A 57,671-nucleotide genomic window follows, 5' to 3' on the forward strand; every position below is an offset into this window, starting at 1 on the left:
ATAGTCAATTCTCAATTGTATATATTAGTATACTATACTTTTTTTATTTAATTCATAATTCACAAGCACTTATTATCTATTGTTTCAAGGTTTATGGTAAAAAGTTAATAATTTTGTTCCAAAAAACCATTTGCAGGAATATTAATATAATAAGTGATTTTTACCGGGAGGATAGTTATGAAGAGAAAGTTGACTCCAAAGGAAGTTATATATAATTTTGAATTTGGTGGTATTAGCTCTAAGAAAGATAAATCTGTGTTACCACAATATTCAGAAGCATATAAAAAGATAAAAACCGCCCTTGAAATAGATAAAGAAGGATATAATGTATATTTAGTTGATGATTATTCCATGGATAAGGTTAAAACAATTATAGAATATATTGAAAATGTGCTTAAAGATAGAGATAAGCCTGATGATATATGTTATGTAGTTAAAAATGATGAAAAAAAACCAATACCTATATTTGTAACCAATGGCTTTGGAAAGAAATTTAAAGCTACCTTAGAAGATATACAAAGTAGTTTAATAGAATATACTTTTGAATTTTATAATAATTCTATAAGTAAAGAGAAGGAAAAACTTGTAGATACAATTCAAAAGAAGCGAAATGAAATTATAAATAATTTAATTATTATATCTAAAAGTAGTGGATTTGAAATTAAATCAAATGATGGAGGATTTACTTTTATACCCTTAAATGATGGTAGGGAAATGACGGAAGAGGAATATGAAGATTTAGATTCAGATAAAAAAGAGCTGATGATATCTAAGGTAAATGAGCTTAAACTTAAAGCTAAGGAAATTTTGGAAGAACTGAAGCTTATGGAAGTAAATGAGCTGGAGAAAATAAAAGGTATTATGCATGATTATTTAAATGAAAAATTAGAAGATAAAAGGGAAGAATACAAGAAAGTCTTTCATAGAGATACAGAAGTGATAGAATATTTAGAATATGTATGCGACAGCATAGTAACATATTTAATTGACAACTATAGTATTAGCTATGATGATGATGAAGATAAAATAAATGAAATAATTTATAAATATATGATAAATGTAATAGTGGATAATAGTGAACAAAACTCTCCACCAGTGATTTTTGAAGAAGATCCTAATTTAAATAATCTTCTTGGAAGTATTGAATATGAAAATCACAATGGTATATATGTTTCCGATGTTTCACTGATAAAAGCAGGGAGTTTAATAAAAGCCAATGGAGGATGTTTAATTTTAAGAGTAAATAATCTACTAAGCAATTCACAGGCATACTATTATTTGAAAAAAGTACTTTTAAGTGAAAAGGTAGATTTAGATTATAACAAAGGATATTTAGAGCTCTTGGCTCTTAGTGGATTAAAACCCAAGCCAATTAATATAAGGCAGAAGGTTATATTAATTGGTGATTATGAAACTTATGATTTGCTTTATACTCATGATGAAGATTTTAAAAAGATATTTAAGATGAGAACAGAATATAATCCAATATTGGATATAGATAAAGATGTAAAAGGAGCATTAATCAGAGAAATAAATAATTTTTCATCAGCAAATAATATAAGACCATTGACGGATGAAGCTATTAAACAAATAGCTAAATGCTTATCGAGAAAGGCAGAAAATAAAAATAAAATTTATTTTGAAAGCTATGAATTAAACAATTTAATCTTACTTGCTAATAATAAAGTAAAAGAAGAAAATAGAAATACTATTGATGGAAAAGATATTATTGATATTGCCTATGAAGAGGAGCTTATTGAAAAAGAAATTTTACAAAGTTATAAGGAAGGTAAGACCTTAATTGAAGTTGCCAATAGTAAAGTAGGTCAAGTAAATGGACTTTCAGTAATAGATACAGGATATGTAAGCTTTGGAAAACCTATAAAAATAACTTGCATATGCTATAAAGGAGAGGGAAATATAATTGATGCTCAAAGAGACAGCAATTTAAGTGGAAAGATTCATAATAAGGCATTAAGTATATTAAAAGGATATATTAGTACCTTAAATGGAGGGTATACAAAATTACCAGTAGACTTACATGTAAGCTTTGAACAAATTTATGGAGTTGTTAATGGCGATAGTGCTTCTATAGCAGAGATAATATGCATGTTATCTTCTATAAGTAAGATTCCAATAAGGCAAAATATTGCTGTGACAGGATCTATAAATCAATTTGGAGAAGTTCAGCCTATAGGTGGGGTAAATCAAAAAATTGAAGGCTTTTTTAAGGTCTGCAAGGCTATGGATACTATAGAAAATAAGGGTGTATTAATACCTGCTTCTAATAAAGAGGATTTAGTATTATGTGAAGAAGTTGAAATAGCAATAAAAGAAGGGAAGTTTTCTATTTATACAATGAAGTCTGTAGAAGATGCTGTAAGAGTTTTATTAGATAAACCAGCAATAAACTTTGATAAAGTTACTAAAGCAATAAACAAGGAGATTGAAAAATATAATGATAAAAATAATATCCAAGGTAAAGATGGAGATAAAGCTAAAGGAATCAAAGATAAAATTATTAATGAAGAGAATGCCTAATTTAAAAGAGGTAATTCCAGAAACTATTAATGCGGGTTTAGAAAAGGTAGATAGAAAGGTAGATTTAAAAAAAATTAATAAAAAAATAAAAAAATCAATAAAAAAAATCATAGAATAATCTTTATTCATTGGAAAATTAAATTTTGACAATTATAATCAAAAAGATTTTCAGTAGACAGTGAAAATTTCATAGGTCAATTTCTTTTAAAACTATTAGCAAAGTATACTTTATTAAAAATAGTAAAAGCCATTAATTTACAAAATAAAATTTTAGTAAATTAATGGCTTTTATTTAAGAAATTAATTATTCATTATTAATCATCAATTAATTTAACTATACATTAAATCTAAAGTTTACAACATCTCCATCTTGCATTACATAGTCTTTACCTTCTAATCTGAAGTAGCCTTTTTCTTTTGCAGCTGCTTCAGATCCACATTCAACTAGCTTATCGTAAGAAACAATCTCAGCTCTTATAAAACCTCTTTCAATATCACTATGGATTTTACCAGCAGCTTGAGGTGCTTTTGTTCCTAATTTTATAGTCCAAGCTCTAACCTCTTGAACACCAGCAGTTAAAAAGCTCATAAGTCCTAATAATTTATAACTTGCTCTTATAAGTTTATCTAGTCCTGATTCTTCAAGTCCATATTCAGATAATAAATCTTTTCTCTCTTCATCATCAAGAGTAGATAATTCTTCTTCTAATCTAGCACAAACAACTATAACTTGAGAATTTTCACTAGCTGCATATTGTTGAACTTTTTTTACTAAATCATTCTCAACATTTCCTGACATTAAATCATCTTCACTGATATTACAAGCATATAATACAGGTTTAGAAGTTATTAAAAACAATCCTTTTATAAATTCATCCTCGTCATCAGTGACTTCTAAAGTTCTAACAGGTTTATTTTCTTCTAAGTGTTTTTTTATTCTTTCCATTAGAGCATATTCAATCTTAGCAGTTTTATCTCCAGAACGAACGAGTTTTAGAGATTTTTCCATTCTTCTATCTAAAACTTCAAGATCAGAAAAAATAAGTTCTAAATTTATAGTTTCAATATCTCTTATTGGATCAACAGATCCATCAACATGAACTATGTTATCATCTTCAAAACATCTAACTACATGTACTATTGAGGAGACCTCTCTTATGTGAGATAAGAACTTGTTTCCAAGGCCTTCTCCTTTGCTAGCACCTTTTACAAGACCAGCTATATCATAGAATTCAATAGCAGTATGAACTTTTCTTTTCGTATTATACATTTTTTCAAGCACATCTAATCTTTTATCTGGTACACTAACAACACCTACGTTTGGCTCAATTGTGCAGAATGGATAGTTCGCAGATTCTGCCCCAGCTTTAGTGATAGCATTAAAAAGAGTGCTTTTTCCTACATTTGGTAATCCTACTATTCCTAATTTCATATATATTTTCTTTCCTTTCTCTTCTCTTCATGTATATTATAAAAGCAAATTGAGTTTTAATTGTATTTCATATGCCTTATATAAAGTTTTTATAGTTTCTCCAAAACCTTAATATTTAAATTAGATATTCAATTTACAAGTTAATATAGATATATAACTACTTTGTAGATTATTATAATATACAATAATTTTACAAATTTATATCTACATTATGACAAATAACTTTTTAAAAACTCAAATAAATTCTTTTAAATTATACTCTACAACGGAATATATTTCAACAATTGTAGGGAAAACTAGGTTTTACAAAAAGTTTTATTATTATGGTGAGTTTAAAAGAAAATAATATTTTTCTAGAAAGAATTGTAATTTAATGTAACAGCATAAAGTGAGGGTTTTCAACATTTTCAAAGCATTTTAAGAGAAAATTAAGAAAAAACAACAAATATTCTCTAAAAAAGGATTATAAAAAAATCCACCTTTTTGAAGGAATTTTTATATACTCATAGAATAATTTATGTTATAAATATTTAATAGAGTTTAAATTTTATACAAAGGAAGAAAATGATGATAAACGACCTTAATAAGTATAGTAATAATTTATTGAAGGAGACTTTAAAATGGACTTTAAACATATTTCAGTGTTATTAGAAGAGTGCATAGATGCGCTTAATATTAAAGAAGATGGTATTTATGTAGATTGTACCCTAGGTGGTGCAGGTCATTCTAATGAAATACTTAAGAAGTTATCAAGTAAAGGAAGATTAATTGGTATAGATCAAGATTTAGATGCTTTAAATGCAGCTAAGGAAAGATTAAAGAATTATGAAAATGTGACTTTCGTGCATAATAATTTTTATAATATAAAAGAAGTATTAGAAGAGTTAAAAATTGAAAAAGTTGATGGTGTTCTTATGGATTTAGGTGTATCTTCCTATCAGTTAGATGAAGCTGAAAGGGGTTTTAGTTATATGAAAGATGCTCCTTTAGATATGAGAATGAATAGAGAAAATAGTTTTTCTGCATATAACGTAATTAATGATTATAGTGAAGAAGAACTTTCAGATGTTATAAAAAGTTTTGGTGAAGAAAAATTTGCAAAGAGAATAGCTAATTTTATAGTTAATAGAAGGCCTATTAATACTACTTTAGAACTCTCTAATATAATAACAGCAGCTATTCCAGCGAAATTTAGAAGAGAAGGAGGTCATCCTGCTAAAAGAACCTTTCAAGCTATAAGAATAGAAGTTAATAAAGAATTAACTATATTAAATAAAACTATTGAAGATGCAGTTGAATTCCTAAATAAAGAGGGTAGAATTGCTATAATTACTTTTCATTCCTTAGAAGATAGAATTGTTAAAAATAAATTTAAAGAATTACAAAATCCATGTACTTGTCCTAAAGAATTACCTATGTGTGTTTGTGGGAAGACACCAATAGTTAAGTTAATAAGTAAAAAACCTATTGAACCTTCTTTAGAAGAGAAAAATCTAAATTCAAGAAGCAAAAGTGCAAAGCTTAGAGTGGCTGAGAAAATTTAGTTCTAAAAATACTATGGGGGTAGTAAAATGTTAGTAGAAAAAGATAAAAATGTGATAAGTGGCAATACAGTTTTAAAACCTAAGACTACTTCTGTGCCTAAGAGGCAGGAAGATAAAAAACATTCACATAAAACTAAAATAGAAAAGAAACAAATTCTCAAAAGAAGATTAAAGCTTATAAGAAATATAGGACTTAGCTTTGTAGTGGCAATTGTAATTTTATTTAGATATTCTTCTATATATAGAACACAGGGTGATATTATTAAAAAGCAAGAAGAAATATATAATGTCCGTGAACAAAATGAAAGCATGAAAGTTGAGCTTATCAAATTTAATAATTTAAAGTATATAGAAGATATAGCTACAACTAAGCTAAAAATGAAAAAGCCTAATGCTGGAGTTGCTATATATTGCAATTTAGAACAGGTTGAAGTACCCCATGGTGAAAAAGTTGTTGAAGAATCTAAGGAAGGTTTTTTTGAGAAAATCAAAAATATTTTATTTTAACAGTAAGATTTTTTGGGGGAGTAATAGTGGCGAAAGGGGAATTGAGAGATAAGGTAATAATTAGAAAGAGATTAAAATATGCCTTATTATTGGCGCTTTTAATATTTATTTACCTCACTTATAGATTAATTACAATAATGTTTATTGAAGGGGATAAATATAAAAGCAAAGGTATTCAACAATGGACAAGTGATGTTAAAATTAATGCGAAGCGTGGAAGAATTTTAGATAGAGATGAAAATGAGTTAGCTATAAGTGCAAATGTATATAGAGTTGACTTAGATTTAAATACTTTAAGAGATTCTTTAAAAGATAAAAAATTAACTATGGAACAAATAGCTCCAGACTTAGCAAACATACTAAGCATGGATAATGATAAGGTGTTAGATATTTTAACAAGGCCACTACCAAATGGCAAGCCTAGAGGGGCAGCTATTCTAAAAAGAAGAGTAGAAAAAGGTGTAGCTGATGAAATTAAGTCTTATTCTAAGAGTAAAGAGATAAGAGGTGTGGTTGTTTCACCAGATACTAAAAGGTATTATCCAAATGAAAATTTTGCGTCTCATGTTATTGGACATACTAATTCTGATGGAGATGGATTAACAGGTATAGAGTTATATTACAATAAATACTTGTCTGGTATGCCAGGAATAAAGATTTCTGAAACTGACAAAAAAAGTGAAGGCTTACCTTATACTATTTCAGATTATAGTAAACCAATAGATGGAAGAGATGTAGTTTTAACTATTGATGAAAAGATTCAATTTTTTGCTGAAAAAGCTGCCGAGCAAGCACTAAGTGATAATGATGCTAGTGCTGTATCAGTATTGGTTATGGATCCTAATACTGGAGAAGTACTAGCTATGGCAAATAAGCCAGATTATAATCTTAATAAACCTTGGCCTGAGAATCTTGATGAAAATGCTATTCAAAAATCTTGGAGAAATAGAGCTGTAAGTGACACCTTTGAACCTGGTTCTATTTTCAAAGTAGTAACAGCAACAGCAGCATTAGAAACTGGTGTTGCAAAAGAAAGCGATACATTTCACTGTGGTGGTTCTTCTAGAATTGGTGGTAGAACTATAAGATGCTGGAAAACAGCAGGACATGGGAGTCAAACTTTTCAAGAGATAATTAAAAACTCTTGTAACGTTGGATTTATGGCTCTAGGTGAAAGATTAGGAAGAGATAATTTAAACAAATATATAACAAAGTATGGTTTTGGACAAAAAACTGGTATTGATTTACCAGGTGAAGCAAAAGGCATAATTAAGTCTACAGAATCTATAACAAATGTGGATTTGGCAACTATTTCCTTCGGTCAAAGTAACACAGTATCTGCAATTCAATTTATGACTGCTTTTAATGCTATTGCTAATGGTGGAAAGTTAATTACCCCTCATTTAATGAAAGAAGTTATTCATTATGATGAAAATAATAAAAGGATAGTGGATCAAGAATTTAAACCAAAAGTAACTGAAGGAAATTTTAAGCCAGAGACTATGGCGGATATGAGACGTCATCTTGAAGCGGTTGTAGAAAGTGGAGGTTCTTCAAAGGCTCATATAGCAGGATATCATATAGGGGGCAAAACTGGTACAGCACAAAAAGTTGATCCACAAAGAGGTGGTTATGGAGCCGGAAAATACATTTCTTCATTTGTGGCAATGGCACCAGCTAATGAACCAAAAGTTACCGTATTTATATCAATAGATGAACCTAATCCATCATTATACTATGCTGGTCAAATAGCAGCACCAGCAGGAAAAGGTCTGTTTTATGATATATTTAATTATTTAGGATTAAAACCAGATGCTACTTTAGAGGAAGTTAAGGACAGTTTATTAAAAAGTATAGCACTACCAGAAATAAGAGGTTCTAAGAAAAATGACGGTATTAAAATATTAAAGGATAATAATTTAAATGCTAGAATAGAAGGCGATGGCGAGTATATATCAGATATTAGTCCTAAACCAGGATATATGGTTAAAGAAGGCTCTGAGATTATAGTATATACCAGTGATCAATTAGACTCAGATAACACAGTAGCAGTACCAGATTTGAATGGATATAGTGTAGAAAAAGCTACTGAACTTTTAGACAGCTTAGGTCTTAAAATAGAGATTCAAGGTGAAGGTGTAGTATCTGAACAGAGTATTGCGCCGGGACAACATGTTAACAAAGGAACAGTAATTACAGTTCATTTACAAATAATTGCAGATTAATTTATTGCATTTCAATTTACAATTTTAATTTACAATTTTAATTAATGGAGAATTGACGATGGACAATTGACAATTAAGGTAGAAATTATTTTTTATTTAGAATAATTTCTTTAATAGATTTTTAATAAAAGTGACTTGGTCACTTTTAAAGGAAATAGATTTAAAACTTCTCTTGAGAGAAGTATCCAGAATTGTCCATTGTCAATAGTCAATTCTCAATTGTATAACGGTAGCATATAATTTATATGCTACCGATTTGCCATATTTAAACAGAAAGAGGATGTGCACATAGAATTTTAGTGATTTAAAATAAAAAGTCTAAAGAAATTTTCTTAATAAAGCTGAAAGGTTTTAATATTAGAATTTTTGGAGGAATAATAGTGACAAAAGCAAAAACAAAAAATAAAACAATGAATAAGAAAAGAATAAAATATACATTATTATTTACACTTTTAATATTTATCTACATTTCTTATAGATTATTTACAATAATGTTTATTAAAGGAGATGAATACAAAAGTAAGGGTGTGCAACAATGGACAAATGACTCTAGAATAGACGCAAAGCGTGGAAAAATTTTAGATAGAGATGAAAATGAATTAGCTGTAAGTGCTAATGTATATAGAGTTGACTTAGATTTAAAGGCATTAAGAGAATCTTTAGAAAAGAAAAAATTAACTATGAAACAAATAGCTCCAGATTTAGCACAAATATTGACTATGGATAGTGATACTGTGCTTGAAATTTTAACTGAACCATTACCAAATGGTAAGGAAAAAAATGCAGCTATTTTAAAAAGAAGAATTGAAAAAGAAGTAGCTGATAAGATTAAAGCTTATTCAAAAGAAAAAGATATAATAGGCTTAGTTATTTCAACAGATACTAAGAGATATTATCCCAATGATAATCTAGCATCACATGCTATTGGACACACAAACTCCGATGGTGAAGGATTAACGGGAATAGAATTATACTATAATAAGTATTTATCTGGTATACCAGGGATAAAAGTTTCTGAAGCGGACAGAAGAAGTGAAGATTTGCCTTATAATGTCTCTGATTATAGCAAACCAGTAGATGGAAGAGATGTAGTTTTAACTATTGATCAAAATATTCAATTTTTTGCTGATAAAGCTGCAGAGAAAGCGTTAGCTGATAATAATGCTAAGGCAGTCTCTATAACGGTTATGAATCCTAATAATGGAGAGATATTAGCTACAGCAAATAAACCAGATTATAATTTGAATAATCCTTGGCCAGAAAATCTTAGTGATAGTGAAACTGAAGCATTATGGAGAAATAGGTCTGTAAGTGATGCTTTTGAACCAGGATCAATTTTTAAAGTAGTAACAGCTACAGCAGCAATAGAAACTGGACACGTTAAAGAAAATGATAACTTCTATTGTAATGGTTCTTCTACAGTAGGTGGGCGTACTATACACTGCTGGAACACGGACGGACATGGAAATCAAAGTTTTCAAGACATTTTAAAAAATTCTTGTAATGTTGGCTTTATGACTTTAGCAGATAGAATGGGTAAAGAAACTTTAAACAAATATATTGAAAAATACGGTTTTGGCAAAAAAACTGGAATTGATTTACCAGGAGAAACAGAAGGAATAATTAAACCTACAGAGTTAATGAGTGATTCTGATTTAGCAACTATTTCTTTTGGACAAAGTGATACAGTATCAGTAGTTCAATATATGATGGCTTTTAATGCTGTTGCCAATGGTGGAAAATTAATTACTCCTCATTTAATGAAAGAAATTGTTCATTATGATGAGGAGAATAAAAGAGTAGTAGACCAAGAATTCATACCAAAGGTTACAGAAGGAAATTTTAAACCAGAGACTTTGGCGGAAATGAGAAATCATTTAGAAGCAGTTGTAGAAAGTGGTGCTTCATCAAATGCATACATACCTGGTTATCACATAGCAGGAAAGACAGGTACAGCTGAAAAGCCTGATCTTAAAAATGGTGGATATGAAAAAGGTAAGTATATTGGTTCATTTGTAGGTATGGCGCCAGCTAATGATCCTAAGATTACTATACTTATAACAATAGATGAGCCTGATTCATCCCAATATTATGGTGGTCAAATAGCAGCACCGGTAGGAAAAAGTTTATTCTACGACATATTTAATTATTTAGCACTAAAACCAGATGCTACTTCAGAGAAAGATAAGGATAGCTTATTAAAAAACATAGCTACACCTGAAGTAAGAGGAGCTAAAAAAAATGATGGGGTTAAAACTTTAAAGGATAATAATTTAAATGTTAAAATAGAAGGAAATGGTGACTATATAATTGATATTAATCCTAAACCTGGATATATGGTTAAAGAAGGAACAGAAATTACGGTGTATACAGGCAAAGAAATGGAAACTGATACTACAGTAGCAGTACCAGATTTAAGCGGATATAGTAAGGATAAAGCTAGTGAACTTTTAGATAGTTTAGGGCTCCGTATAGAATTTGACGGGGAAGGTACAGTATCAAAACAAAGTATTGCTCCAAGGCAACATGTAAAAAAAGGAACGGTAGTTACTGTGACTTTAAAGGTATCAGGAGGCTAATTCAATTCACAATTCACATTTCAAAATTGTGGATATTTCTCAGCAGAAGCTGAGAAATTTAGAATTGATTGGTTGTAGCGGCGAACAGTGTTCGCCACACACTAACTAGCAATTGCTAGTTAGAAATCTATTGAAGAAATTATTTTGCTGAAAATAATTTCACCCTTAATTGTGCATTGTGAATTGTGCATTGTTTAAGGTGTTTTTAATTAGCTTATAAGAATTTTTGCTATGAAAACTGAAATATTATATAAATTAAATTTTGACTATATGCAATTTATTGATAAGTCTTTGAATATAGTGTATAAATATATATGTTGATTAATTAAAAGTATTTATACTTTTAATTAATCTGTTATTAACTTTCCATGTTTAGAGAAAAGCTTAAAGGAGTGATATTATGAATTTAAATAAGCTTTTAAAGAATTTTAAGTTTGAATTATTAAATGGAAGCTTAGATATAGAAATAAATAATATACAATACGATTCTAGGAAAATTAATAAAGGAGATGTATTTTTTTGTATAGAAGGACTTACTTTAGATGGTCATAAATATATAAAAAGTGCTATAGATAAAGGTGCAGCTGCAATAATAGTGCAAAAAGAAGTACTAAATTATGAAAATGTCACATTAATTAAAGTTGAAGACAGTAGGAAAGCTTTAGCACTAGCTTCATCAAATTTTTATGATAACCCAAGTAAGAAACTTAAGCTTATTGGGATAACGGGAACCAATGGAAAAACAACTTCTACATTTATGATTAAGTCTATATTAGAACAATGTGGTCACAAGGTTGGTCTTATAGGTACTATTGCAAATTATATAGGAGATAAAAAGCTTTATACTGAAAGAACTACTCCTGAATCTTTAGAATTACATCAATTATTCAATGAAATGGTTAAAGAAAATGTTGAATATTGTGTAATGGAAGTTTCCTCTCATTCATTAGAACTGGATAGAGTTTATGGAGTGGAATTTTCAGATGGCATATTTACAAATTTAACTCAAGATCACTTGGATTTTCATAAAACTTTTGAAAACTATTTTAATGCTAAATTGAAATTATTTTTGAATAATAATATGTCTATAATTAATATGGATGATAGCTATGGGGAAAAAATTATAGATTCAATTGATGGTGATGTAATAACCTATGGATTAGAAAAGAAGGCTATGTTATGGGCTAAGAATTTAAAACTTCATTCAAGGGGAATAGAGTTCACTTTAGTTTATAACGGAGATGAAGAAAATATTAAACTTAGTATTCCAGGTAAATATAATGTTTATAATGCGCTAGGATGTATTGCAGCTACAATACATGAAGGTGTATCTATCCAAGATATAAAGCAGGCTCTTGAAAAGGTAACTGTTCCAGGACGATGTGAGATAGTTACTATAAATCATAATTTAGGATATGATGTAATTGTTGATTATGCCCACACTCCAGATGGCCTTGAAAACATATTAAACTCCGCTAGAGAGTTTACTTTTGGCAGATTGATATCTGTTTTTGGTTGTGGTGGAGATAGAGATAAAAGTAAAAGAGCTATAATGGGCGGCATAGGAAGTAGTTTAAGTGATATAGCAGTAATTACTTCTGATAACCCAAGAACAGAAGATCCTATGGAAATAATTGAGGATATAAAAGTTGGATTAAAAAAAGAAAACTATATAATTATAGAAAATAGAAGAGAAGCAATAAAGTATGCTATGAAAATTGCTAAAGATAAAGATGTTATAGTCATAGCCGGCAAAGGGCATGAAGACTATCAAGTACTTAAAGATAAAAGAATTCACTTTGATGAGAGAGAAATTATAAGTGAAATCATAAAGGAGTTGTATGCTTAGATGGAATATTTAGATATAAAGGAGATTACAGACGCCTTAAAAGGCAAGCTTATTGTAAAAGGTACCATAGATAGATTTAATAATGTTGTCATAGATAGTAGAAAGGTAAAGAAAAATGACATTTTTTTTGCCCTTAAAGGAGAAAATTTTGATGGACATGAATATGTGGTAAATTCTTCATATAAAGGAGTGGCATTATGCATAGTTCATAATGAAGATTTTAGTAAAGAAGACCTTTGTGAGTATACTTCAGTAATATTGGTTGAAGATACTAGAATGGCACTATTAGATTTAGCAAAATATTATAGAGATAAGTTAGATATTAAAATAATAGGAATCACAGGTTCCACAGGAAAAACATCTACTAAAGATTTAGTAGCAGCAGTTTTAAGTGAAAAATATAAGGTTTTTAAAACTAAAGGCAATTTTAACAACGAAGTGGGACTACCGCTTATGATATTTAATTTAGATAACTCTTATGATATAGCAGTACTAGAGCTTGGTATGAGTAACTTAAGGGAAATACATAGACTATCTAGAGTTTCAAATCCAGATATGGCAATTATAACTAATATTGGATTGTCTCATATAGAAAATTTAAAGACACAAGAAAATATATTAAAAGCGAAAATGGAAATTACAGACTTTTTTCAGAAGGAAAATGTTTTAATACTTAATGGAGATAATGCTCTACTAAGTGAAATATCTTCAGATAAATATAAAATTATAAAAATTGGTATAGAAAATGATTATAATTTTATGGCAAGTGGAATAATTATAGGTGATAGCAATATAAAATTTAATATAAGAGAAAATAATGTGTTAATTGATGAGACTTTTGTTGTACCTGTTTTAGGAAAACATAATGTACTTAATTCATTATTAGCAATAGCTACAGCTAGAGAATTAAATATGGATTATAAGGATATAAATAAAGGTTTTAATAACTTGGAAGTTACTTCTATGAGACTTGATATATTAAATTGCAATAAGTTTACAGTTATAAATGATGCTTATAATGCAAGTCCTGATTCGATGGAAGCAGCTTTAGAGGTATTAAAGGATTTTAAAGGTGGTAGAAAAATAGCAGTATTGGGCACTATGAAGGAACTAGGAGATGAATCCTATAATGCTCATAAGGAAGTAGCGCAGTATGCCAAACTTAAGGGTATTGATTTACTAATAGCAATAGGCGATTTTAAGAAAGCTTTTAAAGATGGTTTTCAAGATAAAAACTGTATATTATTTGAAAATAAAGAAGAAGTAGTAAAATACTTGAATTCTGAAATAAAACCTGATGATGTAATTTTAATAAAAGCCTCTAGATCAATGGAGTTTGAAAGTATTGTAAGTGAAATAGAAAACTTAGACGTTAAGGAGGGGATATAAAATGAGTAAAGTTGTTTATTCTGTATTAGTGGCATTTCTTATATCTTTACTTTTATCACCATTATTAATTCCACTCTTAACTAAATTTAAATTTGGACAGAATATAAGAGATGAAGGGCCTAAAAGCCATCTAAAGAAAGCAGGTACCCCTACTATGGGTGGATTAATATTCATTATTGCTTCAGCTATTACTTTATTTGTAGTTCTAAGAACTGTAGCTGATGAGGCAATAATTGCCTTAGTTTCATTAGTTGGATTTGGAATTATAGGAATGTTAGATGATTCTTTAAAAATAGTTCATAAGCACAATGAAGGTTTAAAATCATGGCAAAAGATGATACTATTAGTTATTCTTTCAATTTTTCTTGGATACTATGCTTCTACAAGAATTGGAACTGATGTTATAATACCGTTTTTCAATATAACCTTTAACTTAGGACCAATGTTTATACCTTTCATTGTTTTTTACTTTGCAGCGACCACTAACGCAGTTAATTTAACTGATGGATTAGATGGATTAGCTAGTTCAATAACATTATTAGTAATGACTTTTTTTGCACTTGTAAGTTTTGGAATGGGATATTATAATTTATCTATATTTTGTGGAGTATTAGCAGGAGCATTATTAGGATTTTTAAGATATAATTCTTATCCTGCACAGATATTTATGGGTGATACAGGATCTTTAGCTCTAGGTGGAGCTATTGGGGCTGTAGCAATGATACTAAAGCTTGAGTTTTTAGTGTTAATTGTTGGAGGAATATATGTGGTTGAAACTCTATCTGTTATTATTCAGGTTATATCTTTTAAACTCACTGGTAAAAGAGTGTTTAAAATGAGTCCACTTCATCACCATTTTGAACTTAGTGGATGGCATGAAAGTAAAATTGTAGCAGTATTTTCTATAATTACTGTAGTATTATGTTTGATAGGATTCTTATCAATTACACCTTAAGGTATCTTAAAAAGCAGCTAATAAATATTCTGGTGTACTTTGTGTCATAGTGAATCAGTATAATTTATAGATACTAATATATTATCTATAGAATATGATTTTGGTCTGGCACAAGATATGTTCAAAATCTTTTACTGATAATTTTGTTTCAGATGCCTAAAATAATATAGGGGGATGAGATATGAAAAAATCCAAGACAAAGCTAGGAGAAATTGATTTTGTGTTATTTGCTACTATTTTAATGTTAGTATCAATTGGGGTGGTTATGGTTTATAGTGCGAGTTCATATTTTGCATCTTTTAAACATAATAATGCGGAGTTTTTTTTATGGAGACAGCTTGCATGGGCAGGCTTGGGGACTTTTGGCATGATAATAACCCTGAACATAGATTATCATAAATATAAAAAACATACAGGAAAACTTATGATTTTAACGGTAATTGTATTGTTACTAGTGTTTCTATTTCCCCCAGTTAATGGTGCTCAGAGATGGATAAAACTTGGGCCAGCATCTTTTCAACCATCAGAAATTGCTAAGTATACAGTGGTGTTATTTACGGCAATGAGCGTTGAACGAAAAGGGGAAAAAATTAAAAGTTTTACTAAAGGAGTTTTGCCATATTTGCTAGTATCTGGATTTTATGCTGGCCTCGTAATTGCAGAACAAAACTTAAGTATAGCTACAGTTATAATGATAGTGACAGTAGGAATGTTATTTGTTGCTGGTACTAAACTAAGATTTATTGGAGGACTAGTAGGAGGACTAGCAGGATTGGTAGGATTAGCAACTTGGCTAAAGCCTTATAGAATGATGAGAATAACAGGTTTTTTAGATCCTTGGGCAGATGCACAAGGAGCAGGATATCAGTTGATTCAATCACTTTTAGCACTGGGGTCTGGAGGGCTTACAGGGGTGGGTATAGGTCAATCAAGACAAAAATGCTTTTACATTCCTGAGCCTCACAATGACTTTATATTCGCAGTTATTGGCGAAGAACTAGGATTTATTGGATGCATGTTCATAATTACTCTATTCATAATATTTTTATGGAGAGGGCTTAGGGCGGCAGTACAAGCGAAAGATGTATATGGTAGCTTATTAGCTACAGGTATAACTGCAGTAGTAATAGTTCAAGCACTTATAAATGTAGCAGTTGTTACTGTTTCTATGCCTACAACAGGGGTGCCTCTTCCTTTTATAAGCTCTGGAGGTTCTTCATTGGTTATAAATATGATGGCAATGGGGATACTTTTAAACATAACTAGACAGAATGCTTATAGCGGTAATTAAAACATTCTAAAAAAAATAACAAGCTAGTATTTTATAGCTTGTTTTCTATCATATTGTGTTATTATAACCCGCCATAGAACCACTATGAGCGGGTTTTGACGTCTTATTTGATATAAAAATAGATTAACATCTTTAGTTTGTTATTTACTTTTATATATGTTATAAGAATAAAATTGACATGGTTATCATGTCAATTTTATTTTTCAGTTCCTAAAATTTCTAGAGTAAATTAATGGTTTTGTAATGAATTTTAATGAAATTAATGTTATTATGTAAGTAATGTAATTTTTCATATAAATATAATGGGTATAGTATAGGTGAAAATAATATGTCTAAATTAAAAAAACAACAAGGTAGTTATATATTAAAAAACAAAGAAAAATTATTAAATAAAAAAAGAAAAATTAAATTTATTAAAAGAGGTATTTTTTTATTTATAGTGTTAACAAGCGTTTTGGTTACTTTATGTTTAAATTTAAGCTATTTTAACATAGCTTCAATAACTGTTAAAGGGAATGAAAATTTGACTAAAGAGGAAATAATAGAAAGGTCTAATATAAAAGTTGGAGAAAACATATTTATAGTAAAAACTAATAAAGCCATTAGTAGTGTGAAGGAAAATCCCTATGTAATTACTTCTCATGTTAAAAGAAAATTTCCTAATGAAATTATTGTAACAGTTAAAGAGAGAAAAGCAGCTTTTTATAGCAAATTAAATGAAGAGTTTTATATAATTGACAATGAAGGGATAATATTGGATAAAAAGAAAACCATAGAAAATCCTAATTTGGTAAGATTGGAAGGCATAAATCTTTCAAATCCAACTTTAGGTAGTGAAATTCCTATGGAAAATAAGAAGAAATTAAAGGATATTAATACCTTATCTGATATTATATATGATTATAATTCAAAAGATGAGAACGTAAAAATTACCATGATTGAATTAAATAATTTTCTTGATATTAAAATTCATTGTAATAACAACGTTTATATTAAAATTGGTACTGATGACGACATACCAGAAAAATTAGCCAAAGCCTTTAGTATATTAAAGGATAAACAACTTAAAAATATGAAAGGGTATATTGATGTTAGCTTTGATGGAAACCCAGTAATATATAAGCAGGATTAGGAGGGGTTTAATTGAAAAAATTCTCATATCAAATTGCGATAGCACTTATATTTCTTCTTTTAGGATATATGTTAACTACTCAAATCTCAACTATAAATAAACAAACAATTTCTACAGATGAAGAAAAGGCTAATCCAGAGATTATAATTGAAAATGAACATTTGAGAAAGCAAAAGGAACAGCTTGAAAAGCAAATTGATGATCTTAATGCTAAAGCTAAAGAATTTGAAGAAGCAGCAGCAGGAAGAACTGAAGAAAGTACACTTCTTTTACAAGAATTGCAACAAACCAGACTACAAACTGGAGCAGTAGATGTAAAGGGTCAAGGTATAATTATATATATAACTCCTAAAAAAAATCTATTTGCAAATGATATAAATTTTAGGCCTATATATGATGAACAGTTATTAGGTATAGTTAATGAACTAAATGCAGCAGATGCAGAGGCAATTTCAATAAATGATATAAGATTGACATCACGAAGTGGCATTAGAGATGGTGGAGACAATATCATCATAAACAATGAGAGGATATCTCCTAAGCAGAGAGTTGTAATCAAAGCCATAGGTAATAAAAAACTGTTAGAGGCAGCTTTAAACTTTCCAGGAGTAGTATCAGATAAACTTTTAAAATTATGTGATGTAACATTTGAAGCTTCAGACGAAGTTATGATAAAGAAAACCAGTGTAAATCAAAAATTTGATTATGCAAAACAAGTTGAAAATAAATAGAGGTGATTAGATGGTAGCATTTATAGGTCTATTAATTGGAATAATATTAGGAATTGTATGGAATATAAATATCCCTATTAAATTTTCACCATATATATCTGTGGCAATATTTGCCTGTATAGATTCAGTATTTGGTGCGGTAAGAGCTTCTTTAAACAAAGATTTTAGACCAGATATATTTATATCAGGATTTTTTGGTAATGCCTTATTAGCAGCACTTATGGTGTATCTAGGAGATAAATTAGGTATTCCTATATATTTGGCAGCAGTTATAGTATTTGGAGAAAGAATATTTAATAACTTTGCAGTTATTAGAAGATTACTTATGGATAGAGCAAAATTCCATAATTGAGGTGATTAAATGCAAACTAACGAAGCTACTATATTTTTGTTTATTGCTTCAATTATTGTAGGGTTATTAATTTCTATGAATATTGACCTTGGAAAGTCTAATGCTTTTTTAGATGTTAAGCAATACGAAATTGCTTATAATGAAAGAGGAGATTTACAAAGGGATATAAGCGATTTACAAGGAGAATTAAATGAATTAAATAAAAAAATTAAAAAGTATGAGTACAACTCACAAAATACTTATGGAGTTTTAAATGAGATAAATAAAGAATTAAATGAAAATAAAATGATTTTAGGAACTTTGCCATTACAAGGTGAAGGCATAAGGATTACACTAAATGACTCTCCACAAGTTGGCTTTGGAGGGAAATATGATAGGAATATGCTAATACATGATGCAGATCTTGTTAAAGTGATAAATGAACTTAGAAATGCAGGAGCTGAAGCTATAGCAGTTAATGATTATAGAGTTACTTACAATGCCTTTGGAATTTGTTTCGGCTCTAACGTCAATATTAATGGAATAAAGGTAGTAGCACCTTTTTATATAACTGCTATTGGAAATAAAGATGTGATGGAAAATTATTTAGAGACTCAAGNNGTTAAAAAATTAAAAAGAAGAACATGTTATGTTGAAATTGAAACTTTAAGTAACGTAGAAATACAGTCCTACAATAGCACAATTAAAAGTAATTACTTAAATGAAGTTACAGAGAAATAATATACCAATTTTATGTATTTTTTTGCAGGAATTTTTCAATTTGATGAAGAATATATAAAAGAATATTAATTTTTGTTTTAAGAATCACCATAAGGAGGTCAGAATATTGTCAATTGGACATAATTATGAAGCTATAATGAATAAAATTTCAAAAGAGATTACCTTAATTTCTGTATCTAAGACTAAACCTGTTGAAGATCTAGTTGAAGCTTATGCGGCTGGAGCTAGAGATTTTGGTGAAAATAAGGTGCAAGAGTTAGACATGAAGTATGAACAATTGCCTAAGGATATAAGATGGCATCTCATTGGACATCTACAAAGAAACAAAGTTAAATATTTGGTAGGTAAAGTCCATCTCATACATTCATTAGATAGTGTAAGGTTAGCAGAGGAGATAGAAAAACAATTTTCAGCAAAAAATGAAATTGCTAATGTACTTATTCAAATTAATATAGGAAGAGAAGCTTCAAAAACTGGAGTTAAAATAGAAGAGTTAGAAGAGCTAATAAATATTTGTGAAAGTTACAGTTCAATTAAGGTTAGAGGCTTAATGGCTACTATACCTATTGGTAATGAAGAGAGCTGTAGATATTATTTTAGTGAAATGAAAAAAATCTTTGATGACTTAAGTACCAGAAGCTTTAAAAATATCTCTATGGAAATTTTGTCCATGGGAATGACTCATGACTATGAAATTGCTATTGAGGAAGGTAGCAATATGATAAGAGTTGGAGAAGGAATTTTTGGCAAAAGACAGTATAACTAATAATTTAGGAGGTAATCATAAATGGAAAAGAATATGTTTAACAAAGTTTTAACAATTTTAGGAATGGATGACAATATTGATGAAGAAGAAATGGATGAATTTGAAGAGCAAGAAGAAAATGAAGATGCCATTGATATAGAAACTTTTGCTTCAACTACTAAAAAACAAAATAAAATTGTAAATATCCACACAGCAACTTCTGCTAAAGTAGTAATAATAAAACCACAAGAATATGATGAAGCAACAGCTATAGTGGACAACTTAAAAAATAGAAAAATAGTTCTTGTAAATATAAATGGTATAGAACAAAAGGTTGGACAGAGAATATTGGATTTTTTAATTGGAGCTGTATATTCATTAGAAGGAGATCTTCAGCAGGTAGAAAAAGGTGTATTTATACTATGTCCTTCAAATGTTGAAGTCACTAATGATTTAAAAAGTGAACTATCAAGTAAAGGACTTTTTAGCTGGCCTAAATAATGGTGGGACAAATGATAATTAGAATAGTAAATATCTTTTTTGAAGTAATTAAAGCTACAATTTTAATAGAAGTATTATTAACTTGGATACCTAATGGGAGATATAGTAAGGTAGGTCAATTTATAAGAACATTTACAGCTCCAATTATGGAGCCAGCAGAAAAAATAAATGATTTATTTCTAAAGGGTTTTGTTATTGATTTTTCTCCTATAATTGCTTATTTCTTAATATATGTTATACAGGGAATTATATTATCGGTATTGGTAAGAATATAATATGAATATTATAACAAAAGAAGCTTTTATAAATAATTTTTTAGAATATGAGAATAATTCAATATCAAAGCTTTATAATCAAATTATTTTAGCAAAAAAAATTAATGGGACAATATACAGCAAAGTTTTTACATACCCTGATATTTATAAAAAACTTAAGAATATGGAGAATAATCTACAAGTTAAGGTTTATTGTAATGGTGTTTTTGAAGAATTTGATAGAGCAATGTTAGCCTTTGACTGTTATGAAGAACCTCATTATTATCCTATAGATTTATTAAAGATATGTAATAAATCCAAATTTAAAAATCTACAACATAAGGATTATTTAGGTGCAATAATGTCTCTAGGAATAAAAAGAGAACTATTAGGTGATTTAATTCTAGAAGAAGAATGTTGTTATGTGCCTGTATATAATGAAATTACAGATTTTATTATACTTAACTTGACTAATATTAATACTTGTCCTTGTGAAGTTATAATAGTAGATGAGCCATTAAGAAATGCACCTAAAATTAAATTTGAAGAGAGAACCATAGTAGTTACATCTTTAAGGTTAGATAATATAATTAGTTCCTTATGTAATGTATCTCGAAGTAAGGCTTTAGAACTTATAGAAGGTAACAAAATATTGCTAAACCATATTGGAATTTCAAAAAAGGATAAATTACTTTGTAGTGGAGATATATTGACTATTAGAGGTTATGGGAAATTTAAGATTTGTGATTTTATAAATAAAACACAAAGCCAAAGACTTAGAATTTCTATAAAAAAGTACAATTAATTAGGGGTGATTTACGTGAGATTAACTTCAATAGATATTAATAATAAAGAATTTAAAAGATCTATGAGAGGATATAATTTAGATGAAGTTGATGAATTTCTAGAAAAAGTTTCAGAGGACTATGAAGGAATTTATAAAGAAAATGCAACTTTAAAAGAAAGAATTTCAGTTTTTGAAGATAAATTAGATCATTATTCAAAAATAGAAGCAACAATTCAAAGTACGCTATTATTGGCACAAAATGCTGCTGAACAAGCTAAGATAACAGCACAAAATGAAGCTGAACTTATACTTAGAAATGCTAATGAATCTGCAAAGAAGATTTTAGATAAAGCACATAGTGATGTACTTCAAATTAATGATGAGTTTGACAAAACTAAGCAAGAATTTTTAAAATTTAGAACTAAGTTTAGAAATTTTATGGTAAGCCAATTAGAAATGTTTGAATCTTTGGAAAAGGATTTTGATAAGAACTATAATATATCAAATATTATAGAAGAAAATGTAGAAGAAAAGGGCTTAGACAATTTAAAAGAACCAGATTTAGATAAAGAAAATTTAAATTATGATGCTACAGAACTAGAAGAAATAAAGAGCTTTTTTGCTAATAATGATTAAAATCTCACTTTTACAGTGAGATTTTTTTAACTAAAGTTTGGTATAATATGAATATATAGATACAATCTTTAAAGAATTGAGAATTGACGATTGACGATTTTTCTTAATTCACAATTCACGATGCACAATTCACAATTGAGGATATTTCTCAGTGAAAACTGAGAAATTTAAAATTGATTCTGTAGCGGAGAACAGTGTTCGCCACATATTATTACATTAATATTAAATTATAAGACAGATGAAAAACTGGCGAACACTGTTCGCACCTACAAAAATACATTAAAGAAATTATTTTTACTAAAAAAATTTCAACCGCAATTATGCATTGCGAATTGTACATTAAAATAATTGGTCGTATTTTAAAAGGAGAAAGTATATGAAAGAAATCTGTATAAATAGTAGAAACAAAAATTATAAGGTTTATATAGATAATGATATTAGTAAAATATTTTTAGCTTTTAATGAGCATAAATTAAAGAGTACAGATAAATTTTATATAATAACCGATGATAAAGTTTATTCACTGTATGAAAAAAAGCTAAAATTGCTAATGAAAAATTATAATTATAAAATTTTTGTTTTTAATCAAGGAGAAGAAAATAAAACTTATAAAACCGTAGAAGAAATTTATAATTTTTTGATAGAAAATAATGCAGATAGAAATAGCATATTAATTGCTTTTGGTGGAGGTATTGTTGGAGATACAGTTGGATTTGTAGCTGCAACATTTATGAGAGGTATAAAATATATAAATGTACCTACTACATTAATATCACAGGTAGACAGTGCTATAGGTGGCAAAGTAGCTTATAATATAAAGGGAATAAAAAATGCTATAGGTTGTTTTTATGATCCTATATTTGTCTTTGTTTCCGTTAACTTTTTAAAGACTTTAAATAAAATGCAGTTTATAAGTGGTCTTGGTGAAGTTATAAAATATGGTCTTATAGAAAGTTCAGAGCTATTAAAGTATATAAAAGAAAATATTAAAGCTATAATGGAATTAGAAAATGATAAGTTATTATATATAGTTAAAGAATGTTTAAAAATTAAGGCTTCGGTAGTTGAGAAGGATTATGAAGATTTGGGATATAGAAACATATTAAATTTTGGGCATACTATAGGTCATGCTATAGAGTCAGATTCAAATTATTTAATTCCACATGGTATAGCAGTGGCTTTAGGTAGTTTAACTTCCATAAAAATATCTGAAATGAAATTAAAATTGAATACAAACATCTATAAAGAAATAGAAAATCTCTATAAAAAAATAAATATAGAAACCTTTTACAAAGTTGACAATTTGGACTTGTTTTTGTATTCTATAAAGCATGATAAGAAAATGGAAGGTAATAATATAAAATTTACATTGCTAGAAGATGTTGGTGCTTGTAAAATAAAGATAGATGTTAGTGAAGAGGAAATAATAGAAGCACTAAAGGAAAGCATAGGAAGGAGTTATTAATATGACAATTGGAATAATAGGTGCCATGGAAGAAGAGGTACAAATTTTAATAGATGAAATGCAGGTTGAAAGTAAAATTGAAAAGGCAAATATGTGCTTTAATAAAGGTAGAATTTTTGGTAAAGAAGTAGTAATTGTAAAGAGTGGAATAGGCAAGGTAAATGCAGCTGTTTGTACTCAAATATTAGTGGATGATTATAAGGCAAATGCTGTTATAAACGTCGGAATAGCTGGAGGTATAGGGGAAGAAATATATCCAGGAGATATAGTTATTGCTAGCGATTTAGTTCAACATGATATGGATACTTCAGCTTTTGGAGATAAGATAGGACAAATTCCACGAATGGATGTTTTTGATTTTAAATGTGATAGTAAACTTATAAAATATGCAAAAAATGCTTGTGAAGACCTTAAGGACCATAAAAGTTTTGTTGGAAGAATAGTATCAGGAGATCAGTTTATTGCAGATGTAGAGAAAATTAGATGGCTAAAGAATGAGTTCGAAGCTTTAGCTTGTGAAATGGAAGGCGCTAGTATAGCTCATGTTGCATATTTAAATAATATTCCCTTTATAATAATACGATCTATATCAGATAATGCAAATAATGGTGCTCATATGGATTATGAGAAGTTTAAAGATATAGCAGTAGAAAACTCCAACAATATATTAAAAAACATGCTAAGAGCTATGTAGGTGAGCTTTTTATGGAAAATTTATTAGTAGGAAATAATAGTGGTCCTAAAATAATAGTTAAAGTAAAAGATATAACTATTGGTGAAAAAGAGAAAGTAATAATATCTGGTCCTTGTTCTGTAGAAAATTATAATACTATGAAAGAAATTGGAAAAGAATTAAAAGATATGGGAGTACATATTTTAAGAGGAGGAGCTTTTAAGCCTCGAACTTCTCCTTATGATTTTCAAGGACTTAAATATGAAGGAGTAAAAATTCTTCATGAGGTTGGAAAAGAGTTTAATATGCCTATAGTAACAGAAATAATGGATGCAAGAGATATTGAAAAATGTATAGATTATATAGATATGATACAAGTAGGCTCAAGAAATATGTACAATTATACATTGCTTAAAGAATTAGGCAAGTGTAATTTACCTATATTATTAAAAAGGGGCATGAGTGCTACAATAACTGAGTGGCTCAATGCTGCAGAATATATTATGTCTAGTGGGAATGAAAGTGTAGTGCTTTGTGAAAGAGGTATTAGAACTTTTGAAACCTATACTAGAAACACTTTAGATTTAAATAGTGTAGCGGTAATAAAAGAAAAATGCAGAATACCGATAGTTGTAGATCCTAGTCATGGAACAGGTAGAAGAGAGCTAGTAGAAAGAATGGCTATAGCAAGCATTGCTAGTGGAGCTGATGGAGTTATGATAGAAAGTCATATAGAGCCAGATAGAGCGATTTCTGATTCAAAGCAAACTGTATCTATGGATATAATGAAATCTATAGTTTCAAAAGTTAATGAATTAAAAAATATTTTTTAGGAGATATAACTATGGATTTAGTAGTTAAAGGATATAAGAAATTTAAAGATTTAGTTATTGATATTCCTGGAGATAAATCTATTGCACATAGATCCTTAATAATTGGTTCCATGCCAAAGGGGAATTATAACATTTATAATTTCCCTTTTAGTGAAGATTGTTTATCAACAGTCCAATGTATGAAAGAATTGGGCGTTGACGTTGTTTTACATGAAAATAAACTGTCTGTAACTTCTCCAGGCTATAAAAATTTCAATGATAAAGTAGAAGTTTTAAATGTGAACAATTCTGGAACTGCGGCAAGATTGCTAAGTGGACTTTTAAGTGGATGCAATATAGAGACTACACTAATTGGAGATAATTCATTGAGTAATAGACCGATGAAAAGAATTGTAGAACCCTTAAGATTAATGGGGGCGAATATTTGTTGTAAAGATGAAAAACTTCCTTTGAAATTCAAAAAAAATAATGGATTAAAAGGTATTAAATATGAGATTCCTATTGCATCAGCGCAAGTGAAATCCTGTATTTTAATTGGAGGATATTTATCAAAAGGAAGAACAGAAGTCATAGAAAATATACCTACTAGAGATCACACAGAAAATATGTTTGAATATCTAGGATGTCATATTGAAAGAAAAGAAAACACTATTGCTATAGAGAATTCCTCTATGAATTCAAAGGACATATTTGTTCCTGGAGATCCTTCTTCAGCAGCTTTTTTAATTGGAGCAACCTTATTAGGAGAAAACTCTTCTATAAAAATCGAGAATGTTCTATTAAATAAAGGAAGGATAAAGTATATTGAAATCCTAAAAAAAATGGGTGGCAAAATTACAGTAAATAATAAAGGGCATATAAATGAAGAACCTGTAGGAGATATTATAGTTTATAGTAGTAAGTTAAATGGATTAATTGTAGAAAGTGAAGATATACCAAGTATTATAGATGAAATACCAATGTTAAGTGTGGTTGCAGCTTTTAGCAGTGGAAAAACTGTATTTAAAGAAGTAGAGGAACTGAAATATAAAGAATGTAATAGGGTAGAAGCTATAATAAACAATTTAAAGAGTTTAGGAATAGAGGCATATTATAATGATAATAATATTGAAATATTAGGATTAAATGATTATATTAAAAAAGATGCCTATATAAATTCTTATAAGGATCACAGAATTGCATTAGCCTTTTTAATGGCTTCTATGAGAAATAAAGGAGTAACTACTATTGGTGATTATCAATGTAGTAATGTTTCTTTTCCTAATTCATTAGTGTATTTTAAAAATATTATAAATATAATTAATGAATTGTAATAAAATTTAGTTATATTGAGAAAATAATTAAGAGTGGTAAATTTATTAGCTTTTATTTGAGGAGTGGATAAAAATGGACAAAACTAGGCTTAATTATTTTAAAGATAAGTTATTAAAGGAAAAAAACAAGGTAAATCAGATAATAAATCAAATTGAGAGCAATGGAACGGTAAATTCAAATGTGGAGATGTCTTCTGAGCTTTCACATTATGATAATCATGGAGCAGATGCAGCAGGAAATCTATTTGATATTCAGAGAGATACGGCACTTAAGGACAATGAAGTAACTATTTTAAATAAAATAGATAATGCACTTAAAAGCATAGAAAGTGGAGAATATGGCAACTGTAAAATATGTAAGAAGCCTATACCACAAGGAAGGCTAGAATTTATTCCTTACGCTGAACACTGTGTACATTGTCAAAATAGTATAAATGATGCTGTTCCTGATGACATTAAAAATAGACCTTCGGAAGAACGGGTATTAGGACTTCCTTTTAGATATGGCTTTAATGATAATACATCTTTAGTAGAGTTCGACGGAGAAGATAGCTATCAAGCAGTTGCTAGATTTAATGCTATGGATAACGTATATGATGAAGATTATGATGATGACAATTATTATGTAGATCACATGGATCTAATTAGTAATGAACAGTATAAAAATCAATTACCAGACTAAAAATTAATTTATATAATATTTCTGATAGCTAGGCTGTCAGAAATATTATTTTACTCTAGGGGGAACAACTATGGCGTTAGAATTTATAATTATATTTTTAGGCATGATTTTAGATAGATTATCTAAAATATGGGCACTAAAAGTCTTGAAAAATAATGAAGGAATAGAGATAATAAAAAATCTACTTTCCTTTGAGTATTTAGAAAATAGAGGAGCAGCTTTTGGAATGCTTCAAAATAAGTTATGGTTTTTAGTAATTACTACTTTTTTAGTTGTAGGAATTATATTATTTTATCTAATTAAATATAAGCCTAAATCTCTTTTAACAAGAATAAGCTTTGCTATGATAATATCAGGAGCTATAGGTAATTTTTATGATAGAGTAATTTATAAATATGTTGTGGATTTTATCTTGGTACATTATAAAGATGTTTATCATTTTCCAACATTTAATGTAGCAGATATATTTGTAACTTTAGGAACAATAGGTCTAATAATTTGTATAATAAGGAACGAAGTTTAATGAAAATAGAAGAATTACAAGTAAAAGAAGATGATATAAATAAAAGATTAGATGTATTTATATCAGAGAAACTAGAAGATAAATCGCGTTCTTACGTTCAAGGGTTAATTGAAGAAGAAAAAGTTAAGGTTAATGAAAAACTAAAAAAAAGTAATTATAAGCTTAAGTTAAATGATTTAGTTATTGTAGATGTTCCAGAAGTTACGACTTTAGAGATAGAAAAGGAGGATATACCTCTTGATATTCTTTATGAAGATAATGATATTATAGTAATAAATAAACCACAAGATATGGTAGTACATCCAGCACCAGGAAATTATAGTGGTACTTTAGTAAACGCATTGTTATATCATTGTAATGATTTGTCAGGAATTAATGGAGTTGTAAGACCAGGTATAGTACATCGTATTGATAAAGATACTTCAGGGATTCTAGTTATAGCTAAAAATGATAATGCTCATAGTAAACTAGCAGAACAACTTAAGGAACATAGTATGACAAGAACATATTATGCCTTAGTGGAAGGTAGATTAAAAGAAGATAGTGGTACTATAAATGCTCCAATAGGAAGACATTCTGTGGAAAGAATTAAAATGGCAGTGGTAAAAAATAATGGCAAGGAAGCTATAACTCATTATAAGGTTTTAGAAAGATTTAATCATTATACTTTGGTGAAGTGTAATTTAGAAACAGGTAGAACACATCAGATTAGAGTACATATGGCTTATATAGGTCACCCATTAGTAGGGGATATAGTATATGGATTTAAGAAACAAAAGTTTAAATTACAAGGACAAGTATTACATGCTAAAGAATTAGGATTTATACATCCTACTACAAATAAATATATGAAATTTACTTCAAATATACCAAAATATTTTGAGGATTTACTTGAAAATTTAAGAAAAAGTGATATATAAGGAGTGGTTGTTGTGGAATTTAAATCTGTATTATTAGATAAAACGGCAATAAAAAGAACTTTGACAAGAATAGCTCATGAAATAATTGAGAAAAATAAAGGAATTGATAATCTAGTATTGGTGGGTATAAAAAGTAGAGGAGTACCTATAGCTGAAAGACTTGCAGATTTGATTGAAGTTTTTGAAGGAAAGAGATTAGAAGTTGGTAGCGTAGATGTAACCTTATATAGAGATGATCTAACAACAATTTCACCAGAACCTAGATTAAATGATAAAAATATAAATGTACCTATTGAAGGTAAAAAAATAATATTGGTTGATGATGTTTTATATACAGGAAGAACTGCAAGAGCTGCTATTGATGCTATAATTGATTTAGGACGTCCTGAAATGATTCAATTGGCAGTTTTAGTAGATAGAGGTCATAGAGAACTACCAATAAGAGCAGATTATGTTGGTAAGAATATACCTACCTCAAGGAAAGAAATCATCTCTGTTATGATTGAGGAAATTGATGGAGAGGATTCAGTAAAAATTTTAGAAAGCTAGGAGAAAAACGTATGATGTATACAATTGTTGCTACTACTACCTTTGGATTAGAAGCCATAACTGCTAAAGAGCTTAAAGAATTAGGATATGAAGATTTAAAGGTGGAAAATGGGAAAGTAACTTTTGAAGGAGATGAAATGGATATTGCTATTTGTAATATTCATCTTAGAACTGCTGAAAGAGTATTTATTAAAATGGCAGAGTTTAAGGCAACAACCTTTGAAGAACTTTTTCAAGGAACTTTAAAGGTAAACTGGGGAGATTTAATACCTCAAGATGGGAAAATGCACGTAATAGGAAAATCAGTTAAGTCTACTCTTTTTAGCGTGCCAGACTGTCAAAGTATTGTTAAAAAGGCAATAGTAGAAAAAATGAAAGAAAAGTACAATACTAATTGGTTTAGTGAAGATGGACCAATTTATAAAATAGAAATAGCTCTGTTAAAAGATTTAGCTACACTTTCAATAGATACTTCAGGAGCTGGCTTACATAAAAGAGGATATAGAGAAAATGCAGGATCAGCACCACTTAAGGAGACTTTAGCTGCTGCAATGGTTTTATTAAGTAAATATGACGGATCAAGAATTTTAGCAGATCCTTTCTGTGGATCTGGAACCATTGCAATAGAAGCAGCTATGATTGCTAGAAATATTGCACCAGGCGTAAATAGAAAATTTGAAAGTGAGAACTGGCCTAATTTTGATAAAGAAATTTGGGATCAAGTTAGGCAAGGTGCAAAAAAAGCGGAAAATAATAGCGAACTTGAAATTTTAGCTTCAGATATAGATGGTAGAGTATTGAGAACAGCTATGAATAATGCGATTAAAGCTGGAGTAGATGATAATATAAAGTTCCAAAAAATTCCTATGCAAAGCTTTAGCTCAAAGAAAAAACGTGGAATAATAATTACTAATCCGCCTTATGGTGAAAGACTTTTAAAAGAAGATGAAGTTAAAGATTTATATATGGACTTTTCAAAGGTATATAATAACTTAGATGACTGGTCCTGTTACATACTTACTTCCTATGAAGACTTCCAAAAATGTTTTGGAAAAAAAGCGGATAAAAACAGAAAACTATATAATGGAAGATTATTATGCTATTATTATCAATACAATATATAAAAAAGTGGTGATTAAATATCACCACTTTTAAATTTAAGAATTAAGCATTAAGAATGAAGAATTTAAGATAATTTTCAACTATAGTCGAAAATTAAAAAAATAAAAATTATATTTTTAAATTATTAATTACATGAAAAGCATAGTTATTCTATGCTTTTTAAATTTAATTGTTTTGGTGTTACATATAAAGTTTTATTAGTATAATAAATAACCATACCTGGTTTAGCACCAGAGATTTTTTTTACATTTTTCACTTCTGTATAATCTACAGGTACATTAGAAGAGTTTTTAGCTTTGCTGTATAGAGCAGCTAAAGTTGCAGCTTCTAAAAGAGTGTTTTCAGTTATATTACCATTATTTTTAATAATCACATGGGAACCAGGAATATTTTTAGTATGAAGCCATATATCATTTTTATTTGCAAACTTTAGTGTTAAATAATCATTTTGCATGTTATTCTTTCCTATATAAATATCTACATTATCACTAGATATAAAGTGCATAGGTTTTGAAATTTTACTTTTTTTACCTTTATGTGCTTTTTTAAAAGCAATATATCCGGTTTCCACTAATTCATTTTTAATATCTTCAATTTCAGTGTAATTATCTGCATTATGTATATGTGATAATACAGATTGAAGATACTCCTGTTCTTCTAATGCAAGTTTTATTTGAATTTTTGCATTTTCTTCAGATTTTTTTAATTTATTATATTTCTTAAAATAATTTTGAATATTTTCAGAAGGAGTTTTATGCTCATCTAGCTCTATATTAATGTATTCATTATCTTCGCTATAATAATTTAATACATTAATAAATTTATCTCCTTTTTTAATTGCATAAATATTTGCAGTTAAAAGCTCTCCATATAAATTAAGTTGTTGTTTTTCTTTACAATTTTCTAAAGTTTCATTTAATATATTTATTTTTTTGCTAACTCTATCTAAGTTGTTGTTAACAATTTTTTGCAGATTATAACTTCTAGCATTTAATCTATCAATCTTATCTTTCTCAAAATAAAAATCTTCTATAAGTCTTGAAGGTGACTCATATTCATTTAAGTTAAAACCATTATCTAAAAGCTCTTTGAAGGTTATACAATGAAAATCTTTAAGTACTCCACCCATATCATAGGAACCTAAAGTATAGGTATTAGTTTCGATATAATTGAAAAATACTAATATATATTTATATATTTCTTCTAAATTATTTATAGTAAATTCAATATTATTTTCTTTCAAGCGATAAATCATCTCAGAGGAAAGGGCAGGACTTACACCAGTAAAAATATTAGTAAAAAATTTCTTATCAAAATCTTTATCCATATAGCTTTCTTTAACTTTATCTATAAACTTCTCTTTTGTAAAATCAAAGGCATTTAGTTTTGTAGAAGCTGGAGGATATTTATATTCTACTCCTGAATACAGTACTCTATATGTGTTGATATCTGGAGTAATATGTTTAATACTATCCATTACAATATTGTCTCTTTGTCTTACTAAGCTTATATTACTGTGTCTTCCCATTATCTCTACAATAAGACTATATATACTATTAAAGCCTAGCTCATCTGTACTTTCAAAATCTAAAATAACAATTCTATCACTTTCAATTTGTCTTATATCAACTAATACTGCAGTATTTAAATATTTCCTAAGTACCATACAGAACATAGGTGCTTTTAAGGGATTTTCTTTTGAATTATTAGTTATTTGTATTCTTGGATAATTAGAACTAGCACTTATAAGCAGCTTTTGAGCTTTTCTACCTTTCTTAAAAGTTAAGGTTATTTCATCTTTTTCTGGTTGATTTATTCTTTCTACTCTTGCATTTACAAATTCCACTTTAAGTTCGTGAAGTATGCTGTGTAGATAAATTCCATCTAATGCCATATACATCTTCCTTTCTATATGGAATTTTTTCAATTATGTATAGTATAACATTAATGTTAAACATTGAAAATATAATATATTTTTCTATAATTTATGATAAAATAATATTATAGATTAAAAAAGAAATTTATAGATTTTAAATGATTTGATTTTAATACTTTAGTAAAAACTTATAAAAGGTGGTAGTGTGTTTGAGTTTAAATTTTACAAAGATGCAGGGAGCAGGAAATGATTTTATAGTTTTTGAGGATTTTGAAAATAAGTATGCGGATTTAGAAGCTTTGGCTAAAAGGCTTTGTGATAGACATTTTGGAATTGGTGGAGATGGAATATTAGTAGCTAGAAAAAATGACATTTGTGATATAGAGATGATAATAATAAATGCTGATGGTTCTTACGCTTCAATGTGTGGTAATGGAATAAGGTGTTTTGCTAAATTTGTTTATGAAAGTGGATATGTAAATAGTACGAGGATAAAAATTCAAACAGGAGATGGTATTAAAGAAGCATTACTTACTGTAGTAAATGATAAAGTTAGTGAAATTACAATAAATATGGGATTGCCATCTTTTAATCCTTCAGATTATTATGGAAACAGTGAAGTGGAAATCATAAATAAGGTAATTAATATAAACAATAAAGACTATAATATTACTTCCATGTTAATGGGAGTCCCTCACACCATAATTATAGATGAGCTTAATAAATATGATGTGGAAGAAGGAAAGGATATAGAAAAATTTAATTTATTCTCCAAAGGAACCAATGTTAATTTCTGTGAAGTTAAAAGTAGAAATCATATAATAGTTAAAACCTGGGAAAGAGGTGCAGGTGCTACTCTAGCTTGTGGAACAGGAAGCTGTGCGTCAGTGGTTGCTTGTAATAAGTTAGACTTAGTAGATAATATAGTTAAGGTAACTATACCTGGTGGAGAGCTTACCATTGAAATAACTAGTAGTGGAATTATGATGACAGGACTAGCAGAGGTTGTATTTACAGGTAGAATATAAAATATTTATAGAAAAGCCAAATTTGGCTTTTCTTTTTTTGCATGAAATTTGTTACAAGGTAGTTATTTACAAAAAATTCATAATTTCATAGAGTAAAATTTAGATTTAGGGACAACATTAAAAGTAAGAAATTACAAAAAGTAGGTGATTTTACATGGAAGAATGCTTTTTAGATTTAAAAAATACAAACATTAATATTGATTTAATTAATATCCTTCCTAAAGAATTTGCACTAAAGTATAAATTGATTCCCTATAAGTTAGAGAAAGATACACTTTATATAGCTTCTAGTGAAGAACTACATCCATCAATAATAGAAGAATTGAGATTCATTACTTTTAAAAACATAAAACAAAGTATAGCAGATATAGAAAGTATATTAAATTTAATCAACTATTATTATGATAAAGAAAAAGCACAAAAAACACTAAAAATGCTTAAAAAAAATAATGTTATTAAGCTTACGGACAAAGAGGAAGATGCTCCAGCAGTAGTTATATTAGATTCCATAATAAAAGAAGCGATAAATAAAAAAGCTAGTGATATACATCTAGAACCTTTTAAAAATAGGGTAATAGTAAGAATAAGAATCAATGGAGACTTAATAAAAATAGAAGAATTTCCTATGGCGATATATGAAAATATTACTTATAGAATAAAAATTATTTCTAATATGGATATAAGTCAAAAATTATTACCACAGGATGGAAAAATAAGCTTTATTACAAATCATATTAATTATGATTTAAGAGTAGCTTCATTACCTACAATAAATGGAGAAAAGTTTGTAATTAGAATACTGTATAAAAACGATGAAATATATAATCTTAATAGTTTGGGATTTAATGAAGAAGATAATAAAATGCTAAAAAAAATATTAAAGTCCAATAATGGAATGATATTGCTAACAGGCCCTACTGGTAGTGGTAAAACAACTACTTTGTATTCTATGTTATTAGAAATAAATAGGGATAATAAAAACGTAGTAACTGTTGAAAATCCTGTAGAGTACGAAGTTGAGAAAGTAAATCAAGTAAATATTAATAATAGTTCAGGATTAACTTTTAGTAAATCACTAAGGACTATACTTCGTCAAGATCCAGATATTATTATGGTAGGAGAAATAATTGATGAAGAAACAGCACAAATTGCAATAACATCTTCTCTTACAGGTCATTTAATTTTATCTACGCTACATTGTAATGACACTGCTAGTTCTATTATTAGATTAGTAGATATGAAGATACCTAAGTATCTAGTTGTAGATTCTTTAGTAGCAGTAATTTCTCAAAGGTTAGTTAGAAAAATATGTAGTAATTGTAAGAGTACCTATAATCCAACTATGGAGGAAAAGGAAGATTTAAATTTAGAGAAGCAAGATAAACTTTTCAAAGGTGTAGGTTGTGAAAAATGCAATTATACAGGATACAGGGAAAGACAAATGGTGTATGAAATGATAGTTATTACAGAGGAACATAAAAGATTAATAATTAATTTTAATGATGTTAGTGAACTTAGAAAGTATAGTTTTAACAGAGGTAATAAATGTTTAAAAGAAAAGCTTAAGGCTTTAGTAATAGATGGAATAACTACTTATGAAGAATATGTAGCTAATTTACAAGTAATTATTTAAGTATTAATGAGGTTGTATATGAAATATAGATTTGTTGCTAAAGATATAAATAATAATACTGTTAGAGGATATGAATTTGGAGAAAATAATATAGATTTTTTAAGAAAGCTTAAAAATAAGAGATTATTTTGTATTAAATATTTTGAAGTGAAAGATTTACCAATAAATCTTATTACACTGGTTTCCTACAAAGACATTGCGATGTTTTGCAAACATATGGCAATATCATTAAAATCTGGAATGAATTTTATAGATGTTTTAAATTTACTAATTTATAAAACTTCAAATAAAAGTTTAAAAAAGAGTTTAAAAGAAATAAAGCAGGATATAGAAAGAGGAAATAGTTTATACAATGCAATGAAAAATTACCCTAAAATTTATCCTAAGTTACTTATAAATATGGTCAGATTAGGGCAGGAAAGTGGAAATTTAGATGAAGTTTTTAATAATATGCATGATTATTATTTAAGTAGATATAAAATCAAAAAGAAAATATTATCTTCCCTAACTTATCCATCTATAGTTCTTATTTTAGGAATAATTGTACAATTATTTTTTATGACAAGATTATTACCTCAATTTGTAAGCCAATTTGAAGTTAGTAATGCTAACTTACCTAATATTACAATATTTTATTTAAAATTAAGCAATTTTTTAATAGGACATAAGCTCATATTATTACTTTTATTTTTTATTGTTGGAATTACCCTAATATTAAAAAGGAACTATATATTTAAAAATAAAGTTATATCAAAACTAATTATAAATATACCTTTTGTAAGAACTATTACGATAAAAAGATTTCAAGAAAGTTTTAGTAGTAGTATGTATCTTCTTATACAAAGTGGAATAAACCTAGTAAAAGTTTATGAAATAGCAATTAGTTGTATTGATAATAACTATTTAAAAGAAAGATTAAATAATTCATTAAAAATTTTAAAATTAGGTAATAGCTTGAGCAATAGTATAAGTAGTGCTGGAGTCTTTCCTGATTTTTATATTAATATCATTTCAATAGGAGAGGAAAGCGGAAATTTAAATCAAAGCTTTAGAACCTTGAAAGATATATTAGATGATGAAATAAATGATTTTTTAGATAGATTAGTTTCTATAACTCAGCCAATAGCTATAATTTTAGTAGGACTATTAATAGGATCTGCTATAGTAGCTATGTTATTACCGATGTTTACTCTATTAGAAAGTGCAGTATAAATGAGGAGTTTCTATGAAAAAAGGCTTTTTATTAATTGAATTTATATTGGTTATAGGAATTATTTCTATAATATTGTCCATAGGTATGATATCTTTTAAATTTTTTAAGAACTATGAAAACCAAATAGCAGTTGAACACTATAGTAATGAAGTAGTAAGCTTTATTAATTACAGTAGGAGCTATAGTAGAAAAGAATATAATGACGTAATTATATATATTGATAGAGAAAGAAATGAAATCTCCTCTTATTGTAAAACTAAATTAATAACTAAGCTAAAGCTACCACAAAATATTAGAATATCTTATTTTAATCAAGATTCTATTAAAATAAATAAGTTTGGATATAGTGGAAGTGCATTTACACTAGAACTTACAGATAATAGTGGTGACATAAATACAATTACAATGTTGGTGGGAACAAATTATGTTAGTATCAAAAAATAAAAATGGATTTATCTTATTAGAATTAGTTATTTCAATGACTTTACTACTTTTAATATGTACTGCAGTTTTTCAAACCATTATAGTAAGTAATAAAGTCTCTAATATTAATAGAGAAAAAAGTGAAACAGTTAAAATGATATATGAAATAGAAAAAATAATTCTATATAATTCTAACTATGAAGAACTTATAAGTATTTTAGATAAAGAAGTATATATTGCTAAAGATAAGTTACAGAATCATTATGAGGGCAATCTCGTAGATATTCTTCAATATAATAATCCTAAAGGTGAGCAATACATATGCTTAAAAATTGGGATTAATGAAGAACTAGTAAAAATAACATTGATGGGATATTTTAAGGAAGGTGAAATACCTATTGAATACACTTTTTACAAAGGGAATTATTAAAAAGAGTAGAGGGCATGGTTTATTAGAATTAATTGTTGCAGTAACTATAATAACTATTGTACTTTCAGGGCTCACATCATCATTTGTTAGTATGAATAAATTTTTTCATAAAGATATAAAGGAAATGAGAGAAAAAATTGATTTGGAAGAAGCATTATACTTTATAGAAAATCAAATTCATAATCAAAGTAGAGATGTGAAAGTTATGGAAGATGTGGTGATTCTATATATGAAAAATGATCCTATAGTTAAGGCAATAAAACTTATAGATAATAATTTATATATGCTTAATGGATATGATAATAATTTTCCTAAGGATAGTGGGTATAAAAATTATATAGTTAAAGATGTAAAAAAATTCCATATAAAAGTTGTAGATAGACTTTTATATTTAGAGTTAGAAGGCGTAAATGGAGTGAGAGTTAGAGGATGCTATTTAATAAGAAATTAAAGAAAAAAGGGGTTATGTTAATTCCTGTTATAATTATAGGAAGTATAATTATTGCTTTGAGCAGCTATATTTTTCAAAGAAAAATGCTAAATTTACAGTATGAAAAAAATAATAATAATTACCTATTAAGAGAAAAGATAGATGAAAAATATAGAGAGATTTTATTAACTAAATTATCACTTTATTTAAAATCGAACGATATAGAAGATTTCTCATCAGTTGATATAACTTTTCAAAATTCATATATAAAATATGATAAACAATATAAGTGTTTTATTTTAACTATTCCTTATAAAGGAAGACAATTTAAAGAAGAATATTATGCTTTAGAAGAGAAAACTGAAAAAGATTCTTTTAAATATATAAAAACTATTATTATAGAGAGGTGATAACTATATTTAAAAATAAGTTAGTCATTTATGGTAATAATGAAGAAGCAAAGGCAATAGAAGTTAAAAAAACTATACTTAATAATATAAAATTTAATAGAGAATATAGTAATGAACAAATTAAAAGTATAAGTTTAAAAAATAAAACTATTATGTTAGTAATTGAGGGAGAAGAGCTTTTCATTAAAACTATGAGTATACCTAAGGTAAGTAAAAGATATGTATACTATATATTGAGAAATGAAATAACAGAACAGTATGGAGAAAATGTGATGTTTTCTTATGAAATAATCAAAGAGGAGAAAACTTGTTATAATATCATCCTATATTGTTTTCATGAAAATAAATACTCTCTTTTAAAAAACTCTTCTATTTACAACTGTAATGGGTTAAGAATTAATTTTATACAAAACTATGTTAAAGACTTATATTTTAAAGAAATAGAAGATAAAAATTTTATTTTATTATTTAATTATAGAAATTACATATATTTATTAAAGGTGAAAAACAATATATTAACCTATAATAAAGTAATAAATTCATTAAATTTTACCTATGATGAAGTAAATGAAGCTATAAAAAGATTTATAGAAAAAAATAAAAAAGATTATAATATGTATTCTATAAACCTTAAAGAATATATACAGGATATCTATAATAGTATAGAACTATCGCCACTTACTATGGAAAGAATATTGCAATATGTAATAATTAGGTGAATATATGAAAAAAAATAGGTTTATATCTAGTGGATACATAAGTGTAAGAGAGAAGAAAACAGACAATATAATAAAATTAGTTAGTATTATCCTATATGTAATTTTAATATTAAATTTATTTTTTCTTAAAATTAACATGGATAAAATACATAGTTATGAAATGCATAAAAAAGAAAATAAAAGCCTTATAGAGAAAGAATTTAAAAGAGAAATAGTAGCTATTGAAAAATTTAATGATTTGACTAAAAATTTAAATTTAGATAGCTTCCATATTAAATTTATTAATATCAATGAAGATTCTATTGAACTAGAAATATTTATTGAGGATAAAAAACATTATATAAACGCAGTAAAAATAATTGAAAATAAATATAGTATTAAATATTTATCTCCTATAATTTATGAAAAGGAGAAGAAATATTTCAAGGTAGTATTATGAAGAGATTTAAATTGTTAAAACTTAATATATTGATAACAGTAACAGCTGTAATAGTAATTACTAATTTGTATTTATATAATTTTTATAGTAATATAACCAAAGAGGTAATTGGAGATTATAAATCAAAAGATGATAAAAAGAATTATGGATTTGTAGATGCTTTAGAAACAATATTATCTTATGAGAGTTTGAATATTGTTGAAATGAGCATGGATGGTGAACTATGTAGTTATAAAGTGAGCTTTAATGGTAGCTACAAAGAGTTTGTACCCATTGTTAATTATTTAAAAGGATTTCAATCTGTAGAATCCCTTAATAATATACTTATTATTCCTAACGAAAAAATTACTTTTGATATTACCTTTATTAAGAATAAATAATTATTGTTTTAGGAGCATATAATGATAAAGGAATTAAATAAAAATATAATTTTTATTGGTATGAGTCTTAGTGGAAAAACTACTTTAGGATATGAAGTCAGTAAGAAGCTTTGCTACAATTTTATTGATACAGATAAGTTGATAGAAGAACGAGAAAATAATACCATAAATAATATTTTTCTTTTAAAGGGAGAGCAGTATTTTAGACAGTGTGAAAAAAATCTATTAAATGATTTTAAAAAAACTAAGAGAACTTTAATAAGCACAGGTGGTGGTTTTCCAATTTTCAATGACAACATGAAAACTTTAAAAGATATAGGGATAGTTATATTTTTAAAGGTAGACCTAGAACTTCTTATAAAGAGAGGAAAAAATACTGTGGATAGACCCCTTTTAAAATGTGATTATGATAAGAAATTAAAAAATATATACAACGAAAGAATAAAAATATATAGTAAAGCACACATGACTATAGAGCTATCGGAGAATGAAGAAGAAAATATGGATTTAATAATAAATAATATAAGAAAATTTTAGAGCTTTAAGCATGTTTAAAAATAGTTTAGTTATATTTTTCGTTTTTAATTTCCACAGAAGAAACTTTATTATAAAAGCTGGAATACTATATAAATTAAATTTTTAACTAGGAAATCTATAATGTATTTTATTTCATAGGTATTAATAAATTATATTAACAATTTTCTCAATTACAATTGCAAATAGTATTGAGTTTTGGTAAAATAATATTATTAGCGACTATGATAAGGTGGTTCAAAATATGAATATTTTAGTTGTAAATGGTCCCAATCTTAATTTGTTAGGAAATAGAGAAAAGAGCATTTATGGAGACTTAACATTACAACAAATTAATGAAGAAATTAAAAATAGATTTAAAGATGCCAACATAAATATTGATTTTTATCAAAGCAATTATGAGGGTGATATTATTTCTAAATTACATAGTGCTATAGATGTATATGATGGAGTAGTTATAAATCCTGGAGCATATTCTCATTATAGTATTGCTATTCTAGATGCCATAAGAGCCTATAATATTATTACTATTGAGGTTCATCTTAGTAATATTTACAAAAGGGAAGAGTATAGAAGAAATAGTGTTATAAGCGAAGGGTGTTATGGTGTCATAAGTGGATTTGGACATTATGGATATATTATGGCTATAGAAGCGATAATAAACACCTTGCAAAAATAAACTTAAAATTAAGTTTATTTTTTTGCCCTAAGGATTATGGATTTATTAAAATTAATGATTTAGAGGTCTATTTAGAAAAAACTATTTCATATGCATGTGATATAAAAAATACCGTATTTTTTATATATACAGGTTATAAATTTAACGTATTTAAATAGATTTAGAGAGTTGTTTGTTTTAATTTTTAGGACAATAAATTGTCTGACAAACACAGCTCTTACTAGCTTTGTATATAGCTATAAATTGGTATTAATTTATTTTAAATAGGTTATAATAAATATAATTAACAAATGTTTAACTATTTATATTAGGAGGTAACATTAATGATTTCAGCTGGAGATTTAAGAAAAGGAACGACTTTTGAAGAGGGTGGACAAGTTTTTACAGTTATAGAATTTTTACATGTAAAACCAGGTAAAGGTGCGGCTTTCGTTAGAGCAAAATTAAGAAACGTTTTAACTGGAGGAGTTACTGAAACAACTTTTAACCCAACTGCTAAATTACAAGAAGCAGTAATAGAAAGAAAAGAAATGCAATATTTATATTCTGATGGAGAATTATATTACTTCATGGATCAAGAAACTTTTGAACAAATTCCACTAAATTATGAAAAAGTTGAAGATGCTATAAAGTTCTTAAAAGAAAACATGTTTGCAATAATTAAGTTTTATAAAGGAGAAGCTTTCTCAGTAGAAGCTCCAAACTTTGTAGAATTAGTAATTACTCATACAGAACCAGCAGTTAAAGGAAATACTGCTACAAATGTTTTAAAACCTGCTACTGTAGAAACAGGAGCAATTGTTCAAGTACCATTATTTGTTAATGAAGGTGAAACTATAAGAGTAGATACAAGATCAGGCGAATATATGGAAAGAGTTTAATATTAAAATTATAAAGAGTCAATTTAGAAATATTCTAAATTGACTCTTTTATATTTCCATTCTAAAAATAACTAATCATAATATATAGGATTCATTAGTGAAAATTTAATTTATGTAATATTTTAATTTCCACAACAAAAAATTTTCACTATGAATTAAAAATTAAGAATTGAAGATGAAAAGTTATGGTTAAAACTCCACTGCTAAAGCCTTCGGAGTTTTTTAAAAATAAATTTTATTTTAAGAAATTAGTTTGATTAAAACTAATTTCAACCTTAATTGTGAATTTTGAATTGTGCATTATTTTAAGTTGTGAATTAAAATATTTAATGGTGTAGATATATTCAGCTATACATTAATTTTTAAGGTAGTTTATTTATATATTATATATTGTATTAAAAGACCAGATAGTACCACTATCTGGTTCTATTATTTTTTGATAGAAAATATTCCTAGAATTCTTGAACGATTATTTTATTTTAGATTCATTAAAAAATATAAATACTAGTAATAATTTGTCCACCATCTAAATAATAATGAAGTATGAAAGGGTGATAAAAATGGCAAAAGAAATACTAGATATATTACCTAAAAGTATTAGAGATCTTTTAGAGAGTACTGTAGATATAAATAAGCTACAGGAAATTAGATTAAAAGTGAATAGACCATTATATGTTTATTCTAATAATAATGAAAAATCTTTTCATTATAAAACATCTTTAGAAGAGATGAAATATGTTCTTCAAAAAATAAGCAATTATTCTATATATGCTTTTGAGGATGAAATTAAACAAGGGTATATAACTATAAAAGGTGGACATAGAGTTGGATTATGTGGAACGGTAGTGACGGAAAATAACATAATAAAAACTATAAAGAATATCGTTTCTGTAAATATAAGGGTTGCAAGAGAAGTAATAGATTGTTCTAAAGAAATATTACCTTATATGATAGAGGAAAATAATGTTTTAAACACTATAATTATATCTCCACCTAAATGTGGTAAAACAACTATCCTTAGAGATATATGTAGAGTGTTATCTACAGGAAGCAGCAGTTTAAAGCTTACAGGAAAAAATATAACTATTGTAGATGAAAGAAGTGAATTAGGAGCTTGTTATAATGGAATACCTCAAATGAATATTGGAGATAGAACAGATATTTTGGATAATTGTCCTAAAAGCCAAGGAATAATAATGGCAATTAGAAGTATGTCTCCACAGATAATAATTTGTGATGAAATAGGAACCTCAAGTGATATGGAAAGTATAATTGCAGCTTTAAATTCTGGAGTTAATTTAATCACTACAATTCATGGATTTGATGTGGAAGATTTATATAAGCGTCCAGTGTTTAGAGAAGTTATGGAAAATGGTGTATTTAAACGAGCAATAGTATTAAGTAATAGAAAAGGGGTAGGTACTATTGAATACGTATATGACTTTACAAAGAGAGGAGAAATAAGAGGTGATTACAAATGTTAAAATTAGTAGGTTCTTTTATGATTTTAATATCCGCTTCTCTTATCGGATATTTGTATGGTGAAAATCTTAAAAAAAGGGTCATACATTTAAGGGAATTAGAAGGAGCTATATATCATTTAAAAAATGAAATAAGTTATAGTCATGCATTGCTACAAGATGGACTTATAACTGTAGCGGAAAAGACAAAAAGTCCAGTAAATAAAGTTTTTTACAGTGTATCTAATATGTTAAGAAAACATGAGTGTGATAGTGTATATGAAGCTTTTATAAAATCCTTTGAGGATAATAAAGAAAGTTTAGAGTTAACTAAAGAAGATATAGGGATATTTCTAAGTTTGGCTAAGACTTTAGGGGAAATAAGTTTAGAAGGTCAGGAAGAAATGTTTAAGCTGACAATTATAAATTTAGAAAAAGCCATAAAAAATGCAGAGCAGTCCTTAGAGAAGAATTTAAAAATGTATAGATATTTAGGCTTTACTATAGGTGCTATGGTAGTAATAGTTCTTATTTAGGGGGATGAGATAATGTTAGATTTCAATTTAATATTTAAAATTGGAGCAGTAGGAGTTGTTCTTATAATAATAGATAAGGTTTTAAAAAGTGGTGGTAAGGAAGAATATGCTGTAATAGCAAATTTTGCAGGAATAATAATAATTTTGATGATGATAATAAGCCTAATAAGCAAACTTTTCACATCAATACAAACTCTATTTTATTTCTAAAAGGAGGACACTATGGAAATATTACAAATAGTAGGTTTTGCATTTTGTGCTCTCTTTATTACTCAAACCATTAAAGGGAAAAGAGATGATATTGCATTATTTGTGAGTTTAGTAGCAGGAATAATAATATTTTTATTTATGATAAGTAAGCTGACAGTTGTAATAAATTTTCTTCAAACATTAGCAAATAAAGCAAATATTGATGTAATTTATATAGATACAGTATTTAAAATTTTAGGAATAGCTTATTTATCTTCATTTTGTAGTGAGGTATGTAAGGATGCCGGGGAAAACAGCATAGCATCTAAGGTTGAATTTGCAGGAAAAATATTAATACTTACTTTAGCAATGCCAATACTTATGGGAGTTATGCAAACTATATTAAAGATAATGTAGAGGTAGAATATGAAGAGGTTTTTGTTAGTATTAGCTATTATATTGTGGTTACCTTTTAATGTACAAGCTATAGAGGATACCACTGGATTAACAGAAGAACAAAATGTACAAATAGAAAAACTATATGATTATATAACTAATATACAAAGTGAATATGAAATATTAAACAATATGAATCCAAAAGAATTTGTAAAAAACTATATAAAAAATGGAGATAGTGGACTATCTATGAAAGAGCTATTTAAATACTTTTCCACATATGCATTTAAAGAGGTTTTAGTTGCTTTTAAATTAGTAGGTTCATTAATAATTGTAGCTATCGTATGTGCACTTTTAAATAATCTCCAAAATGCATTTAGTAATGAAAGTTTGACTAATATTGCTTATTTTGCTTGTTATTCTGTGATGATAATTCTAATTGTAAAGGGATTTTATATAGGTGTAACCTTAGCTAAGGATGCAATTATGGAAATGAGTAATTTTGTAGCTGCATTATTCCCTATATTAATGATGCTTTTAGCTAGCGTTGGAGGTTTTGTAGAAGCAACTTTAATGGATCCAATAATAATGGGAATAAGTAGTGTAGGAGCAAGATTTTATGCTACTGTACTAATACCAATAATTTGCATGAGTTTTGTATTGGAATTTGTTAATAATATTTCTGATGATTATAAAGTAAATAATTTATCAAACCTTCTTAGAAAATCAGCATTATGGACACAAGGAATATTTATGACTGTTTTTATAGCAATAATAACCATAAGAAGTATTGCGGCCAAAAGTCTTGATTTAGTAACTATGAAAACTGCAAAATTTGCAGTTGATAGCTTTATACCTGTAGTAGGTAAAACATTATCTGATGCTATTTCTACAGTAGCAGGTTACACAGTGCTTTTAAAAAATGCTATAAGCTCTATAGGTTTAATTGTAATAATAGTAATAATGCTACTTCCAATAATAAAAATACTAATTATGGCACTTATATATAAGCTTACTGCAGCTTTAATAGAGCCTATAAGTGATAAAAAAGTTGTTTCAGTGATTGATTCAGCTGGGAATTCTCTTATCATGATAAATTCTTGCATAATAAGTGTAAGCATAATGTTCTTCATAATGATTACCATTGTAGCTTCTACAGGAAAAAGTATTATAATGCTGTGAGGATAGGGTGATGAAAGGATGATAGATTCTCTAAAACAATGGATAATAAATATCTGTACTGCAGTGTTTTTTATTACAGCAGTACAGATGATATTACCAGATAATAAACTGAAAAAATATTGTAAATTTGCATTAGGTTTAATATTAGTAGTTATAATTTTAAATCCAATTGTTAAGCTTTTAAATTCTGAGGCAGACATTCATAGGCAGATTGAAAATTCTGCTGCATATATATTTGAAGAAAAGTATGAAGCAGATTATGAAAAATATAGACAAGCTAATGTAGAAAACACTATTAAAAATTTTGAGCAGAATATGGAAATACAGTGTTCAAAGGATTTACAAGATAAATATGGTAATAAAAAGTTTAATACAAAAGTAGAGGCTTCCTTTATTAAAGAATCTAATAGTTTTCAAATTGATAGTATAGAAGTTGGATTAAATGATAGCACTGTTGAAAAGATAAAGAAAGTAGAAATAGGAAGTGATAGTGTAACAGTGGATAAAGTTCAAGATTTGCAGGATGAAAATGCACTAGAAATAAAGAGGTATATCAGCTCTAAGTATAGTGTATCTGAAGAGATTATATATGTTTATAAAGAAAATTCATTATATAACAGCAATTAATTATATTAAACCTATGAATAAAAAAGGAGGAATAACTGTGAATTTTGATAGGCTCAAAAATATACTAATGGATTTTAACAAAAGTAAAAATAATAAGAATACTGGAATAAATAATCCTAATGAGGGAAAAAATAACTTAACAAGTAAAAAACTAAATTCAAACAACAAAACTTTCAATTTAATTTTACTTTTATTGGCTGGAATAGCTTTAACAATTGTAGGAAGCTTTTTTAAAGATACAAAAGCTTCTAATATGGTCAATAATGATAACAATAATAAACAACAAGAAGCTAGTATTATAGAAGCAAAAATGTCTTACAAAGAAAAAGTTCAAAATGAACTAATAAGCATTTTAGGAAAAATTGAAGGTGTTGGGAAGATAGAGGCAATGATTTATTTTGATGGTGGGGAAGAACAAGTTCCAGCATTTAATGTGAATGATTCAAAAAGTACCACAAAAGAAAAAGATACCGGTGGAGGGGAAAGGGATATAACACAGGAGAATGGTGGAAGTACTGTTGTGATGTCTAATGATGGAGGAAAAACAGAACCATTAATAGTTAAAACTTATAATCCTAAAATAACTGGTATATGTATAGTAGCTGAAGGTGCAGGAGATAAAGTAACAGAGCTTAGAGTACGTCAAGCAGTTACTAATCTTTTCGGTTTAGAGGAAGAAAAAGTGCAGGTATATCCTATGAAAAATTAGCATATAATGAGTTAGAAATAAAATTTTGGGGGGAATATAAATGAATAAAAAACAAACTGTAATTATTTCTGCATTGCTATTAGTTATAGTATTATGTGGATATGCGGCAACTAAGGTAAATGGACCACTATATGTAACTGATGATCAATTCATAGGAGAAACAGTTAAAGAAGAAAAAACTAAGACTACAAGTAGTACTAATTATTTTACAGAATCAAGACTAAGCCGTGAACAAGGTAGAAATAAGGCTATTCAAACCTTAAAAACTTTATTAGATGATGAAAATACTCCTGCTGAGCAAAAAGCTGAAGCTGCTGAAGAGTATAAGAATTTAGCACTTAGAACAGATAAAGAAACTAATATCGAGCTTGCTTTAAAAGCACAAGGCTTTGAGGAAGCAGTATGCGAATTAGAAGATAGTAAAGCTAACATAGTTGTAAAAATTGATAAAGAATTAACTGATCAACAAATAAGACAAGTAAAAGATGTGGTAATGAATAAAGCTAACATTAAAGACATAAAAATAAAGGCTATGGAATAATATTTGTAATATAATTCTTTATCTGATATAATATTTTTAACAACTTTTACCTATGTAAATGTAAGGGGGTACTGATATGGAAGAAAATAAAATACATGAGGAAATCAACGATATGGAAATGGGTATTGTAAAAATATCTGACGAGGTAGTTAGTGTAATTGCTGGAATAGCGGCGTCTGAAATAAAAGGTATTACTGGAATGAGTGCTAGCTTAGTAGGAGAAATTAGCCAAATCTTTGGAGGAAAGAAAAATGCTTCTAAAGGAGTTAAGGTTAGTTTAGAAGAGGATAGTGCTGTTATTGATCTATATATTACAGTTGAGTATGGAGTTAAGATATCTGAAGTTGCGGAAAAAGTTCAAAATAATGTAAGAAGAACTGTAGAAACAATGACAGGCTTAACGGTATCAGCAGTTAATGTTTTTGTACAAAATGTTATACTCCCTAAATCAGATAAGGAAGATGCAAAAGAGAACTAGCAATAAACACCCTCTGATAAAGAGGGTGTTTTTATGTTTAGTTTTCTTTTATTGTGTCAACTATTTATGATATAATTATTTTTAGGTTGAAAATAATTATATCATAGGTTATTGTATATATCGGTAATAAAAATAATGAGATAAAATTTAAAGATATTTGATGTAATACATATTATTTCAGGACTTAATGCATAGACGAATATAGCTGACCCTTTAGAAATTTCAATTCACAACTTTAATCAATGGAGAATTGAGAATGGACAATTGACAATTATGGNNGAAATTAGTTTTAATCAAACCAATTTCTTTAATAGATTTTTTAATAAAAGCGACTGTGTTACGTGAAAAGAAATCAATTGAAAACTTCTCTTATAAAAGAGAAATATCAATAATTATCCATTGTCAATAGTCAGTTCATATTACATAAGGTGGAGTTTTTAATAATTTAATAACACGATTATATAAATTTATAGATTAAATTGGTAAGTAGTACATCTACATATAAGGTATAATAATTATAATTTAAATTTCAACATATAATTAAAAATGACATAAATTAATAATTACATATTAGGAGGCAATTTATGAATAGAAAAAAATCAAGAGAAATAGCTATGCAGCTATTATTTGAAATGTCAATAAATAAAGAAAGTTATACTGATATAATTGAAAGCTTTAAAGAAAATACTGACATAAAATTGGATGATGTGGATTTTGGATACATAATAAGAATTTTAAAGGCTGTTAATGAAAACATGACTTTAATTGATGAAACTATAGAAAAAAATTTAGTTAAATGGAGCCTAAATAGATTATCAAAAATGAATTTAGCAATACTTAGAATAGCAGTTTGTGAAATTTTGTTTGAAGATGATATTCCTGAAAAGGTATCAGTTAATGAAGCTATAGAACTTGCAAAAAAATATGGAGAAGATAATGCTTCCTCCTTTATTAATGGAGTATTAAATAGTATAATTAAAGGTAAATAAAGGAGCTGAAATAAAATAACTAGTTAAGAAGATAAAATATTTTATTCTAGACGGTTCTATAGGTTACCCTGATAGTAACACTATAGACACACTAGTGGAAAAGTATCATAATTAACTAATTATTTTTCTATGCTTATTTAGATATTAAAAAGGGGGAATACTACAATGGGTATGAAAATTGATGGAAAACAAATTGCTGTGACTCATAGAGAAAACATAAAAGCTAGAATTGAAGAAAAAACATTAGTAGGTGTAAGAAAGCCGTCGATGGTAGCTATTTTAGTAGGAAATGATGGTGGATCTATTTCTTATATGAAAAATCAACAAAAGCTTAGTGAATCCCTAGGTGTAAGTTATAACTCTTTAATATTAGATGAAACTATTACACAGGAAGAACTTATAGATAAAATTAAAGAGTTAAATAATGATAATGCAGTAGATGGAATAATTCTTCAATTACCCCTACCAAAGAATTTTGATGAAAAAGAAGTAACTTCAGCAATCTGTCATAATAAAGACATAGATGGATTAACAGATATTAATACAGGAAGACTATACAAAGGAGAAAAATGCTTTATTCCTTGTACTGCTAAAAGCGTACTTGAGCTTATTAAGTATGTTGATAATGATATTAAAGGAAAAAATGCAGTAGTTATAGGAAGAAGTAATATAGTAGGGAAGCCAGTAGCACAGCTTTTATTAAATGAAAATGCTACTGTTACTATATGTCATTCTAAAACAAAAAACTTAAAAGAAGTTTGTAAAGAAGCTGATATATTAGTTGCTGCAATAGGTAGACCAGGATTTGTGACAAAAGATTTTATAAAAGATGGAGCAATTGTTATAGATGTTGGAACTACAATGGTAGATGGAAAGATTAAAGGAGATGTATGCTATGACGAAGTGTTAGAGGTAGCATCTCATGTAAGTCCAGTACCAGGAGGAGTGGGCGCTATGACAACAACTATGTTATTAAAAAATACCTGTGAGGCGTGGAATAAAAATGTATAAAAAAATAATTAGTGTTACCGCATTAAATAGTTATATTAAAAAGACTATTGATAATGACTTTATACTTAGTAATTCTAATGTTAAAGGAGAATTATCTAATGTAAAAATTCATAGCAGTGGACACATTTATTTTTCTTTAAAAGACCATTCTTCTAAAATAAACTGCGTTATGTTTAAAAGTAATGCAAACTCATTAACATTCATACCGGAAAATGGTATGAATGTTGTTGTTAGTGGAAGAATATCTGTATATGAAAAAGAAGGTGTGTATCAACTATATTGTAATAGTATGGATGTAGATGGACAAGGTGAACTATATGTAGCCTTTGAAAAGTTAAAGAAAAAATTAGAAGCGGAAGGAATTTTCGACTCTTCTAGAAAAAAAGAATTACCTATTTTCCCTAGGACTATAGGAGTTATAACCTCACCTACAGGAGCAGCTATTAGGGATATTATAAATGTATCAACTAGAAGAAATCCTAAAGTTAATTTACTTATATATCCTTCCTTAGTTCAAGGAGCTAATGCTAGTCAAGATATAGTAAGAGCTATAGAGTGTTTAAATAAAATAGAAGATGTAGATGTAATAATTTTGGCTAGAGGAGGAGGATCTATTGAAGAACTATGGCCTTTTAATGAAGAAATGGTAGCAAGAGCTATTTCAGATTCTATAAAGCCTATAGTTACAGGTGTAGGTCATGAAACGGATTACACTATAAGTGATTTTGTTAGTGATAAGAGAGCTGCAACCCCGTCACAAGCAGCAGAATTTACAGTTCCAGTTTTAAAGGATTTAGAAGAGAGATTAATGGGGTATAAAGGATTAATTAATATAAATATAGATAAAAAAATTAAAGAAGAAAAAAATAAATTAAATTTATATATAAAGACTCTTCAATTAAACAGTCCAGAAAATTATGTTATTAATCAGTATCAGACTATAGATAAATTTAAAAATTTATTAGATAATAAAATTGAGAGTATATTGGAAAAGCAACTATTAAAAATTTCTAAAAGCTATGAATTGCTAAGTGCTCATAATCCATTAAATGTACTAAATAAGGGGTATGCATTAGTTGAAGATGAAAATAATAATTTAATAACTTCAATTAAATCCTTAAAAGCAAAAGAGCAAATTAAAATTTTATTGAAAGATGGTAGTGGTGATTTTAAAGTTCAGTATAAGGAGAATGTTTAATGGCAAGAAAAAAAGAAAGTTATGAAGATAAATTAATGAAATTGACAGAAATAATCTCTGACATGGAGAGCAGTGAGCTAACTTTAGAAGATTCTATGAAACAATATGAAGCAGGAATTAAACTTTGTAATGAACTTTACAAAATGTTAAATGAATATGAAGGAAAGATTAAGTTATTATCCAATGGTGAAGAAAAGGATTTTAATTTTGAAGAAGTTGATTAATTCTAATTATTATTAAGTATATTACCTTTTATTTATATCAAATTTTTAAAAAAGAAATATGTACAATTGATAAATGGTAAAGTTTCTATTATTAATTGTATATAATGGAAAGGAAATGGAAATGTTTATAAAAGATTATAAAAATTTAATAGAAACATGGATAAATGAATATTTCGAAAACAAGTCATCAGAAAATAAAGGGTATTTTGAGCCAATGATTTATAGTTTAAATATAGGTGGAAAAAGAATCAGACCTATACTTTTACTTTTAGTTTATGGATTATATAAAGAAGATTATTTGGAAGCATTACCTTTTGCAGCAGCCATGGAGATGATTCATACATATTCTTTAATACATGATGACTTACCTTCTATGGATAATGATGAATTAAGAAGAGGAATGGCAACAAACCATATTAAATTTGGAGAAGCTAGAGCTATTTTAGCTGGTGACGGTCTACTAAATGAAGCTATGATAATAATGTTTAAGGAATGCTTAAAGTGTGAGGAAAGAAAAATAAAAGCTTCTAATGTTATAACTAATGCTTCAGGAGCAGAAGGAATGATATTAGGACAAATTATAGATATAGAAAGTGAAAATGAAAAAATATCAGAAGAAACAATGCTTAAAATGCATAAAAATAAAACGGGACAACTTATAAAAGCTTCAATTATAAGTGGAGCAATTTTAGGTGGTGCAACAGAAGAAGAAATTCATATTTTAGGAGAGTATGGGGATAAATTAGGATTAGCTTTCCAAATAAAAGATGATATATTAGATACTATTGGAGATGAAATCTTAATAGGAAAAAGCCTAAGTGATAGTAGCAATGATAAGACAACTTTTGTTAAAATGTATGGTTTAGAAAAATGTATAAATTTATGTGAAGAAATTACTAAAGAATGCTTTGAATTATTAAATAAACTTAATAAAAACACACCTTTATTGAGTGAATTAACCATGTTTTTATTAGAGCGTCAATATTAATTTAAAAGAGATTTTTAAGTGGAATTTACGATTTTGACATTTTTATTTCATATGGTATAATGTGTTTCAAAAGGTGGTGCAGTATTCTAGTCAGGTAAGTATTTTTGAGGACGGGGCTAAAAATCCGTTAAAGAGCATATCGATGAAGTTCCTTGTGCTGGCTTATAACGCCCAGTTGTGGGTTGGTGCTGGGAGTAAGGTTGTGGGGCAATCGCAAAGGCATGCGACATTGACCCTACATCCGTGGAGACCATTGTATGTGCTTTGGAAGAGATATCTAAAGTACGGCAATGGATTAAACCTGTATTGTGGTAAACTTAGCTATGTGCAGAGTAGCTTGCCTTGAGTGGGGTGGGTAGAGGTGAGAACAAACCAATATGCTTAGGCCAAAGCATTGCGGTTATTGCTCACTAAAACCTATGCTGCAAAAGAGGATAAAAAAATACCTAACTGTTGAGGAAATCTCCTAGACTGTTTATTTTATAAAACATATTAGGGATTGTAGTGTGGACTAAGTGGTAATCTAGCCCTGTAGATTTGGTAACACTATAGATAGAGCATTAAAAGGAAACTACTGAAATGGCGACATTTTAGTTGCTCTATGGGAAATCCTGCTGGACCTAAGCCGCAAAATTTACTTAATATGTTACCACTTTTTGATTTTTTTGGAGGATTATATTGAGTAAAGATAGATGTAAAAAAAGAAATAAAAATTCAAAAAAAGAGGGTAAAAAAAAAGAAAATCGTTGGATTTTTATAATTATTNNCTCAGTTTCACTCTTATCTGAAGCTACACTATCACAGGTAAATGTACCAATAGCTATAGGAATATTACTTTTTATTGTTTTATTAGGAGTTATCTTTGATATAGTGGGTACTGCTGTGACTGCTGGTAATGAAGTGCCATTTCATTCAATGGCATCTCAAAAAATAGGGGGAGCCAATATAGCTGTAAAATTAATGAGAAATGCTAGCAAGGTTTCTAATTTTTGCAACGATGTTGTAGGCGATATATGTGGTATAATAAGTGGATCTGTAGGCGTAGTTATAGTAGAAAAAATTAAACATTTATACCCAACCTTAAATTATGTATTTATAGCAGCTATAGTTAGCGCTATAATTGCTTCTATGACCGTAGGGGGAAAAGCTATGGGGAAGAAATTTGCTATTGCAAAAAGCAATGATATAATTTTTACGGTTGCAAAAATATTACATTTTGTAAAAAGAGGATAAAAAAATGACAAAATACTTACATAGTTATAGTGATTTTAGCAGTATAAGAGAGATGAATATACAGGAATTAAATGAGTTTGCTCAAGAAATACGCCAATTTTTAATAGAAAAAGTTTCAAAAACAGGAGGCCACTTAGCTTCTAATTTAGGTGTAGTTGAGCTAACTATTAGTTTATTTAATGTTTTTAATTTTGATAAAGATAAAGTTATATGGGATGTAGGACACCAGTCTTATGTTCATAAAATTTTGACAGGAAGAAAAGATAAATTTGCTGGTTTAAGGAATTATGGAGGAATAAGTGGTTTTCCTAAAAGAGAAGAAAGTAAATATGATTTTTTTGAAACAGGTCATAGTAGTACTTCACTATCTGCAGCTATAGGAATGGCACGTGCAAGAGATTTAAAAGGGGAAAAAAATGATATTATTGCAGTCATTGGTGATGGTGCTTTAACTGGAGGTATGGCCTTAGAAGCATTAAATGACGTAGGTGATAAAAAAACTAAACTTATTATAATATTAAATGATAACCAAATGTCTATATCTAAAAATGTAGGGGGAGTATCTACTTATTTAAGTCAAATAAGAATGGATTCTTTTTATAATAAAATGAAAAGCGATGTTACATCAACATTAGAAAAAATACCTACTGTTGGAAAAGGAATGGTAAATTCTATACATAAAATTAAAGATGGTTTAAAGCAAATTTTAGTACCAGGAATGTTTTTTGAAGATATGGGTATTAAATATATTGGACCTATTGATGGACATAATATAAAAGAGGTAAGCAAGGTATTAAAAATGGCTAAAAATATAAATGGGCCAGTTGTAATACATACATTAACCACCAAGGGAAAAGGATATTCTTTTGCTGAAAAATCCCCACATAAGTTTCATAGCATGGGACCTTTTAATTGCAATAATGGGAAATGTGCTCCTAGTAAACAAAAGAGTTACTCATCAGCTTTTGGAGAGGAACTTATAAATATAGCAAAGGAGAAAAAAGAGGTAGTAGCAATTACTGCTGCTATGCCTGAGGGAACTGGATTAGGGGATTTTGCTAAAGAATTTCCTAAAAGATTTTTTGATGTTGGAATTGCAGAACAACATGCAGTAACTATGGCTGCTGGTATGGCATCAGCAGGATTAAGACCAGTATTTGCGGTGTATTCAACTTTTCTTCAAAGAGCTTATGATCAGGTTCTTCATGATGTAGCATTGCAAAATTTACCGGTAGTTTTTGCTATTGATAGAGCTGGGCTAGTGGGACAAGATGGAGAAACTCACCAAGGAATATTTGATTTATCTTATCTATCACATATACCTAATATGACAATAATGAGTCCTAAGTGTGTAGATGAACTTAAAACTATGCTTAACTTTGCAGTAAGTGAAAATTACCCCATAGCTATAAGATATCCTCGCGGCGGAGATAATGAAAATATACATTTATCTCCTATAAGGAAACTTATAAAGGGTAAATGGGAAGTGCTTCAAGAGATGAAAGGTAAAATAGCATTAGTAGCTACTGGAAAAATGGTTCAAAGTGCTATTTTAGTTAGAGAGAAACTTCTACAAAATAATATTGAAAGTACAGTGGTGAATGCTTGCTTTATTAAACCTTTAGACAAAAATTTAATAAAGGAACTTATAGAAAGTGGATATAGTATTGTAACTATTGAAGACAATGTAATATCTGGTGGATTAGGTAGTAATGTTCTTCAATATGTAAATAGTATTTCAAAAAATACTAAGGTTATAAACCTGGGATTTAATGATAAATTTATAACTCATGGTTCAGTAGATACCTTATATAAAATGTATAATTTAGATGTTGAAGGTATTTATAATAATATTATAAATCTTCTATAAAGGAGTTTATATGTGTAACAACAAGATAAGATTAGATGTTTTAGTCTATAATAAAAAAATTGCTAATTCTAGAGAAAAAGCTAGAGAGTACATAATTGATGGCAAAATTTATGTTAATAATATAAAGGAAACAAAATGTGGCAAGAAATTTGATGAAAATGTACTAATAGAGTTTAAAGGAGAAGTTATGCCCTATGTTAGTAGAGGAGGGCTAAAGCTTGAAAAAGCTTTAAAAATTTTTTCAATTGATTTAGAGGAAAAAATTTGTTTAGATATTGGAGCATCTACTGGCGGTTTTACTGACTGTATGCTTAAGCATAGAGCTAAAAAAATTTACGCTATTGATGTTGGGACTAATCAATTGGTGGAAGACCTTAGGAGAAATTCTAGGGTAGTTTCTATGGAAAATACTAATGTTAGATATTTAAGTTTTGAAGACATTGGAGAGTATTGCGATTTTGCATCAATAGATGTTTCTTTCATATCTTTAAAAAAGGTAATTCCATCTGTGGTAGGTCTATTAAAAGATGATGGAATATGTGTTGCTCTTATTAAGCCTCAATTTGAAGTTGGAATAGGAAAAGTAAATAAAAAAGGTGTTGTTAAAAAACCAGACATTCATAAAGAAGTTATAATTAAAATCGTAGAGTTTCTTAAAGAAATAGGTCTTAAAATAATAAATTTAGATTATTCTCCTATTAAGGGACCCAATGGTAATATTGAATATTTAATAGAATTTACTAAGAATCATAATAATAAGGAAAAATTTAGTTATGACCTTATTTCGAAGGTTGTAAATTCATCTCATTTTACATTATCTATGGAGGAGATATGAAAAAAATAGGTATAAATATTAATTCAACAAAAGATAAAGAAGGTAAAACAATAAAGTATGTTGAATTAATAGTAAGAAAATACTTTATAAATTGTGAAATATACAAATTCTATGATGCTCTTCATTTAGAAGAAGAAAAGAATAAGGATCTAGACTTATTGATAGCCTTAGGTGGAGATGGAACTATTTTAAGAGCTGCAAGAGCAGTAGAGAAATTTGAGACTCCTATACTGGCAGTAAATATAGGTCATTTGGGTTTTTTATCTAGTATAGAATTGTCCGACTTTGAAGAGGCAGTTAAAAGGATACTTAATAAAGAATTTCGCATTGATGATAGGATGATGATAAAATGTTCACTTCCTAAAAGCAATAGTGAATATTATTATACAGCCTTAAATGATATTGTTGTATCAAAAGGAACTTTATCCAGAGCCATTAGTTATTATATATATATAGATAATACTTTTTATATAAATTATAAGGCTGATGGATTAATTATTAGTACCCCAACAGGGTCTACTGCATATTCATTATCAGCAGGAGGTCCTATAATTTATCCAACTTTGGATATTATATCAATAACACCAATTTGTCCAATTTCAGTAGGGATTAAAACTATAGTATTGCATTCGGAAAATAAGATTAATATTAAAATAAAATCTTATTCTGAAGATGCTTATTTAAATATTGATGGACAAAATGTAGTTGAACTTAATCATGATGAAGAAGTATTTGTAGAAGTGCTATCAAGAAAATGTAAATTAATAAAATTTAATGACTATAATTATTTTAAGGTATTAAGAAAAAAAATAATTTCTAGGTCAATAGAGTGTGAAGGTGATAATTCGTGAAAAGTTTACGTCATGAAAAGATTTATGAGATCATTAAATCTAAAGATGTTGAAACTCAGGAAGAATTAGCGGAAGAACTAAGGAATGAAGGGATTAATGTAACCCAAGCAACAGTTTCTAGAGATATTAAGGAGTTAAATCTTATAAAAATTTTATCTCATAATGGAAAATACAAATATTCAGCACCAACTAAAGCAAAAAATTATAATCCAAATGCTATGGCAAATATGTTATCAAAGACTGCTTTAACTGTAGAAAAGATTGATAAGTTTTTAGTAGTTAAGACTATATCAGCTTCAGCTTCTTTAGCCGCGGAAGCACTGGACTCTTTTGAACTAGATGGAGTAGCAGGTACTATAGCTGGAGATAATACTGTTTTAGTTATTACTAGAAGCCATGAAAAAGCAGAAGAAATAGTATCACTAATTAAAAATTTGATTCATAGATAGGATGATTTAAAGATGCTTTTACAATTAAATATTAAGAACTTTGCATTAATTCAAGAATTATCTATAGATTTTGAAGAAGGTTTTAATGTTTTATCTGGAGAAACTGGAGCAGGAAAATCTATATTAATAGATGCAATTAATTATGTTTTGGGTGGAAAGTTTAATAAAAACTTAATTAGAGCTGGTGAAGAAAAGACTATAGTAGAAGCAATTTTTGCTATTGATAATGAAAAAACTAAAAATATTCTAGATATGCTAGATATAGATTATGATGATGTAATAGTTTTAACTAGAGAAAGTTTTAATACAGGAAAATCTATTGCAAAGGTAAATAATAAGACTTTAATACTATCAAAGATAAAATTAATTAGCGAAGTGTTGCTAGATATTCATGGTCAACATGAAAATCAAAATTTATTAGATAATAACAATCATATAAACTATGTAGATGCCTTTGGTAGTGATAAAATAGAAGATTTATTAAAGTCTTACAAGGAAAACTATGATAAGTTATCCTCAATTGAGAAAAAGATTTCTGATTTAAGAGGTAATAATAATCAGAGGGAAAAAAATATGGATT

General features: G+C 27.8%; 63 protein-coding genes (1 of these 63 running past the window's edge). 61 read left to right on the forward strand and 2 right to left on the reverse strand.

The window, feature by feature from the left end; translation table 11 throughout:
- The first annotated feature begins 177 nt into the window (after positions 1-177).
- The gene (locus tag B3603_RS06050) at positions 178-2,541 is read left to right on the forward strand and encodes an AAA family ATPase (RefSeq protein WP_291561954.1); all 2,364 of its coding nucleotides are present in this window, start codon (positions 178-180) and stop codon (positions 2,539-2,541) included.
- Complete coding sequence (locus B3603_RS06055) at positions 2,525-2,659, forward strand: hypothetical protein (protein WP_291561956.1); 135 nt, start codon at positions 2,525-2,527, stop codon at positions 2,657-2,659. The genes B3603_RS06050 and B3603_RS06055 overlap by 17 nt, the downstream gene beginning before the upstream one ends.
- Positions 2,660-2,875: 216 nt before the next feature.
- Here B3603_RS06055 and ychF read toward each other — a convergent pair whose 3' ends face one another.
- Positions 2,876-3,973, reverse strand: coding sequence for a redox-regulated ATPase YchF (gene ychF / locus B3603_RS06060; RefSeq protein ID WP_291561959.1), 1,098 nt, complete (start codon positions 3,971-3,973; stop codon positions 2,876-2,878).
- 620 nt (positions 3,974-4,593) lie between these two features.
- On the opposite strand from ychF, the gene rsmH reads away from it, so the two are divergent.
- The 26 genes from rsmH to B3603_RS06190 all read left to right on the forward strand — a co-directional run bounded on the left by rsmH (position 4,594) and on the right by B3603_RS06190 (position 30,252).
- On the forward strand, positions 4,594-5,517 hold the full coding sequence (rsmH, locus tag B3603_RS06065) for a 16S rRNA (cytosine(1402)-N(4))-methyltransferase RsmH (RefSeq protein ID WP_291561962.1): 924 nt from the start codon (positions 4,594-4,596) through the stop codon (positions 5,515-5,517).
- 27 nt (positions 5,518-5,544) lie between these two features.
- Positions 5,545-6,024 carry a septum formation initiator family protein gene (locus tag B3603_RS06070; RefSeq protein WP_291561965.1) on the forward strand — a complete coding sequence of 160 codons (480 nt, stop codon included), beginning with the start codon at positions 5,545-5,547 and terminating at the stop codon, positions 6,022-6,024.
- A 26-nt stretch (positions 6,025-6,050) separates the two neighbouring features.
- Positions 6,051-8,249, forward strand: coding sequence for a stage V sporulation protein D (locus tag B3603_RS06075; protein ID WP_291561967.1), 2,199 nt, complete (start codon positions 6,051-6,053; stop codon positions 8,247-8,249).
- A 380-nt stretch (positions 8,250-8,629) separates the two neighbouring features.
- The gene (locus tag B3603_RS06080; protein ID WP_291561970.1) at positions 8,630-10,828 is read left to right on the forward strand and encodes a stage V sporulation protein D; all 2,199 of its coding nucleotides are present in this window, start codon (positions 8,630-8,632) and stop codon (positions 10,826-10,828) included.
- Positions 10,829-11,228: 400 nt separating this feature from the next.
- Positions 11,229-12,677 (forward strand): UDP-N-acetylmuramoyl-L-alanyl-D-glutamate--2,6-diaminopimelate ligase, encoded by a 1,449-nt coding sequence (locus B3603_RS06085; protein ID WP_291561971.1) that lies wholly within the window; start codon positions 11,229-11,231, stop codon positions 12,675-12,677.
- Entirely contained in the window at positions 12,678-14,066 is a 1,389-nt protein-coding gene (locus B3603_RS06090; protein WP_291561978.1) for a UDP-N-acetylmuramoyl-tripeptide--D-alanyl-D-alanine ligase, read from the forward strand.
- A gap of 1 nt (position 14,067) precedes the next feature.
- Positions 14,068-15,021, forward strand: coding sequence for a phospho-N-acetylmuramoyl-pentapeptide-transferase (mraY, locus tag B3603_RS06095; RefSeq protein WP_291561981.1), 954 nt, complete (start codon positions 14,068-14,070; stop codon positions 15,019-15,021).
- Positions 15,022-15,202: 181 nt separating this feature from the next.
- Entirely contained in the window at positions 15,203-16,312 is a 1,110-nt protein-coding gene (spoVE, locus tag B3603_RS06100) for a stage V sporulation protein E (RefSeq protein WP_291561983.1), read from the forward strand.
- Positions 16,313-16,640: 328 nt separating this feature from the next.
- A complete protein-coding gene (locus B3603_RS06105; protein WP_291561986.1) occupies positions 16,641-17,444 on the forward strand; it encodes a cell division protein FtsQ/DivIB in 804 nt (267 codons plus the stop codon).
- 11 nt (positions 17,445-17,455) lie between these two features.
- Entirely contained in the window at positions 17,456-18,175 is a 720-nt protein-coding gene (locus B3603_RS06110; RefSeq protein WP_291561990.1) for a DUF881 domain-containing protein, read from the forward strand.
- Positions 18,176-18,185: 10 nt separating this feature from the next.
- Complete coding sequence (locus B3603_RS06115) at positions 18,186-18,527, forward strand: small basic family protein (RefSeq protein WP_291561992.1); 342 nt, start codon at positions 18,186-18,188, stop codon at positions 18,525-18,527.
- Positions 18,528-18,536: 9 nt separating this feature from the next.
- Positions 18,537-19,247, forward strand: a complete 711-nt coding sequence (locus B3603_RS06120) for a DUF881 domain-containing protein (protein WP_291561995.1) — start codon at positions 18,537-18,539, stop codon at positions 19,245-19,247.
- A 106-nt stretch (positions 19,248-19,353) separates the two neighbouring features.
- Positions 19,354-20,013 (forward strand): YggS family pyridoxal phosphate-dependent enzyme, encoded by a 660-nt coding sequence (locus B3603_RS06125; RefSeq protein WP_291561996.1) that lies wholly within the window; start codon positions 19,354-19,356, stop codon positions 20,011-20,013.
- A gap of 21 nt (positions 20,014-20,034) precedes the next feature.
- Entirely contained in the window at positions 20,035-20,493 is a 459-nt protein-coding gene (locus B3603_RS06130) for a cell division protein SepF (RefSeq protein ID WP_291561998.1), read from the forward strand.
- A gap of 11 nt (positions 20,494-20,504) precedes the next feature.
- Positions 20,505-20,768, forward strand: coding sequence for a YggT family protein (locus B3603_RS06135; RefSeq protein ID WP_291562000.1), 264 nt, complete (start codon positions 20,505-20,507; stop codon positions 20,766-20,768).
- A 1-nt stretch (position 20,769) separates the two neighbouring features.
- Positions 20,770-21,552 (forward strand): RNA-binding protein, encoded by a 783-nt coding sequence (locus B3603_RS06140; RefSeq protein WP_291562003.1) that lies wholly within the window; start codon positions 20,770-20,772, stop codon positions 21,550-21,552.
- A gap of 15 nt (positions 21,553-21,567) precedes the next feature.
- Positions 21,568-22,170, forward strand: coding sequence for a DivIVA domain-containing protein (locus B3603_RS06145; protein ID WP_291562006.1), 603 nt, complete (start codon positions 21,568-21,570; stop codon positions 22,168-22,170).
- 376 nt (positions 22,171-22,546) lie between these two features.
- A complete protein-coding gene (aroB, locus tag B3603_RS06150) occupies positions 22,547-23,635 on the forward strand; it encodes a 3-dehydroquinate synthase (protein ID WP_291562009.1) in 1,089 nt (362 codons plus the stop codon).
- Between the two features lies 1 nt (position 23,636).
- Positions 23,637-24,329, forward strand: coding sequence for a 5'-methylthioadenosine/adenosylhomocysteine nucleosidase (locus B3603_RS06155; RefSeq protein ID WP_291562011.1), 693 nt, complete (start codon positions 23,637-23,639; stop codon positions 24,327-24,329).
- Positions 24,330-24,340: 11 nt separating this feature from the next.
- Positions 24,341-25,141, forward strand: coding sequence for a 3-deoxy-7-phosphoheptulonate synthase (gene aroF, locus B3603_RS06160; protein WP_291562014.1), 801 nt, complete (start codon positions 24,341-24,343; stop codon positions 25,139-25,141).
- Positions 25,142-25,152: 11 nt separating this feature from the next.
- Positions 25,153-26,454, forward strand: a complete 1,302-nt coding sequence (gene aroA / locus B3603_RS06165) for a 3-phosphoshikimate 1-carboxyvinyltransferase (RefSeq protein ID WP_291562017.1) — start codon at positions 25,153-25,155, stop codon at positions 26,452-26,454.
- Positions 26,455-26,527: 73 nt separating this feature from the next.
- Positions 26,528-27,136, forward strand: a complete 609-nt coding sequence (locus B3603_RS06170; protein ID WP_291562020.1) for a TraR/DksA C4-type zinc finger protein — start codon at positions 26,528-26,530, stop codon at positions 27,134-27,136.
- 70 nt (positions 27,137-27,206) lie between these two features.
- Complete coding sequence (gene lspA / locus B3603_RS06175) at positions 27,207-27,659, forward strand: signal peptidase II (protein WP_291562022.1); 453 nt, start codon at positions 27,207-27,209, stop codon at positions 27,657-27,659.
- Positions 27,659-28,579: an RluA family pseudouridine synthase gene (locus B3603_RS06180; RefSeq protein ID WP_291562024.1), complete on the forward strand. Its 921-nt coding sequence runs from the start codon at positions 27,659-27,661 to the stop codon at positions 28,577-28,579. Before lspA ends, B3603_RS06180 begins: the two co-directional genes overlap by 1 nt.
- Before the next feature lie 12 nt (positions 28,580-28,591).
- Complete coding sequence (pyrR, locus tag B3603_RS06185) at positions 28,592-29,128, forward strand: bifunctional pyr operon transcriptional regulator/uracil phosphoribosyltransferase PyrR (protein ID WP_291562027.1); 537 nt, start codon at positions 28,592-28,594, stop codon at positions 29,126-29,128.
- Positions 29,129-29,139: 11 nt separating this feature from the next.
- A complete protein-coding gene (locus B3603_RS06190) occupies positions 29,140-30,252 on the forward strand; it encodes a THUMP domain-containing class I SAM-dependent RNA methyltransferase (RefSeq protein WP_291562029.1) in 1,113 nt (370 codons plus the stop codon).
- Between the two features lie 143 nt (positions 30,253-30,395).
- Here B3603_RS06190 and B3603_RS06195 read toward each other — a convergent pair whose 3' ends face one another.
- The gene (locus B3603_RS06195) at positions 30,396-32,144 is read right to left on the reverse strand and encodes an Rqc2 family fibronectin-binding protein (protein ID WP_291562032.1); all 1,749 of its coding nucleotides are present in this window, start codon (positions 32,142-32,144) and stop codon (positions 30,396-30,398) included.
- A gap of 212 nt (positions 32,145-32,356) precedes the next feature.
- Between B3603_RS06195 and dapF the strand changes: the two genes are divergently transcribed.
- The 33 genes from dapF to recN all read left to right on the forward strand — a co-directional run.
- Positions 32,357-33,154: a diaminopimelate epimerase gene (dapF, locus tag B3603_RS06200; RefSeq protein ID WP_291562154.1), complete on the forward strand. Its 798-nt coding sequence runs from the start codon at positions 32,357-32,359 to the stop codon at positions 33,152-33,154.
- Positions 33,155-33,308: 154 nt separating this feature from the next.
- Positions 33,309-34,787, forward strand: a complete 1,479-nt coding sequence (locus B3603_RS06205) for a GspE/PulE family protein (RefSeq protein ID WP_291562035.1) — start codon at positions 33,309-33,311, stop codon at positions 34,785-34,787.
- 18 nt (positions 34,788-34,805) lie between these two features.
- Positions 34,806-35,999 carry a type II secretion system F family protein gene (locus B3603_RS06210; protein WP_291562037.1) on the forward strand — a complete coding sequence of 398 codons (1,194 nt, stop codon included), beginning with the start codon at positions 34,806-34,808 and terminating at the stop codon, positions 35,997-35,999.
- Positions 36,000-36,012: 13 nt separating this feature from the next.
- Positions 36,013-36,444: a hypothetical protein gene (locus B3603_RS06215; protein ID WP_291562040.1), complete on the forward strand. Its 432-nt coding sequence runs from the start codon at positions 36,013-36,015 to the stop codon at positions 36,442-36,444.
- Positions 36,425-36,853 carry a type II secretion system protein gene (locus B3603_RS06220; protein ID WP_291562043.1) on the forward strand — a complete coding sequence of 143 codons (429 nt, stop codon included), beginning with the start codon at positions 36,425-36,427 and terminating at the stop codon, positions 36,851-36,853. The genes B3603_RS06215 and B3603_RS06220 overlap by 20 nt, the downstream gene beginning before the upstream one ends.
- Positions 36,822-37,304 carry a type II secretion system protein gene (locus B3603_RS06225; protein WP_291562045.1) on the forward strand — a complete coding sequence of 161 codons (483 nt, stop codon included), beginning with the start codon at positions 36,822-36,824 and terminating at the stop codon, positions 37,302-37,304. Before B3603_RS06220 ends, B3603_RS06225 begins: the two co-directional genes overlap by 32 nt.
- A complete protein-coding gene (locus tag B3603_RS06230; protein WP_291562048.1) occupies positions 37,283-37,693 on the forward strand; it encodes a hypothetical protein in 411 nt (136 codons plus the stop codon). Before B3603_RS06225 ends, B3603_RS06230 begins: the two co-directional genes overlap by 22 nt.
- Positions 37,690-38,412: a hypothetical protein gene (locus B3603_RS06235; RefSeq protein WP_291562050.1), complete on the forward strand. Its 723-nt coding sequence runs from the start codon at positions 37,690-37,692 to the stop codon at positions 38,410-38,412. The genes B3603_RS06230 and B3603_RS06235 overlap by 4 nt, the downstream gene beginning before the upstream one ends.
- A 4-nt stretch (positions 38,413-38,416) precedes the next feature.
- On the forward strand, positions 38,417-38,851 hold the full coding sequence (locus tag B3603_RS06240; protein ID WP_291562053.1) for a hypothetical protein: 435 nt from the start codon (positions 38,417-38,419) through the stop codon (positions 38,849-38,851).
- A complete protein-coding gene (locus tag B3603_RS06245) occupies positions 38,848-39,231 on the forward strand; it encodes a hypothetical protein (protein ID WP_291562056.1) in 384 nt (127 codons plus the stop codon). The genes B3603_RS06240 and B3603_RS06245 overlap by 4 nt, the downstream gene beginning before the upstream one ends.
- A gap of 21 nt (positions 39,232-39,252) precedes the next feature.
- A complete protein-coding gene (locus tag B3603_RS06250; RefSeq protein ID WP_291562058.1) occupies positions 39,253-39,768 on the forward strand; it encodes a shikimate kinase in 516 nt (171 codons plus the stop codon).
- A gap of 241 nt (positions 39,769-40,009) precedes the next feature.
- On the forward strand, positions 40,010-40,444 hold the full coding sequence (gene aroQ / locus B3603_RS06255; protein WP_291562061.1) for a type II 3-dehydroquinate dehydratase: 435 nt from the start codon (positions 40,010-40,012) through the stop codon (positions 40,442-40,444).
- Positions 40,445-40,767: 323 nt separating this feature from the next.
- Entirely contained in the window at positions 40,768-41,325 is a 558-nt protein-coding gene (efp, locus tag B3603_RS06260; protein WP_039632650.1) for an elongation factor P, read from the forward strand.
- Positions 41,326-41,885: 560 nt separating this feature from the next.
- Positions 41,886-42,809 carry a stage III sporulation protein AA gene (gene spoIIIAA, locus B3603_RS06265; RefSeq protein ID WP_291562067.1) on the forward strand — a complete coding sequence of 308 codons (924 nt, stop codon included), beginning with the start codon at positions 41,886-41,888 and terminating at the stop codon, positions 42,807-42,809.
- Positions 42,803-43,321, forward strand: coding sequence for a stage III sporulation protein SpoIIIAB (spoIIIAB, locus tag B3603_RS06270; protein WP_291562071.1), 519 nt, complete (start codon positions 42,803-42,805; stop codon positions 43,319-43,321). Before spoIIIAA ends, spoIIIAB begins: the two co-directional genes overlap by 7 nt.
- A 12-nt stretch (positions 43,322-43,333) precedes the next feature.
- Positions 43,334-43,531 (forward strand): stage III sporulation protein AC, encoded by a 198-nt coding sequence (spoIIIAC, locus tag B3603_RS06275; RefSeq protein ID WP_039632654.1) that lies wholly within the window; start codon positions 43,334-43,336, stop codon positions 43,529-43,531.
- A 12-nt stretch (positions 43,532-43,543) separates the two neighbouring features.
- Complete coding sequence (spoIIIAD, locus tag B3603_RS06280) at positions 43,544-43,927, forward strand: stage III sporulation protein AD (protein ID WP_291562076.1); 384 nt, start codon at positions 43,544-43,546, stop codon at positions 43,925-43,927.
- Positions 43,928-43,936: 9 nt separating this feature from the next.
- On the forward strand, positions 43,937-45,088 hold the full coding sequence (gene spoIIIAE, locus B3603_RS06285; RefSeq protein WP_291562079.1) for a stage III sporulation protein AE: 1,152 nt from the start codon (positions 43,937-43,939) through the stop codon (positions 45,086-45,088).
- A gap of 18 nt (positions 45,089-45,106) precedes the next feature.
- Positions 45,107-45,715 carry a stage III sporulation protein AF gene (gene spoIIIAF / locus B3603_RS06290; protein WP_291562082.1) on the forward strand — a complete coding sequence of 203 codons (609 nt, stop codon included), beginning with the start codon at positions 45,107-45,109 and terminating at the stop codon, positions 45,713-45,715.
- A 67-nt stretch (positions 45,716-45,782) separates the two neighbouring features.
- Positions 45,783-46,424: a stage III sporulation protein AG gene (gene spoIIIAG / locus B3603_RS06295; RefSeq protein ID WP_396152390.1), complete on the forward strand. Its 642-nt coding sequence runs from the start codon at positions 45,783-45,785 to the stop codon at positions 46,422-46,424.
- Between the two features lie 40 nt (positions 46,425-46,464).
- On the forward strand, positions 46,465-46,965 hold the full coding sequence (locus tag B3603_RS06300; RefSeq protein WP_291562088.1) for a SpoIIIAH-like family protein: 501 nt from the start codon (positions 46,465-46,467) through the stop codon (positions 46,963-46,965).
- Positions 46,966-47,041: 76 nt separating this feature from the next.
- On the forward strand, positions 47,042-47,443 hold the full coding sequence (locus tag B3603_RS06305) for an Asp23/Gls24 family envelope stress response protein (RefSeq protein ID WP_291562090.1): 402 nt from the start codon (positions 47,042-47,044) through the stop codon (positions 47,441-47,443).
- Between the two features lie 584 nt (positions 47,444-48,027).
- Complete coding sequence (nusB, locus tag B3603_RS06310) at positions 48,028-48,432, forward strand: transcription antitermination factor NusB (protein ID WP_291562091.1); 405 nt, start codon at positions 48,028-48,030, stop codon at positions 48,430-48,432.
- A 165-nt stretch (positions 48,433-48,597) separates the two neighbouring features.
- Positions 48,598-49,443 (forward strand): bifunctional 5,10-methylenetetrahydrofolate dehydrogenase/5,10-methenyltetrahydrofolate cyclohydrolase, encoded by an 846-nt coding sequence (locus B3603_RS06315; protein ID WP_291562095.1) that lies wholly within the window; start codon positions 48,598-48,600, stop codon positions 49,441-49,443.
- Complete coding sequence (gene xseA, locus B3603_RS06320) at positions 49,436-50,641, forward strand: exodeoxyribonuclease VII large subunit (protein ID WP_291562097.1); 1,206 nt, start codon at positions 49,436-49,438, stop codon at positions 50,639-50,641. Before B3603_RS06315 ends, xseA begins: the two co-directional genes overlap by 8 nt.
- Positions 50,641-50,865 carry an exodeoxyribonuclease VII small subunit gene (locus tag B3603_RS06325; RefSeq protein ID WP_291562099.1) on the forward strand — a complete coding sequence of 75 codons (225 nt, stop codon included), beginning with the start codon at positions 50,641-50,643 and terminating at the stop codon, positions 50,863-50,865. Before xseA ends, B3603_RS06325 begins: the two co-directional genes overlap by 1 nt.
- Positions 50,866-50,986: 121 nt before the next feature.
- Positions 50,987-51,853: a polyprenyl synthetase family protein gene (locus B3603_RS06330; RefSeq protein WP_291562157.1), complete on the forward strand. Its 867-nt coding sequence runs from the start codon at positions 50,987-50,989 to the stop codon at positions 51,851-51,853.
- Between the two features lie 678 nt (positions 51,854-52,531).
- Complete coding sequence (locus B3603_RS06335) at positions 52,532-53,086, forward strand: hypothetical protein (RefSeq protein ID WP_291562101.1); 555 nt, start codon at positions 52,532-52,534, stop codon at positions 53,084-53,086.
- A 4-nt stretch (positions 53,087-53,090) separates the two neighbouring features.
- Positions 53,091-54,956 carry a 1-deoxy-D-xylulose-5-phosphate synthase gene (gene dxs / locus B3603_RS06340; RefSeq protein WP_291562103.1) on the forward strand — a complete coding sequence of 622 codons (1,866 nt, stop codon included), beginning with the start codon at positions 53,091-53,093 and terminating at the stop codon, positions 54,954-54,956.
- A 10-nt stretch (positions 54,957-54,966) separates the two neighbouring features.
- Positions 54,967-55,791, forward strand: coding sequence for a TlyA family RNA methyltransferase (locus tag B3603_RS06345; RefSeq protein WP_291562105.1), 825 nt, complete (start codon positions 54,967-54,969; stop codon positions 55,789-55,791).
- Entirely contained in the window at positions 55,788-56,642 is an 855-nt protein-coding gene (locus tag B3603_RS06350) for an NAD(+)/NADH kinase (protein WP_291562108.1), read from the forward strand. The genes B3603_RS06345 and B3603_RS06350 overlap by 4 nt, the downstream gene beginning before the upstream one ends.
- Positions 56,639-57,091: an arginine repressor gene (locus B3603_RS06355; RefSeq protein WP_291562110.1), complete on the forward strand. Its 453-nt coding sequence runs from the start codon at positions 56,639-56,641 to the stop codon at positions 57,089-57,091. Before B3603_RS06350 ends, B3603_RS06355 begins: the two co-directional genes overlap by 4 nt.
- A 12-nt stretch (positions 57,092-57,103) precedes the next feature.
- Positions 57,104-57,671, forward strand: the 5' end (the start) of a protein-coding gene (gene recN / locus B3603_RS06360; protein ID WP_291562112.1) for a DNA repair protein RecN. It continues 1,127 nt past the right edge of the window; 568 of the gene's 1,695 nt are visible here — the first part of the coding sequence; the start codon lies at positions 57,104-57,106; its stop codon lies beyond the right edge, outside the window.

It is taken from the genome of Clostridium sp. UBA2485, assembly GCF_002341865.1.
GTDB lineage: Bacteria > Bacillota > Clostridia > Clostridiales > Clostridiaceae > Clostridium_J.

Bases quoted from the DNA above. Each gene is read 5' to 3' on its own strand.
- B3603_RS06050 (WP_291561954.1), top strand. From the start codon at position 178: ATGAAGAGAAAGTTGACTCCAAAGGAAGTTATATATAATTTTGAATTT.
- B3603_RS06055 (WP_291561956.1), top strand. From the start codon at position 2,525: ATGAAGAGAATGCCTAATTTAAAAGAGGTAATTCCAGAAACTATTAAT.
- ychF (WP_291561959.1), bottom strand. From the start codon at position 3,973: ATGAAATTAGGAATAGTAGGATTACCAAATGTAGGAAAAAGCACTCTT.
- rsmH (WP_291561962.1), top strand. From the start codon at position 4,594: ATGGACTTTAAACATATTTCAGTGTTATTAGAAGAGTGCATAGATGCG.
- B3603_RS06070 (WP_291561965.1), top strand. From the start codon at position 5,545: ATGTTAGTAGAAAAAGATAAAAATGTGATAAGTGGCAATACAGTTTTA.
- B3603_RS06085 (WP_291561971.1), top strand. From the start codon at position 11,229: ATGAATTTAAATAAGCTTTTAAAGAATTTTAAGTTTGAATTATTAAAT.
- B3603_RS06090 (WP_291561978.1), top strand. From the start codon at position 12,678: ATGGAATATTTAGATATAAAGGAGATTACAGACGCCTTAAAAGGCAAG.
- mraY (WP_291561981.1), top strand. From the start codon at position 14,068: ATGAGTAAAGTTGTTTATTCTGTATTAGTGGCATTTCTTATATCTTTA.
- spoVE (WP_291561983.1), top strand. From the start codon at position 15,203: ATGAAAAAATCCAAGACAAAGCTAGGAGAAATTGATTTTGTGTTATTT.
- B3603_RS06105 (WP_291561986.1), top strand. From the start codon at position 16,641: ATGTCTAAATTAAAAAAACAACAAGGTAGTTATATATTAAAAAACAAA.
- B3603_RS06115 (WP_291561992.1), top strand. From the start codon at position 18,186: ATGGTAGCATTTATAGGTCTATTAATTGGAATAATATTAGGAATTGTA.
- B3603_RS06130 (WP_291561998.1), top strand. From the start codon at position 20,035: ATGGAAAAGAATATGTTTAACAAAGTTTTAACAATTTTAGGAATGGAT.
- B3603_RS06135 (WP_291562000.1), top strand. From the start codon at position 20,505: ATGATAATTAGAATAGTAAATATCTTTTTTGAAGTAATTAAAGCTACA.
- B3603_RS06140 (WP_291562003.1), top strand. From the start codon at position 20,770: ATGAATATTATAACAAAAGAAGCTTTTATAAATAATTTTTTAGAATAT.
- aroB (WP_291562009.1), top strand. From the start codon at position 22,547: ATGAAAGAAATCTGTATAAATAGTAGAAACAAAAATTATAAGGTTTAT.
- B3603_RS06155 (WP_291562011.1), top strand. From the start codon at position 23,637: ATGACAATTGGAATAATAGGTGCCATGGAAGAAGAGGTACAAATTTTA.
- aroF (WP_291562014.1), top strand. From the start codon at position 24,341: ATGGAAAATTTATTAGTAGGAAATAATAGTGGTCCTAAAATAATAGTT.
- aroA (WP_291562017.1), top strand. From the start codon at position 25,153: ATGGATTTAGTAGTTAAAGGATATAAGAAATTTAAAGATTTAGTTATT.
- B3603_RS06170 (WP_291562020.1), top strand. From the start codon at position 26,528: ATGGACAAAACTAGGCTTAATTATTTTAAAGATAAGTTATTAAAGGAA.
- lspA (WP_291562022.1), top strand. From the start codon at position 27,207: ATGGCGTTAGAATTTATAATTATATTTTTAGGCATGATTTTAGATAGA.
- B3603_RS06180 (WP_291562024.1), top strand. From the start codon at position 27,659: ATGAAAATAGAAGAATTACAAGTAAAAGAAGATGATATAAATAAAAGA.
- B3603_RS06190 (WP_291562029.1), top strand. From the start codon at position 29,140: ATGATGTATACAATTGTTGCTACTACTACCTTTGGATTAGAAGCCATA.
- B3603_RS06195 (WP_291562032.1), bottom strand. From the start codon at position 32,144: ATGGCATTAGATGGAATTTATCTACACAGCATACTTCACGAACTTAAA.
- dapF (WP_291562154.1), top strand. From the start codon at position 32,357: ATGCAGGGAGCAGGAAATGATTTTATAGTTTTTGAGGATTTTGAAAAT.
- B3603_RS06205 (WP_291562035.1), top strand. From the start codon at position 33,309: ATGGAAGAATGCTTTTTAGATTTAAAAAATACAAACATTAATATTGAT.
- B3603_RS06210 (WP_291562037.1), top strand. From the start codon at position 34,806: ATGAAATATAGATTTGTTGCTAAAGATATAAATAATAATACTGTTAGA.
- B3603_RS06215 (WP_291562040.1), top strand. From the start codon at position 36,013: ATGAAAAAAGGCTTTTTATTAATTGAATTTATATTGGTTATAGGAATT.
- B3603_RS06220 (WP_291562043.1), top strand. From the start codon at position 36,425: ATGTTAGTATCAAAAAATAAAAATGGATTTATCTTATTAGAATTAGTT.
- B3603_RS06230 (WP_291562048.1), top strand. From the start codon at position 37,283: ATGCTATTTAATAAGAAATTAAAGAAAAAAGGGGTTATGTTAATTCCT.
- B3603_RS06240 (WP_291562053.1), top strand. From the start codon at position 38,417: ATGAAAAAAAATAGGTTTATATCTAGTGGATACATAAGTGTAAGAGAG.
- B3603_RS06245 (WP_291562056.1), top strand. From the start codon at position 38,848: ATGAAGAGATTTAAATTGTTAAAACTTAATATATTGATAACAGTAACA.
- B3603_RS06250 (WP_291562058.1), top strand. From the start codon at position 39,253: ATGATAAAGGAATTAAATAAAAATATAATTTTTATTGGTATGAGTCTT.
- aroQ (WP_291562061.1), top strand. From the start codon at position 40,010: ATGAATATTTTAGTTGTAAATGGTCCCAATCTTAATTTGTTAGGAAAT.
- efp (WP_039632650.1), top strand. From the start codon at position 40,768: ATGATTTCAGCTGGAGATTTAAGAAAAGGAACGACTTTTGAAGAGGGT.
- spoIIIAA (WP_291562067.1), top strand. From the start codon at position 41,886: ATGGCAAAAGAAATACTAGATATATTACCTAAAAGTATTAGAGATCTT.
- spoIIIAB (WP_291562071.1), top strand. From the start codon at position 42,803: ATGTTAAAATTAGTAGGTTCTTTTATGATTTTAATATCCGCTTCTCTT.
- spoIIIAC (WP_039632654.1), top strand. From the start codon at position 43,334: ATGTTAGATTTCAATTTAATATTTAAAATTGGAGCAGTAGGAGTTGTT.
- spoIIIAD (WP_291562076.1), top strand. From the start codon at position 43,544: ATGGAAATATTACAAATAGTAGGTTTTGCATTTTGTGCTCTCTTTATT.
- spoIIIAE (WP_291562079.1), top strand. From the start codon at position 43,937: ATGAAGAGGTTTTTGTTAGTATTAGCTATTATATTGTGGTTACCTTTT.
- spoIIIAF (WP_291562082.1), top strand. From the start codon at position 45,107: ATGATAGATTCTCTAAAACAATGGATAATAAATATCTGTACTGCAGTG.
- spoIIIAG (WP_396152390.1), top strand. From the start codon at position 45,783: ATGGATTTTAACAAAAGTAAAAATAATAAGAATACTGGAATAAATAAT.
- B3603_RS06300 (WP_291562088.1), top strand. From the start codon at position 46,465: ATGAATAAAAAACAAACTGTAATTATTTCTGCATTGCTATTAGTTATA.
- B3603_RS06305 (WP_291562090.1), top strand. From the start codon at position 47,042: ATGGAAGAAAATAAAATACATGAGGAAATCAACGATATGGAAATGGGT.
- nusB (WP_291562091.1), top strand. From the start codon at position 48,028: ATGAATAGAAAAAAATCAAGAGAAATAGCTATGCAGCTATTATTTGAA.
- B3603_RS06315 (WP_291562095.1), top strand. From the start codon at position 48,598: ATGGGTATGAAAATTGATGGAAAACAAATTGCTGTGACTCATAGAGAA.
- xseA (WP_291562097.1), top strand. From the start codon at position 49,436: ATGTATAAAAAAATAATTAGTGTTACCGCATTAAATAGTTATATTAAA.
- B3603_RS06325 (WP_291562099.1), top strand. From the start codon at position 50,641: ATGGCAAGAAAAAAAGAAAGTTATGAAGATAAATTAATGAAATTGACA.
- B3603_RS06330 (WP_291562157.1), top strand. From the start codon at position 50,987: ATGTTTATAAAAGATTATAAAAATTTAATAGAAACATGGATAAATGAA.
- dxs (WP_291562103.1), top strand. From the start codon at position 53,091: ATGACAAAATACTTACATAGTTATAGTGATTTTAGCAGTATAAGAGAG.
- B3603_RS06345 (WP_291562105.1), top strand. From the start codon at position 54,967: ATGTGTAACAACAAGATAAGATTAGATGTTTTAGTCTATAATAAAAAA.
- B3603_RS06350 (WP_291562108.1), top strand. From the start codon at position 55,788: ATGAAAAAAATAGGTATAAATATTAATTCAACAAAAGATAAAGAAGGT.